Raw genomic sequence first — 55343 nt, forward strand, 5'->3', positions numbered from 1 at the left:
AGAATGGCGGCGCCGACAGCGATCTTGGTGGTCTTGCTAACACTCTTCATTACAGACGTATATCCTTTGTTTTTTTGGTTTGAAGGCGGGCTGAGGCCTCATGGGGGCAGTTGACAGCCCACTCTCGCCAGAAAAGGCTGGCCGGCGCCCATGGGGGCAGGCGCCGGCCGGCACTTACGGTGGAAGGCCAGCCGGTGTCTGGTGGGGGGTCCAAGACTCCGGAGGCGCTTACAAAGGAGTAATCGCTGGGCGGGCCCGAAAGGTTACGCACCAAGCGGAAGTTTCTTGGTTTCTTTTTTGAGCCGGTGCTGCCGGGGATTAACGACGACGGCGCGTCAGGAGCGGAAGAGCCCGCTGTAGGCATTGAGGGCGACTTGGCCACCCAGATGGGCATAAAGGACATTGCTGCCGGCCGGAATTTCCCGGCTTTTCACGAGGTCGATCAGCCCGGCGAGGGACTTTCCCTCGTAGACGGGATCGGTGATCATGGCCTCGAGCGAGGCGCCCAGCCGAATGGCCTCCAGGGTGGAATCGACGGGAATCCCATAGAGGTCCCCGGCCCAGCCCTCCATGACGTTGATTTCCTCGTCCCGGAGTTCCCTGCCCAGGCCGATCAGCTCGGCGGTGTTCCGGGCGATGCGTTCCACCTGGTCACGGGTCTTCGCCAGGGTTGCCGACGCGTCGATGCCGATCACGCGGCGCGGTTTGTCCTGGCCGGCAAAACCCGCGATCATCCCGGCGTGGGTGGAGCCCGTGACGGTGCAGACGACAATCGTGTCGAAAAAGACGCCGAGCTCGCGCTCCTGCTCTTCCACCTCGTAGGCCCAGTTGGCGAAGCCCAGACCGCCCATCCTGTGGTCGGACCCGCCGGCCGGGATCGCGTAGGGCGTGCCGCCGGCGGCCCTGACCTCTTCGATGGCGGTCTCCCAGCTGCTGCGGATGCCGATGTCGAAGCCCGCACTGTCCAGCCGCACGTCGGCGCCCATGATCCGCGAGAGCAGGATGTTGCCTACCCGGTCGGACAACGGATCGGGCCAGTCGACCCAGTTTTCCTGAACCAGGCGGGCTTTGAGGCCGAGTTTCGCGGCCACCGCCGCGACCTGGCGGGTGTGGTTGGACTGGTAGCCGCCAATCGAGACGAGGGTGTCTGCGCCCTGCGCCAGGGCCTCCGGGACGAAGTACTCCAGCTTGCGCGTCTTGTTGCCGCCAAACGCGAGGCCGCTGTTGACGTCCTCGCGCTTCGCCCAGATCTGCGCCCCGCCCAGGTGTGCGCTGAGCCGCGGCAGCGGATGGATGGGGCTCGGGCCAAACATCAGGGGGTAGCGTTCGAAATCGGTGATGGCCATCGTCGGTCCTTCGCTCGCGGTGGGAAACGGTCACAGCAAATATGCAATATATTGCATTGTCGGATACGGGCTCCGGGAGGGCAAGAGGGATATACGATATGTTGCATGCCCGTCCCCTCGCTCGCCGGAGTCCACAAGCGGCCGCTGCTGCGGGACAACGTCTTTGAATCGATCCGTAACGCGATCGTCGACGGCACCTTCGAGCCCGGCGAACGGCTGAAGGACGCCGAACTGGAAGCGTGGCTCGGCGTGAGCCGGACACCCATCCGCGAGGCGCTGCTGCGGCTGGAACGCGCCGGCCTGGTGGTTGCGCTGCCGGGCAAGGCGACCATCGTGGCCCCGTGCGACCCGGCGTCGACCCTCAGCACGCAGCAGGTGGTGGCGGGACTGCACGAGCTGGCCGCACGCCTGGCGGTCCCGCTCCTGGCCGAGGAGCATCTCGCCGCCATGGCCGGGGCCAATGCGCGCTTCGAACAGGCCCTGCAGGCGGCGGAGGTCGAGTCGGCACTGCGGGCCGATGACGAGTTCCACGCCGTCTTTGTCACGGTCAGCGGCAACCCGGTGCTCCGGGAACTCCTGGAACAAACCACCCCCGTCCTGCGCCGGGTGGAGCGGATGCGCTTCGGCTCCTTTGCCGCCCGCGAATCGGTGGCGCAGCACGCTGAAATCATCCGGCTCGCCCGCCTTGGGGACGCCGAGGCCGCCGCCAGGGCGTGCCGGGAGAACTGGCTCTCGCTGCGGTTCACGTCCGCGGAAGACCCCGCCTAGGACCGTTGTGGTCCCGCCCAGGCCAGCTGTGGCCCAGGCGCGGCTGCGGCCTTGGCTGCGGCCTTAACGGCGACGGCGGCGGCCCGCCCCTGCAAGGGCGACCCGCCGCCGTCGTACGCCGGTCAGTGTTGCGTCAACCGGCGCTAATCGTTGATGAGGTCGTTGACCACGATCGTCTGGTCGCGGTCCGGGCCGACGCCGATCGCGGAGAACCGGGTACCGGAGAGCTTTTCCAGGGCCAGGACGTAGTTCCGGGCGTTCTCCGGCAGGTCCTCCAGGGTGCGGGCGCCGGTGATGTCCTCGGTCCAGCCTTCGAAGTATTCGAAGATCGGCTTGGCGTGGTGGAACTCGGTCTGGGTCATGGGCATTTCGTCGTGCCGCACGCCGTCGACGTCGTAGGCCACGCAGACCGGGATCTGTTCGATGCCCGTCAGCACGTCCAGCTTGGTGACGAAGTAGTCCGTAAAGCCGTTGACCCGGGAGGCGTGGCGCGCCAGCACTGCGTCGTACCAGCCGCAGCGGCGGGGACGGCCGGTGTTGACGCCGAACTCGCCGCCGGTCTTCTGCAGGTACATGCCCATCTCGTCGAACAGTTCCGTCGGGAACGGCCCTGCGCCCACGCGGGTGGTGTAGGCCTTGATGATGCCGATGGAACGCGAGATCCGGGTGGGGCCGATGCCGGAGCCCACGGAGGCGCCGCCCGCGGTCGGGTTCGAGGACGTCACGAAGGGGTAGGTGCCGTGGTCAACGTCCAGGAAGGTGGCCTGGCCGCCCTCCATGAGGACCACCTTGCCCTCGTCCAGGGCGGTGTTCAGGACGTAGGTGCTGTCGATGACCAGCGGGCGGAGGCGCTCGGCGAAGGACAGGAAGTACTCCACGATCTCGTCCACCTCGATGTCCCGGCGGTTGTAGACCTTGACCAGGAGCTCGTTCTTCTGACGCAGCGAACCCTCTACCTTCTGGCGCAGGATCGAGGCGTCAAAGACGTCCTGGACGCGGATGCCGAGGCGGGCCACCTTGTCCATATAGGCCGGGCCGATGCCGCGGCCGGTGGTGCCAATGGCGCGACTGCCGAGGAACCGCTCGGTGACCTTGTCCAAGACCTGGTGGTAGGGCGCCACGAGGTGCGCGTTGGCGGAGACGCGCAGCTTGGAGGTGTCCGCGCCGCGGGCCTCCAGTCCGTCGATCTCCTGGAACAGCGCTTCCAGGTTCACCACGCAGCCGTTGCCGATGATCGGAACCGCGTTCGGGCTCAGGATGCCGGCCGGAAGGAGCTTGAGCTCATACTTCTCACCGCCTACGACGACGGTGTGCCCGGCGTTGTTGCCGCCGTTGGGCTTGACGACATAGTCGACGCGGCCGCCAAGCAGGTCAGTGGCCTTACCTTTGCCTTCGTCGCCCCATTGGGCTCCGACGATCACGATTGCTGGCATGGGATCCTCCCCCATTCGTTCGGGCCGAACTGCGTTTGATGACCAGGCGGTCACCGCAGTTCAGCGCCGTTCATGAGAATGCCCCGAATCTATCGCTGTGTTCGTATCCAACGCCAGAGTTCCGGGGCTCTTACCACCCAAGTTTAGCCGAAATCGGTGCCCGGCATCGCTTTGGGTCCTTGCTTGGACGCGCCGTCCCGACGGTGGTGAACGCCGGGGCGGCTTCCGCGAGGGAGGGCCACGCGTCCGCCGCGGCGGACGAGCCGTTCTTTTTCATGGCGTTCGTCGTAGCTGCATCATCCGCCGGCTCAGGCCCGACACATAGCGGGCACTACTTGCGGGACGGCGCGGGGTGGAATTGAGTGGGAGTGAGAATCCCGAGCGGCCGAAAGGAAACCGCGCCATGCCCCGGACCACAGACCACATCCGTGTGACCCATGCCGGCTCATTGCCCCGCACGCCGGAGCTGATCGCCGCGAACGAGGCCAAGGAAACGGACGGCATCACGCCCGAATTCCTGGACCTGCTCGAAACCTCGGTGGTGGACGTCGTCCAGCGCCAGAAGGAGCTGGGCATCGACATCCCCAATGACGGCGAGTACGGGCACACGATGTCCAGCTCCGTGGACTACGGCGCCTGGTGGAATTACTCCTTCTCACGGCTCGGCGGCCTGGAACCGACCGACGTGGACCGCTGGGCCGACGCCACGGTGCACCGCTCCTCGCCCGGCCACATCGTCCTGACCTCGTTCCCGGACCGCCGGGACCGGGAGAAGTTCGATGACGCCTACAATGACCCCTCCTCCGGTATCCTGGCCCACCGCAGGGCCGTCACGCAGCCCAAGATCGCCGGGCCGCTGACGTACACGGGCCAGGAGCTCGTGGCCTCGGACGTTGCCAACCTCAAGACCGGCCTGGCCGCTGCCGGACTCGCCGAGGGGTTCATCGCCTCCCTCTCGCCCGGTTCGTGCGCCCGCGTGGCCAACGATTACTACGGCAGCGACGAGGAACTCCTCTACGCCTGCGCCGACGCGATGCGAGAGGAATACAAGGCCATCATCGACGCCGGCCTGACAGTCCAGCTCGACGACCCCTCCCTGGCCGAGAGCTGGGACCAGATCAACCCCGAGCCGAGCCTGGCGGACTACCTGAAGTTCATCCAACTCCGGGTCGAAGCAACGAACTGGGCGCTGCGCGGTCTTCCCCCGGAGCAGATCCGGCTGCATGTCTGTTGGGGTTCCTGGCACGGCCCGCACACCACGGACATCCCCTTCGCGGACATCGTCGACTCAGTCCTGCAGGTCAATGCCGGCGGCTACTCCTTCGAGGCGGCCAACGTCCGGCACGAGCACGAATGGCGCGTCTGGGAGGATGCGAAGCTCCCCGAGGGGAAGGTCATCATCCCCGGCGTCGTCTCGCACGCCACCAACGTCGTGGAGCATCCGGACCTCGTGGCCGACCGGATCGTGCGCTTCGCCGAGCTCGTGGGACGGGAAAACGTGATTGCGTCCACCGATTGCGGGCTGGGCGGCAGGGTGCATCCCCAAATCGCGTACGCCAAGCTGGAGGCCCTCGGCGAAGGCGCACGCCGCGCCACCCAGCGGCTCTGGTAGCAGCACCGGGCCGGCGGGGTCCGGCCCGGTGCCGCATTTCGCGGGGCTTGATAGACTGATAAGGATCGACCAGGAATCGGTCCACACCACATTTTCAAACCACACCATTGCTCCGCATGCCCGTATTCGGCGTGCCTGCATCCGGTGTGGCAGCTTTGCCAATCCCGCAGGAGACCCAGCAACATATGACAGCCCTGGCCACCGAAAATTTCCGCGAAGAGCTTCTGAGCCGCCGGTACGAACCTAACGTCGCCCCCGTCAACGAGCTCCTTGACGTCCTCCAGGCAACCAAAGCTGGCACCGCTGTCCCCTACGTGGACCCCATGCACGACGTCGACGAGTGCCGGATCATCAGCCTGTACTCCAACATCGGCACCGCTGACGCGTCAGGCTTCATCACCGCCGGCGACGACGAGGCCGCCACCCGCATGCTGGGCATCCAGTGGAAACTCGGCCTGCGCCCCGAATTCGTCATGCCCTGGAACGTCCACCCGTGGCACGTCCCCGGCGAGCCGAACGGCAAGTTCACGCCGGACCAGATTTCCGCGGGCCTGAAGCCGCTGCTGAAGTTCCTGGCCCTCGTTCCCCGCGCCTCCGTGATCGTCGCCCACGGCACCGAGGCCAACCGCCTGGCCAACCTGCTGCTCAAGACCGAAGTGCCCATGATCTGGCGCCGCGGCCTGAAGACCTACAAGGTCCGCTCGCTCAGCGGCCGGGCGTTCGCCGGCACCCCGGCCCGGCAGGAAGAGTACCTGGCGGAGATGCACACCGCGTACGCGGACGCCATGGCCCGCACGGGCCTGGCCAAGGCCAGCTGACCCACGCACGCACAAACGACGGCGGGCTCCCACCTCAAGGTGGGAGCCTCGCGCCGGGATCGGAATCCTTCAGGAACTTTTCAATCCGCTCCGGCTCCTCAGCCTCGCCGATCGCCGCGGACGCACGGCCAAGCGAGTAGAGGGAGCGCAGGAAGCCGCGGTTGGGTTCGTGCTCCCACGGGATCGGCCCGACGCCGCGCCAGCCGTTGCGGCGCAGCGAGTCCAGGCCGCGGTGGTAGCCGACCCGCGAGTACGCGTAGGAATCGATGGTGCGGCCCTCGTCCCAGGCCTCCTCGGCGAGGATGGCCCACAGGAGCGAGGAGGTGGGGTGCTTCGCCACGAGGTCCACGGCTTCCTGGCCGAGCGCGAGATGCTGGTAGATCTCGCTCTCGGCAGGCAGGAGCGTGGGCTCGGGACCCATCAGGTTTTTCCGGAACTCGTCGGACATGGTTAGAAGGTCTTGCCGGTGGAGCCCAGCTGCTGGGCGGCCTCGACCACGCGGGCGGCCAGGCCGGCCTCCGCCGAAGCACCCCAGACGCGGGGATCGTAGAGCTTCTTGTTGCCGACCTCGCCGTCGACCTTCAGCACGCCGTCGTAGTTGCGGAACATGTGATCCACCACGGGGCGGGTGTAGGCGTACTGGGTGTCGGTGTCGATGTTCATCTTGATGACGCCGTAGGAGACGGCGTCCGCGATTTCCTTGTCCGAGGAGCCGGAGCCACCGTGGAACACGAGGTCGAACGGGTTGGCCTTGCCGATCTTGGCGCCGACCTGCTCCTGGATGTCCTTGAGGATCTCAGGGCGGAGCTTGACGCCGCCCGGCTTGTAGACGCCGTGCACGTTGCCGAAGGTCAGCGCCGTGATGTAGCGGCCGTTTTCGCCGGAACCGAGCGCGTCGATGGTGGCCAGGGCGTCCTCGACCGTGGTGTAGAGCTTGTCGTTGATGGCGTTCTCGACGCCGTCTTCCTCGCCGCCCACGGTGCCGATCTCGACCTCGAGGATCATCTTGGCGGCCGCGGTGCGCTCGAGCAGTTCACGGGCGATCCGCAGGTTTTCCTGCAGGGTCTCGGCGGAGCCGTCCCACATGTGCGAGTTGAAGAGGGGGTTGCGGCCTGCCTTGACCTCGGCCTCGGAGGCGGCAAGCAGCGGGAGCACAAAGCCGTCCAGCTTGTCCTTGGGGCAGTGGTCCGTGTGCAGGGCGATGTTCACGCCGTAGTTTTTCGCGACTTCGCGGGCGAACGCGGCAAAGCCGAGGGAGCCGGCAACCATATCCTTGGTGGAGGCGCCGGACCAGTAAGCTGCACCGCCGGTGGAGACCTGGACGATGCCGTCGGACTCGGCCTCGGCGAAGCCGCGCAGGGCGGCGTTCAGGGTCTGGGAGGACGTGACGTTGACCGCCGGGAAGGCGAAGCCGCCCGTCTTTGCACGGTCGATCATCTCGGAGTAGATCTCTGGGGTTGCAATGGGCATGCTGACTCCTAATGTGAATTTCGTCTACGGGCTGGTGATCCTGGAGGGAACCTCGTCGGCTAGGAACCATCCTAGCCATTCCTGCGCCGGGGCCGTGTCTCCGGTCACGTGGCCCCTGTAACACTCGCGGCCGGGCGCTTCGGTCATGGTTCCGGCCTGCCGGCGGACTGGCCGGCGCCGGCCTCGCCGCCGGCATTGCGCCGGGCGCTGGCGGTGCGCCGGGCGCTGGCGGTGCGCCGGCCGCTGGCGGTGGCTTTAGCCCGGGAGCTGGCCGAACACGTGGCGGCGGATCCAGGCGTGCATCGCGATCGCGGCGGCGGAGGCTGCGTTGATGGAACGGGTGGAGCCGAACTGTTCGATCGACAGGGTGTCCAGCGCCGCTTCGTGGACTTCAGGGGTCAGGCCCGGGCCTTCCTGGCCGAAGACCAGGACGCAGTCCTTGGGCAGTTCGTAGGTCTCCAGCGGCACCGAGTCCGGGAAGATGTCGATCCCGATGATCGCCAGCCCCTCCCCCTGCGCCCAGGCCACGAAGTCCTCAACGGTGGGGTGGTGGCGGACGTGCTGGTAGCGGTCGGTGACCATGGCCCCGCGGCGGTTCCACCGGCGTCGTCCGATGATGTGGACTTCCTTGGCCAGGAACGCGTTGGCGGTCCGGACCACGGTGCCGATGTTGAGGTCGTGCTGCCAGTTCTCGATCGCGATGTGGAAATTGTGGCGTTTGGAGTCCAGGTCGGCCACGATCGCCTCGTGCTTCCAGTAGCGGTATTTGTCCACCACGTTGCGCCGGTCGCCGTCCGCCAGGAGGTCAGGATCCCAGTGCCCGCCCTGTGGAAGTTCGCCTTCCCAGGGGCCGACGCCGACCTCCGCCTTCGGTTCCGGCCCTTCCTCTGCGGCGGGAAGGGACGGGGCGGGGCTTTCGGGCTGTTCAGTCACTCCTCAACATTAGACTGGGAGCCAGTAAGCAGCACATCACCAGCGGCGGAGGTCCCCCATGGCAGAGTCAGACGAAGTACGTTCATCGGCGTCGGTATACCGCAGCGGCCAGGAAATCGAGTGCTGGCTCACGGACATGGACGGTGTGCTGGTCCACGAGAACCAGCCCATCCCTGGCGCGGCGGAGCTGATCCAGCGCTGGGTGGACACCTCCAAGCGGTTCCTCGTGCTGACCAACAACTCAATCTTCACGCCCCGGGACCTCGCGGCCCGGCTGAGCTCTTCCGGGCTGGAAATCCCGGAGGAGAACATCTGGACCTCGGCCCTGGCCACGGCCCAGTTCCTCAAGGACCAGGTCCGCGGCTCGGAGTCGGGAAACCGCGCCTACACGATCGGCGAAGCAGGACTCACGACGGCGCTCCACGAGGCCGGCTTCATCCTCACCGACCAGAACCCTGACTTCGTGGTGCTCGGCGAGACCCGCACCTATTCGTTTGAGGCCATCACCATGGCCATCCGCCTGATCCTCGCCGGCGCGCGTTTCATCGCCACCAATCCGGACGCCACCGGGCCCTCGAAGGACGGACCCATGCCTGCCACCGGGGCCATCGCTGCCCTCATCACCAAGGCCACGGGCCGCGAACCGTACATTGTGGGCAAGCCCAACCCGATGATGTTCCGGTCGGCGATGAACCAGATCGACGCGCACTCGGAAACCACGGCCATGATCGGCGACCGCATGGACACCGACATCATCGCCGGCATGGAGGCGGGCCTGCACACGGTGCTGGTGCTCAGCGGCATCACCCACCGGGACGATATCGCCGCGTATCCGTTCCGGCCGAACCAGATCCTGAATTCCGTGGCGGACCTCAAGAACCAGATCTGAGCAACACCCCAGAACGCGATACCTCAGAACGCGGTTTTCTTCCCGCCGCCGCCCGGCAGCGGGAAGAGGTCGTCCTGGAGTTTTTCGATGATGGGCCGGTAGATGAACGGGCTCCAGCCAGGGCTCGCGTGCTCCGGCCTCGCCCCGTCGGTGCGCAGGTCATCCGAGACCATGTTGGTTTTGAAGGACAGTGACCAGTTGTCCCGGGCGGTCTCGTAATCCACCGTCTTGTCCCGGGGGTTGCCGATGAACGCCATCTTCGTTTCGCCCAGCTTCCCGACGAAACGGCTGGCCTCAAAGTGGAAGATGTAGGCGGATTCGGACTGGATCAGCACGCTGGACGGCGCGATCGGGGACAGCTGTTCCAGTGTCTGGTCCACCACCTGGCCCCAACTGCGTTCATTCTTGTGCAGCATCCTCTCGCCGAGCTCGTAGCCGCCGCGCAGCACTGTGGGGAAGCGGAACCCGCTTTCGTAGAGCAGCACCACGCCCTCGAACCAGCTCTGGTCCAGCACGTCGTGCCGGCTCGCCGGGCTGGAGTCGAGGAGGATGAACGCCACTTCGACGCCGTGCAGTTCGCGCAGCCGGGCCGCCACCTGGGTTGCCACCATGCCGCCAAAACTATGGCCGTAGAAGTAGAGGCTGGTGAGATTGTGGGCGCGGACGTGCTCGATCACGGCGATGACCACCTCGTCGATGTCCAGGCCTTCGTTGGAATACCCGACGGCGGCGAGCTGGCCCCTCTTGTTCAGGGAGCCGCGCAGCGCGTTCAGGATCCACAGGGCTTCTTCCCAGCTCGTTTTATAGCCGGGGAACAGGATCCAGCTGGCGTGGGGGTAATACCGTTCGGCAACGTCATCAGGTACTTCGAGGATCCGGCTGACACGCCGCTCGGCCTGCACGCGCTGAGTGAACAGCATGTCCGCCGCCAGCAGCGACGCGGACCCGGCGCCGATCAGGAACGATCGCCGGGAAACCCGTTTAAGCTCGACGGCGCGGCGGAGCATGCGGGCCTCGGAAGCACCGGGGCCTCGCGGATGGTTCGGATCCATCTCGGCCGGCACATCTCTACCGTATCCACGCTTTGTCGGGGATGAGAAACCGGACGATACAGCGGTCCCGAAGCCCAGCGTGGAAGCGCCGCTGGCGGGCCGCTGGAGCGCGGTTGGCGCCGTTGCCGGTTACGCGGGTTTGGGCTCGCGGCCGACCTCGCGGCGGCTGATTTCCATGCCGATCTCGTCATAAGTCGCCAGGAGTTCCGAGCGGGCCATGTCAGCGGGATCATCGAGAAGGCCGAACACAGAGTCGCTCGCGGCGAAGAGTTCGTCGTCGGAGAACCGGTTCAGCTTCCGGGTGCCTGAGGGATCGATCGAGGCCGTAAATTCCCCGGCCATGTTCAAGGGTGGCAAGGCGGCGGAATCGTCGCGGTGCGCGGTCAGTTCCAGGGAGACTCCGCCGGGAGCCGGCATGCCGGCGACCTCCGAACCGGAGGCCCCGCCGTCGATCGCGTTGAGGTCGTTGCGCAGGCCGGCCAGCGCCACTGATTCCACGAATGCGGCCAGGCCGAGGTCAACGCGGATGTGCGAGATGATTCCCATGCGGCGGACGCGCTGGATAATGTGCATCAGGGAGGGGCGGGAGGCCTGTGTGAGGCTCCCCCGGACACTAATCCGGACGACGTCGGAAACGACATCGAGTTTGACGTGGGCTTGCAGTGTTTGGTCCATAGGTACTCCAAATAAGGATGTCTATGGCCGACGGCTCAACCGCATTCAGCGTATCCGCGCTTGTGGTCGCACACAAGTCATAGGCTGCTGCCGGTTCAGCCGGCCTGCCGCCTATCCGGCTCCTCGTAGTGCGTCCGGGTTGCCGTTCCGCCGACAGACTGCACCAGGGATTTGGCGATGTCGCGCAGCTTGACGTTGCCGTTGCTGGAGGCGTCGGTGAGGATCCGGACTGCGGTTTCCTGGTCGCAACGGTTCTGCGCCATGACGATCCCGATGGCCATGTCGATCACGGTCCGGGATTCAAGCGTGGCGCGCAGGTTTGTGGCACTGTCCGTGTGCAGCGAGAACCGGACTGCCAGCCGCAGCGCCTGGGAGATTTCGCGGGTGTAGCCGCGGGCCCGGACCGCGACGTCGCCGTCGAACTTGTGCGGGACATCGGAGTAGAGGTTCAGGGCCGCCTGGGCTTCGCCCTGGAGGTGGAAAGGCACCGACAACACCGAGCGCAGGCCGTGCGAGGCGACGGCGGAGGCGTAGTCAGGACCCCAGCGGTCCTCGTCGAAGAGGTCCGGGACGTAGACCTCCCGTTCCTCCTTGGCGGCGGTCAGGCAGGGGCCCTGGGACAGTGAGTACTGGATCTCGTCCACTTCGCGGGCGGAGTCGCTGCTCCACCCGATCGTGGCGGCCTTACGGTCCCGGAGCAGGGTGATTCCGCACAGCGCGTCGTCGCCGGAGCCGGCCACCTGGTGCGCGGAAAAACGCGCGAGTTCGTTCAGGAACTCTTCGAAGTCCGCGCTGTCCAGGATCAGGTTCTGGATCTGGTCGACCGTTCCCACCGAGATGTCGGCGCCCTGCCCCTCAGGGCCGCGGTTCACACCGCTGTTCAGGGACTTTTCGGACGGGAGCATGGCGCGTGTTCTCCAGATAAAGGATGGACGGGTATGGGACAAATGATAGGTCACGGCCCATACCCCGTCCACCTTTGCCGTCCGGCGTCGAACCCCTAGCTGTCGAACCCCTAGCTAAGGCCGAGTTCGTCCTTGCCGAAGGCGAAGAGATACGGAACACCGGCTTCGGCCTCGATCTTTTCCTTGGCCCCGGTGTCGCGGTCCACGATCACGGCGACGGCCACCACGTTGCCGCCGGCCTTGCGGACGCCCTCGACGGCGGTCAGCGCGGACCCGCCGGTGGTTGAGGTGTCCTCCAGGACCAGGACCTTGCGGCCCTCGACCGAGGGGCCTTCCACCTGGCGGCCCATGCCGTAGGACTTCTGCGCCTTGCGGACCACGAAAGCGTCCACCGGGCGGCCGGCGTCGACGGCGGCATGCATGACGGCGGTGCCCACCGGATCCGCCCCCATGGTGAGTCCCCCGGCGCACTCGAAATCGATCCCGGCGTCCTCCATCAGCGAGAGCATGACCTGTCCGACGAGTTTGGACGCCTCGTGGTGCAGGGTGATGCGGCGCAGGTCGATGTAGTAGTCGGCTTCGGCGCCGCTGGAGAGGATGACCTTGCCGCGGACTACGGCCAGTTCCTTGATCAGTTCCAGGAGTCGGGCACGGGCAGCGGCAGCGTCGGCTGCGAAGTCACGGGTGGCAGTCATGGCTCCCAGTTTAGTGGCTGGTCCGCCGCAGATTCCCAGCCGGTGAGCTGTATGTCGGTCCCGGGTCAGGGCTAGGGCTGCGGCTGGGGTTCGGCACGCCGCGCGAAGGCCGGTGCGTGCTCGGGCCGCGGACCAAAGGCGATGAAGCGGGGAATGATCTTGCGGAACGCCGGAACGTGCCGGGCGAAGAAGAGTGCCGCGGCCGGAAATTTTGTCCGCTTCCCGGTCATGACCGGGACGAAGATCGCGCGTTGCATGATCCGTTGGACGGTCTGCACAATGACGGTCGGCAGCCGGCGCCGTCGTTCCACTTTCTCAAGGTCCGCCGTGGTTACCCGGCCCCGGAGCAGTGCGGGGGCAAGGTACTCGGCGGCGGCGGCCGCGTCCTGGATGGCGAGGTTGATTCCGACGCCGCCGGCCGGGGACATCGCATGCGCGGCGTCCCCGATGAACAGCAGCCCGTTGATGTGCCACGAGCGCAGCCGGTTCAGGCGCACGTCCAGCCAGTGAAGGTCATCGAGGGATTTGATGGCGTCCACCCGGTCCGCGAGATCGGGGCGGAGCCCTGCGACCCGCCGTCGGAAGCCCTCAACGCCTTCCGCACGGATCCGGGCGTCGGCGCCCTTGGCGGCGAGGTAGCCCATTTGGTAGTAGTCGTTGCGGAACAGGGCCAGCAGCGCCTCGCCGGGCCCGAACGCCGGCACAAGCCCGGCCACCTCACCCGTTTCGGAGGGATAGCGGGGCAACCGGAACCACCAGGTGTCGAAGGGCACCGGGAACTCCTTTGGCGCCAGCCCGGCCGCAGTGCGCAGCGCGGAATGGCGGCCGTCCGTGGCAACCACCAGATCCGCCAGCAGCTCGTCCTGCGTGCCGTCGGGAGTCCTGAAGCGGACTCCGCGGACGCGGCCCCCGTTGCGGACCAGGCCGGTGGCGGTGTGGCTCATGAGCAGCGTAAACCCCGGTTCCTGTGCGGCGGCGTCGGCGAGGAAGCTCAGGAAATCCCACTGCGGCATCATGGCGATGTAGTTGTACGGCGGCGGCAGGGCGTCAAAGTCACCCATGGTCACGGACGGCCCGCCCGGGACCGGGAAAACGACGTTCTTCAGGCGGCTCTGCGGCAGCCGGCGGAACTCCTGGCCGAGCCCAAGTTCGTCAATGAGCCGGATGGTGGACGGGTGCACGGTGTCGCCGCGGAAGTCGCGCAGAAAATCGGCGTGCTTCTCCAACACCGTCACCCGCACCCCGGCGCGTGCCAGGAGCAAGCCCAGCATCATCCCCGCAGGTCCACCGCCCACCACCGCGCATCCGGTCTTCTCCATGGCCCCACGCTACGCCTGCGCGGGGTGCCGCGGGAGGGTTTTTCGCGCACGTTTCGGACCCGCGCCGCGGCTTCGGACCGGCGCGGCGGGGATCCGCGCAGCACCGGCCCGAAACCGTAGCGGCGAGCCGAAACCTAGGCGCCCGCAGCCCCGCCGCGCCAGTTTAGAGCCGGGTGTCGAAGGAGTCGCAGAAGACGTTCTCGTTGAACGTGCCCTGGAACTCCGACCTGCCCTGGGCTGCGACGACATCTTTGGCGCCGACTTCTGCAATCCGCCGCTGTCCACCATGGCCTCCCCGATCGAGCAGGCCGGTCGCATGGCGGTGTCCATGCTGCTGGCCCAGCTGAACCCGCTCGCCGGCGGTGGCACACGAAGCCGGTCCGTGATGCCCACCCATCTCATCTAAGTCGCAACGGTCCGAAACCGTAGCCGCCGTCCGGAACCGAAGCCATTTCGACGCCGGATCCGCGCGCCAGCCGCCGGTCCGGCTGCAACAGTTGAGCGTTGTTGACACCGCTGACTAGGCTGTGAGGCATGCGTGAACTCCAGGCGAAGATCATCGAGGAAATGGGCGTGCAGCCCCGGATCGACCCTGCCGGGGAGGTGCGCAAACGCGTGACGTTCCTGAAGGAATACTTGACGGCCACCCACACCAAGGGCTTCGTCCTGGGCATCTCGGGCGGCCTGGACTCCTCCCTGGCCGGGCGGCTGGCCCAGCTGGCGGTCGAGGAACTCGAGGCCGAGGGCACCGAGGCGAACTTTGTGGCCGTGCGCCTGCCCTACGGCGTCCAGCATGACGAGGACGACGCCCAGGCGGCCCTGGACTTCGTGCGCGCCAAGACCGAATGGACGTTCAACATCTCGGCCGCAGTAGATGGCTTCGAGGACGAGTTCGAGAAGACCGTAGGAACCGAGATCTCCGATTTCCACAAGGGCAACACCAAGGCCCGGACCCGGATGATTGCCCAGTACGCCCTGGCCGGCGAGCACAACTACCTGGTGATCGGCACGGATCACGGCGCCGAGTCCGTCACGGGATTCTTCACCAAGTTCGGCGACGGCGGCGCGGACATCCTGCCGCTGTTCGGCCTTAACAAGCGCCAGAACCGCGCCCTGCTGGCGGAACTCGGCGCACCGGCCCGGATCTGGGAAAAGGTTCCGACGGCGGATCTGCTGGATGGCAAGCCGGGCCGCACCGACGAGGACGAACTCGGCCTGGGCTACGACCTGATCGATGACTACCTCGAGGGCCGTGACGTACCCGATGCCGCGTCCGAACGGATCGAGGCGATGTACCTGCGGACCCGCCACAAGCGCACGGTCCCGGTGACGATTTTCGACACCTGGTGGAAATAGCCTGAGCCGAGAGCCCCGGGCGGGGCTGCCGGGCGGCCCCGCGGGGTTCCACTTACGGGATCAGCACGAGTTTGCCCCGGACATGGCCTGCGCGGCTGATGCCCAGTGCCCTGGCAGCATCGGTGAGGGGAATCCGCTCCTGGATGCTGAAGCGGAGCTTTCCCCCGGCCGACAGCCGGGCCGCCTCCGCGACCCGTCCGTCCAGCAGCCTGACCGGTGCAATTCCGGCCGCGTTGGCCGCCTTTCCAGGCACTGTGGTCACCGCGGCGCCGTGGCCGCCGAGCAAATGGACCGTCGCCGTCGTCGTCTCCTCCCCGCCAAAGGTGTCCAGGACGGCGGTGATGGTGCCCAGTGCGCGGACGCGTTCCACGAGCCCTTCGCCGTAGGCCACCGGCACGGCGCCGAGGCCGCGCAAATAGTCGTGGTTCTGCTCTGAAGCGGTGCCGATGATCCGGGCGCCGAGGTGCCGCGCGATCTGGACTGCCGCCGAGCCGACCCCGCCCGCCGCACCGTGGATGAGGACCGTGTCCCCCACGCCAATGCCAAGCTGAAGCAGCGCCGAATACGCTGTGCCGCCAGCTATCGCGACGCACGCCGCCTGCTCAAAATCGATGCCCGCGGGCTTTGGCGTCAGCTGGCTGGCCGGAAAATTGGCCGCGGCACGGTAGGCCCCGGAAATGCCATTCCAGATCACGTCGTCGCCCACCTCATGGCCGGTCACGCCGGGGCCAACGGCGGTCACGGTTCCTGCCGCCTCACAGCCGGGAACTGCAGGGAAGTCCAGGGCAAGGTAGGGCTCCAGGTAGCCGGCAACGACTTTCCAGTCCACCGGGTTGACGCCGACGGCGCGGATCCCCACCTGGACCTCGTTCTCCCCCGGAACCGGCGGTTCCTCCTCGCCAACGGTGACGACGTCCGGGCTGCCATAGTGATCGAAAGAGATCTTGATGTCTTTCATGAGGCTTTGCTCCTTCGGCTCGACGCGATGCGGCCTGTGCTGCCAGCTTCTGGCACAAGCGGCGGCTGCGCAAGAGTCGCCCGGCAAGTTGAATTGTCCGAGGCGGCCTGAGCCGAACCGGGGCCCTTGACGAGGGTCAGGCGCCTGGCGAGCGGGTCAGCAGCGTGGAGATCCGGTGCGCTTCTTCCAGGAGCAGCCGCCCCAGTTGCGGACGCCGGTCCTCCCGGAAGCGCGGTTCGATGCCGGTCAGGGACAGCGCCCAGGCGGGGCGGCCCCGCTGGTCGAAGACCGCCGCACCCATCCCCCAGCTGCCTTCCAGGACCAGCCCCGGATTGACCGAATAGCCGGCCTGCCGCGTCGCTTCCAGGTTCTCCCTGACCAGTGCTGCGGTGTGCGCGGCCGCAAAGCTGCCGGCGTGGGCTGCCCAGTTGGCGAGCAGCTCTTCCTGCTCTTGTGCCGGCAGGAAGGCCATGATGGCGGTGCCTGCGGAGGCGACGCCCAGCGGGAACCGCACCCCCTCGTGCAGCACGAAGGAACGGACCGGGAAGCTGCCTTCTTCCCGGAGCAGGCACACGGTCTCGTTGCCGCGGCGGATGGAGAAGAAAGCGCTTTCGCCGGTCTCTTCGGCCAGGCGGCGCAGGCTCGGCCTCGCGATGTCCTCCAGGGGGAAGCGCGCCGAGGCCACGGACCCCAGCAGCAGGATCTCAGGACCCAGGACCCAGTTGCCGCTGCCCGGGTCCTGGTCCAGCAGCCCCTCGGCCGCGAGTGAGCTCAGCAGCCGGTGCACGGTGGGCCGCGTCAGGCCGGATTCGCGCACGAGCTCCACCAGGGGGCAGCCCTCCGGCTTCCGGCCGACCAGGCGCAGCAGGCCGGCTGCCCGGCTGACCACCTGGGCGCCCTGGACGGGAGTTGTATTCATTGCTTGCCTCACGTCGGCCCGGAACTGGGTGATGCTCTCACCCACGTTGCTTTTACCCGATTTTACCATCAGGTATCCACATAATGGATGGTGCCAAGGGTAGCGTCCACAATATAAACTCCGCCAATTTGCGGGGAAACTCCACGTTGACAGTGGTCTGTGACACACCATAGGCTCCTTCTTCAGGCAAGGAGTCCACAAAGTGGATTGCCGGAGTGGATAGCAAGACGAGCTCAATGAGGAGATGCAATGTCAAAGGTGAAATCCGGGGCAGCGGCCGCTCTGCAGGACGTACTGCGCGACGGCATGACGCTCGCCGTCGGCGGTTTCGGGCTCAGCGGGATCCCCGCTGACCTGATCGGGGCGGTGCGGGATTCCGGGGTGAAGGACCTGACGGTCGTCTCCAACAACATGGGCGTGGACGGCAAGGGCCTCGGGGTCCTGATCGAAGGCGGCCAGGTCCGCAAGGTGATCGCGTCCTACGTTGGGGAAAACAAGCTCTTCGCCGAGCAGTACCTCGCCGGCCAGTTGGAGGTGGAGTTCACCCCACAGGGCACCCTTGCTGAGCGGCTGCGCGCCGGCGGCGCCGGCATCCCGGCGTTCTACACGAAGACCGGCGTGGGCACCCTCGTCGCCGAAGGCAAGCCGCTGGCAGAGTTCGACGGCGAGACCTATGTCCAGGAACGCGCCATCAAGGCCGACGTCGCCCTGGTTCACGCCCACACGGCCGACACCGACGGCAACCTGATCTACCGGTACACCGCGCAGAACTTCAACCCCGTGGTCGCCACGGCCGGCGCCGTGACCGTCGCCGAGGCCGAAGTGATCGTCGAGCCCGGCCAGCTGGACCCGAACCACATCATCACCCCCGGCGTGTTCGTCCAGCGCCTGGTCCAGGCCAGCGGCCGCGTCAAGGACATCGAACAGCGCACCGTCCGCCCGCGGCCCGCAGCGGAAGCAGAGCCGGCGCAGGCCGCCCCCGCCGTCACCGTCTAATCCGGCCCGAGCGCCGCCCACCCCGGGCGCGCCGGCATTGGCGCCCCACCCTCAGCACCCCGACTTTCCAAGGAGAACCACCATGGCCTGGACCCGAGATGAAATGGCCGCAATCGCGGCCGAAGAACTGAACGACGGCGACTACGTCAACCTTGGCATCGGCATCCCCACGCTGGTGGCCAACAACCTGCCCGACGGCGTCCGCGTTGTCCTGCAGAGCGAGAACGGCCTCCTCGGCATGGGCCCGTTCCCCTTCGAGGGCGAGGAAGACGCGGACCTGATCAACGCCGGCAAGCAGACCGTCACGGTCCTGCCCGGCGGCAGCATCTTCGACTCCGCGACGTCCTTCGGCATGATCCGCGGCGGCCACGTGAAGGTCGCGATCCTGGGCGCCATGCAGGTCTCCGGGAACGGAGACCTCGCCAACTGGACCATCCCCGGCAAGATGGTCAAGGGCATGGGCGGTGCCATGGACCTCGTGGCCGGCACCCCGCGCGTCGTGGTCCTCACCGAGCACAACGCCAAGGACGGCACCGCCAAGATCGTCAAGGAATGCACGCTGCCCCTCACCGGGCTCAGCTGCGTGGACCGCATCATCAGCGACCTCGCGGTCTTCGACCTTGTGAAGAATGAACACAAAGCAGACGGCGGGCGGAAGCTCACGCTCACGCGCCTCGCGCCCGGCGTCACCGTGGAGGAAATCCGCGAAAAAACCGAAGCCGACTTCGATGTCGCGCTCGAATTTGAAGGAGCGACGGCATGAGCCTCAAAGACCAGTTCGGCAAGGACGTCCTGCTCACCGGCTGGGGCCACAGCCGGTTCGGCAAGCTGAGCGAAGAAACCCTGGAGTCCCTGATCGTGCAGGTCGCCACCGAGGCGATCGGCGACGCCGGGATCGAGCCCGGCCAGATCGATGAGATTTACCTCGGCCAGTTCAACTCCGGCATGATGCCGCTGGCCTTCCCGTCCTCCCTCGCACTGCAGGTCTCGGACCAGCTGGCCAACGTGCCCTCCACCAGGGTGGAGAACGCCTGCGCCTCCGGCTCGGCCGCGTTCCAGCAGGGCACCAAGTCCCTGCTTGCCGGCACCGCGAAGACCGTCCTGGTGATCGGTGCCGAGAAGATGACGCAGGCCGGGGCCGACGTCGTGGGCGCGGCCCTGCTCGGCGCGGACTACGACATGGCCGGCAAGGCCTCCACCACCGGGTTCACCGGCCTCTTCGCGGAGGTCGCGAAGCACTACGGCAAGCGCTACGGGGACGGCAACGGAAAGCTCGGCGACGTCCTGGGCACCATCGCCGCGAAGAACCACCGCAACGGCGTCGACAACCCCTATGCCCAGCTCCGCAAGGACCTCGGCGAGGACTTCTGCCGCACCGTCTCGGACAAGAACCCGATGGTGGCCGACCCGCTGCGCCGCACCGACTGCTCCCCCGTCTCCGACGGCGCCGCCGCCGTCGTCCTCTCCGTCGCCCCTACCGGCGGCGCCACGGCCCCGGTGCGGCTCGCCGGCTTCGGCCAGGCGAACGACTTCTTCCCCGCCGAGCGCCGGGACCCGACCGAATTCGCCGCCACACGGGCCTCCTGGCAGCGGGCCCTGGGGATGGCCGGCGTCGGGCTGGGAGAGCTCGACTTCGCGGAAGTCCACGACTGCTTCACCATCGCCGAACTGCTCATGTACGAGGCCATGGGGCTGACCGAACGCGGCCAGGGCGCCCGGGCGCTCGAGGAAGGCTGGGTCTTCAAGGACGGCAAGCTGCCGGTCAACGTCTCGGGCGGGCTCAAGGCCAAGGGCCACCCCGTCGGCGCCACCGGCGTCTCCCAGCACGTCATCGCCGCCATGCAGCTCACCGGGACCGCCGGCGACATGCAGCTGGCCAACCCGCGCCGGGCCGCGGTGCAGAACATGGGCGGCGTGGGCATCGCCAACTACGTCAGCGTGCTCGAAGCCCTCTAAAGCAACGCGGGGTCAGAAACGGCCCTTAATGGGCCGGATCTGACCCCGTGTTGTTTGTCCTCGCCTGCGTGGCCGGGATGCCACGGGACTAAACTCGTTCCCAGCCCATCCACCACAATGCGAGGAGCACCCATGCGCGCCACCATCATCCACGGTCCCGGCGACATCCGAGTCGAAGACCGCGGCTACCCCACCCTCCAGCTGCCCACCGACGTCATCGTGAAGGTCACCGCCTCCTGCGTCTGCGGCTCGGACCTCTGGCCGTACCGCGGGGTCAAGCCCACCCACAAGCCGTCCGCGATCGGGCACGAGTTCATCGGGACGGTCGAAAGCGTCGGCGACGACATCAAAGACCTCGCCGTGGGCGACTTCGTGATCGCTCCATTCGTGGTCAGCTGCGGCGCGTGCCCGCAGTGCCTCGACGGCGTCACGGTGGCCTGCGACCACCTCGCCGGCTGGGGCGGCAAGGATGACACCGGCCACGGGATCGACGGCGGCCAGGGCCAGGCCGTGCGAGTACCGCTCGCCGAGTCCACGCTGGTCAAGGTCCCGGGCGTCACCGACCCGGACGACGCCCTCCGCGCCAGCCTGCTCACGCTCTCCGACGTTATGGCCACAGGCCACCACGCAGCACTCGCGGCCAAGGCCGGTCCCGGCCGGACGGTCGTGGTGGTCGGCGACGGCGCCGTCGGGCTCTGCGGCGTCCTGGCCGCCAAGCGCCTCGGCGCGGAGCGGATCATCGCCATGTCGCGGCACGCCGACCGCCAGGCGATCGCCCGCGAATTCGGGGCCACGGACATCGTCGCCGAACGCGGGGACGAGGGCGTCGCCAAGGTCCGCGAACTGCTCGGCGGCGTCCTGGCCGACTCCGTGCTGGAGTGCGTGGGGACCAAGGAATCCATGGAACAGGCCCTGCACAGCGTCCGCCCGGGCGGCGCCCTCGGCTTTGTCGGCGTCCCCACCGGCGGCGCCGAAGCCCCGTTGCGCTTTCTGTTCGACACCAACATCTCGATCGGCGGCGGCATGGCCCCGGCCCGGACGTACATCCCGGAACTGCTGGCGGACGTGCTGAACGGCACCATCAATCCGGGCCGCGTGTTCGACTCGGTCATGCCGCTGGAAGAGGCACCCGAGGCCTACCGCGCGATGGACGAACGGCGCGCCATCAAGGTCCTCCTGACCCCGTAGCCGGGCTCTCGACGGCGGCCGCGCTGACACCCSCGCGGCCGCCCGCGCCGGCCTGGCTGTACTGCTAGCTTCCGCCCTTGCACGGGCAAGGACGAGGGTCTAGCGTGAAGCGCATCAGCATCCGCCGCCGTCAAGGGAGCCGTCATGGCCAGGTTCGTGCAGATCATCGAATTTCAGACCTCCCGCATTGAGGAGATCGAGCAACTCGGCCGGCCCTCCAGAACGGAGGGAACCACTGCCCCGACCTTCCGCCGCATCATGGCCACCGCAGACCGCGACCGCCCCGGAACCTATCTCACGATCGTGGAGTTCGACTCCTACGAGTCGGCCATGGAGAACTCCAACCGGCCCGAGACCTCCGAATTCGCCGCGCAGATGGCCGCCCTGTGCGACGGCCCTCCGGTCTTCCGCAACCTGGATCTTATGTGGGAAGACACCGGCGAGGCCGACGCCGGCCAGTAGGCCGGCAGGCTCGCTTGGCAGAGGGGCCGCCGCGCCGCCGGACCCAGGACCCGGAGGCCGCCCGCGGCTTGAATACGTGGCGTGAACACGTGGCTTGAAGACGCGGACAGGACGTGGGAGCAGGAAATGGGTTCTGCAGATGGCAGGGCACCGGAAAGTCTCGTCATGGATCTCAGCGCACTGGGTTCCGCTCCCCTGCCGCTCGTGGGCGGAAAGGCCCTGAACCTCGGCAAGCTCACGGCCGCCGGGTTCCGTGTACCCCGCGGATTCTGCCTCACCACGGTTGCCTACCGAAAGGCGGCCCCGGCCGAACTGGACGCGCTGGCGGCCCGGCTGGACGCCGCGCAGCCCCACCCGTCGAACAACGGCGACAACGGCGAAATAGGCGACATAGGCGACGGCGACTCCCGCCAGCCAGGCCGCCCCGGGTTGGCCCGGCCCGGACCGGATCTGGGTGAACTGGCCCGGCAGGCGCGGGAAATGATCGTGACCGCGCCGATTCCCGCCGACGTCGATGCCGCGCTTCGCGGCGCGTACGCCGCGCTCGGCAGCCGGGCCACAGTGGCGGTCAGATCCTCCGCCACCGCCGAGGACCTGCCCTTCGCCAGCTTCGCCGGCCAGCAGGATTCCTTCCTGAACATCTCCGGAGCCGACGCCGTGGTCGAGTCGGTCCGGCGCTGCTGGGCCTCACTCTGGACCGAACGGGCCGTGGCCTACCGCGCCGCCAACGGGATCAGCCACCGTGAGGTGGGCCTCGCCGTCGTCGTCCAGGACCTCATCACCGCCACCAGCGCCGGCGTGCTCTTCACCGCCAATCCCGTGACGGGCACCCGGACCGAAACGGTCATCGATGCGAGCGCCGGGCCCGGCCAGGCGGTGGTCTCCGGCAGCGTCAACCCGGACCATTTCGTCGTGGATACGGCCACGGGACGCATCCTCCTCCGTTCACCGAAGGGGACGTCAGTCCGGCGGCGGCCGAGCCTGGACGACGCCCGGATCCGCGAACTCACGGCCCTCGGCGATACCGTCCAGGGGCTGTTCGGGGCACCCCAGGATGTGGAATGGGTGATCGACGCCGCGGGCAGGATCTGGGTGACCCAGTCGCGGCCCATCACCACGTTGTATCCGCTGCCGGAGCCTGCGGCCGCCGAACCGCTGGGCGCGGAGGCAGGGGCCGACGTCGACCCCCACGTCTACCTGTGCGGCACCTTGCTCCAGGGCCTGACCAGGCCCCTGACCCCCATGGGGCTCTCCGTGCTGGGCTCAATGCGGAACCGCAACGGGCCGTGGCGGTACGTCAACCCGGGATTGCGGATGTATGTGGACGTGACGCCCATGGTGCGCAACAGGTACGGCCGCCGCTACCTGCTGCGGATGCTTCCGCTGGCGGACGGCAGGTCCGGCGCGGTTTTTCCGGCACTCCTGGATGACCCGCGGTTCGGCGTGCGCAAACGGCCGTCCCGGCGGCCACGGCACGGCGCGGCGGGCAGGCTGGCCCCCCGGCGGCCGCGGACCGGCAGCGGCGCAGCGGGCAATAGCGCAGGGCGCGATCCCGGAACCATGGCCGGCCTGGGCCTGACGGTCCGGCTGCTTCCGTCCCTTCTGCGGGCCGCGGTGCGGCCGTCCGCCGAACTGCGCCGCGCCTTCGATTACGGAGATCGCCTTCAATCCGAACTTGTCCTGCCGGAACCGGCCACCACTTTTGGCCGGCTCGATCACGCCCAGCGCATCCTGGAGAACACCGTGGACGGACTGATCCTGGCGACGCTGCCCGGACCGTCCGTTGGTTACCTCATGCTGGCCGGGGCGCGCAGGCTGCTGCGCGGCATCGCGGCACCGCGGGAACTCGAGGCCGTGTTGCGGGGTCTGCCCAACAATGTCACCACTGAGATGGACCTCGAACTCTGGCAACTGGCCGTCACCGTCGGCGCGAACGCCGCGTCCCGGGAGGTGTTCCTGGCCCACGGGCCAAGGGAACTGGCCGCCCTGTACAAGGCCGGCTCGCTGCCCGCAGTGGCACAGACCGGCCTGCACGGGTTCCTGGACCGCTACGGCCACCGCGCCGTGGCGGAGATCGACCTTGGCATGCCGCGGTGGTCGGAGAAGCCGGACCATATCCTCGGGATGATCTCGAACTACCTTCATGTGGCCGACCCCGAGCAAGCGCCCGACCGGCAGTTCGCCCGCGCCGAGGAACATGCCGAGGCCAGGATCCGCAGCCTGGTGGAGCGGACCAGGGTCCGGAGCCGGATCCGTGCCCAGCTGGTGGAATTCTGCCTGCGCCGGACCCGCCAGCTGTCCGGACTGCGCGAACTGCCCAAGTTCTACATCATCCTCGCCCTCGCGGAAATGCACCGCCAGCTCAACGCGATCGGCATCGAGCTGGCCCGGTCCGGTGCGATCGCCGCCGCGGACGACGTGTATTTCCTGGAATTCGATGAAGTCCGTGTGGGTTTGCGGGGTGCCGACCTCAAGGGCATCGTCGCGGGCCGCCACCGGATCTACGACGTCGAACTGCGCCGGCGCCGGATTCCCCGGCTCCTGCTCTCCGACGGCACGGATGTGGAGGCGGCCGTGATGGCCAAGTCCCCCGCTTCCGGCGCCCTCGCCGGGACACCGGCGTCGGCGGGCACCGCCACCGGAATGGTCCGGGTCATCCTGGATCCGGTGGGCGCGCACCTCGAGCCCGGGGAAATCCTCGTGGCGCCCTCCACTGACCCCGGCTGGACGCCGCTGTTCATGACGGCCGGCGCCCTGGTGATGGAAATGGGCGGGGTGATCTCGCACGGCGCCGTGGTGGCCCGCGAATACGGCATCCCGGCGGTGGTGGGCGTGCCGGACGCGACCACCCGCTTGCGGACCGGTGAGACCGTGACCGTGGACGGATCGGCCGGAACGGTGCGGCAGGTGGATTCCCCGCTCTCCCCCGCCACGGCCGCCGGCAGCCTGGCTGGCTGAGCGTGGACCTCCGGACCGGCCGGCGCCGGGCCGTCGAATTGCAACGGGACCTCCGCCACGCCGCCGGCAGGGGGCTATGTTAGATAGATGGCGTCTGCCGGCAGTAACGCACAGGGCGGCCCGGTTCCCGAGGGCTTTGGTTCGGGGCTGGTGGACGATGCCGCCCGCCGGGACGCCGCGTTGCCCGACTTCGACTGGGCCGTCCTTCCGGCAGGCGTGATGCGCGGTCAGTTCGAGGCACCGAGCGGGACCTTGGCGACGATCGCTGCCGGAGACCCCGGGAAGCCGCGCGTCCTGCTAATCCCGGGCGCAACCGGCTCCAAGGAAGACTTCATCCTCATGCTGCCCGAGCTCGCCGCGGCCGGCTACTTCGTCCTCAGCTGCGACATCGCCGGGCAGTATGAATCCGCCCAGGCCGGGCCCGAAAACCTCGTTCCGCCCCGGAACTGCTACGACTACGAGCTGTTCCGCGACGACCTCCTGGCCATGCTGGACACCGATCAAGGCGCCGTGCACGTCGTGGGGTATTCCTTCGCGGCGGTGGTTGCCCAACTGGCGTTCGTCCAGCGGCCAGAAAAGTTCCGCAGTCTGACCCTCATCAGCTGCCCGCCGGAGCCGGGACAGAGCCTCCGCTACGTGCGCCTGGCAGGCTGGGTCAGCTGTTGGGTCACCTCCAAGGTCGGCACCGCAATAATGATTTGGGGCATCCGCAGCAATATTGCCCGGGTGGCGCCGCAGCGGCTGCGGTTCGTCAGGAGCCGGTTCGCGTTCACGCGCCGCGCCTCGGTGGTCGACATCATCGGCCTTATGAAGCACACCCCGGATCTGCGGCGGGTGCTGGCGGCCGCGACGCTGCCAAAGCTCGTCGCAGTCGGCGAACACGACCTCTGGCCGCTGGCGTTGCACCGGAGCTTCGCGCAGTCGATCGGTGCGCGGATTTCGGTCTACCGCGCGGGCCACAGCCCGTCCGAGATCTCGCCGTACCAGATCAGCCGGGACCTGATTGCGCTCTTCGACGCCACCGTCTCGGCCTGACGAAAGCGGCCGGCGGAGACGAAGACCCCCGTCAGACCCTTGCACCGCGGCCCGTCGCACCGTACGTTGGGGACAGCGGACGAATGTCTCCGCAGCCGTTGGCCTTTTGGCCGCCGGAGATCAGCAGCATTTCAGAAGGATAAAGGCATGGCTACAGGCACAGTTAAATGGTTCAACGCCGAAAAGGGTTTTGGCTTCATTGCCCCGGATGACGGGTCGGCCGACGTTTTCGCCCACTACTCGGCAATCGCTACCAGCGGCTACCGCTCGCTGGACGAGAACCAGAAGGTTGAATTCGACGTCACGCAGGGCCCGAAGGGCCCGCAGGCTGAGAACATCCGCCCGCTCTAAGTACTCCGGAAAAAGCCCCGGCCGCCTGGCCGGGACACTTTCCCCGAAGACCACAAACGCCCCTCCGGAGGATTCCTCCGGAGGGGCGCTTGTGTTCGAGGCGTTGGTGGCCGCCCCCCCTGCCACCGGGCGTGGTCTCAGCCGACGTGGACCCACGGACGCCGGGTGACGTCCGGCTCGGCCTCGCGCAACACTTCGCGCGTCACCGGGGCGATCTCGCCTTCGCCGAAAGCCAGGAACCGCAGGAGGTTGGTGAACGGGTTTCCCTCCGTCCAGCGGAAGTAGATGTGCGGCATCAGCCCGGTGACGTCGCGGATGTGCAGCAGCACGGAGGCGATCGTGTTCGGAACAACAGGCCCGTGGACCTCCAGGATCTGGTACCCGTGCCGGCTGACCCCGCGGACCTCGAGCGCGGTCTCGAAGTCCGAGGAGTCGTCCACCACGACTTCGAGGAACAGCGCCTGGGAGTCCAGCGGGAGGTGGCTGACCTCGATCGCGGACGTGAGCTTGTCCAGGTACGCCTGGGCAGTGAGCCGCAGCGGCTCATGGGCGATGATCGCGATGGGTCCGGATTCATTGGCGGCCAGGAATTCCAGGGCCGGGGTGTCCATCCGCACATGCGTGGCATGGAGCTCGAAGGAGCGCCGGATGCGCGAGAGCAGGGAGATCACGATGATCCCGATGATAAAGAACGCGGCGATCCGGATGCCTTCGGGCCGCTCGAAGATGTTGGCCACCGTGGTGTAGATGAACACGACGGCGATGATGCCGAAGCCGATGCTGCGCTTGCGCTGCCGGTGGCTTCGTGCGGACAGCGTCACGGCAATCGCCGCCGACGTCATCAAAACCAGGACGCCGGTGGCGTAAGCGCCGCCCTGGGCGTCGACGTCGGCGTCGAACAGCCAGGTGATCAGGAACCCCACAAGGGTGAACACCAAAACCAGCGGCCTGACCGCCCGGGCCCATTCCGGAGCCATGCCGTACCGGGGCAGATAGCGCGGCACGAGGTTCAGCAGCCCGGCCATGGCGGAGGCGCCGGCGAACCACAGGATGGCGATGGTGCTCAGATCGTAGACGGTGCCGAATCCGTTTCCCAGGTATTCGTGCGCCAGATAAGCCAGTGCCCGGCCGTTCGCCTGGCCGCCGGGCTGGAACTCCTGCGCCGGGATCAGGACCACTGTGGTGAAGCTCGTGGTGACGAGGAACGCGCTCATGATCAGGGCCGCCGTCGTCAGCAGCCGGCGCGCACCCTTGATCCGGCCCTGGGGGTTCTCCTCGGTGTCCGTGGCGTGGCCGCGGATCTGCGGCATCACGGCGACGCCGGTCTCGAAGCCGGACAGGCCCAGGGCCAGCTTGGGGAACACGAGCAGCGCGATGCCCACCACCATCAGCGGGCTCCCGTGCTGGGTGGTCAGGGCCAGCCACCAGTTGTCGACCGCCACCGGGTGCTGCAGGACCTCGATGATCGTTGTGATGACCACGACGACGTTCAGCCCGAGGTAAATGCCCACCAGGACGACGGCGACGCCGATCGCCTCCTTGAAACCGCGCAGGAACACCGCGGAGAGCAGAGCCAGCAGGAACAGCGTGACGGCGACGTTCTGGCCCTGCATCCACTCGGGGGCGAGGGGGTTCTCGATGGCGTGGGCGGTCGCGTCCGCGGCGGAAAGCGTCATGGTGATCATGAAGTCGGTGGCGGCGAAGCCGAGCAGCACCAGGACCAGGAGTTTCCCGCCCCAACGTGGCAGCAGCCGCTCCAGCATGGCGATGGACCCTTCACCGCGCGGGCTTTCGCCGGCCACCCGGCGGTACACCGGCAGTGCACCCAGCAAAGTCACGGCCACCAGGACCAGGGTGGCCAGCGGCGAAATCACGCCGGCCGCGAGCGCGGCGATGGCGGGCTGGTAGCCCAGGGTGGAGAAGTAGTCCACGCCGGTCAGGCACATGACCTGCCACCACGAGTGCTTTTTCAGGTGGCTGTCGCTCACGGCCCCGGGCCCCTGGTGGATTCCCTTGGCGTCTTGGAGGCCGAACAGCAGCCAGTTCCTGAAGTGTTCCCCGGCGCCGGGCCGCGGCGCGGAGGGGTCTGCCGGGGGCCGGCTGAGGGTGGTCATGATGTCCTTTCCACGCGGCACACCGCGCCGCTTCCGTCCGAGACGCTACCAGCCCCGGAGGCCGCCGCTACCGTCCGGCGAACAATCCTGATGGTTCCTTAACGCGGCCCTCAAACCGGCGCTTCGGGTGCCCGTCCGGGTTCCCGCGCGTCGCCGGCCTCGCCGGACCCGCCACCGCTAATGCGGCATCAAGATCCAGGCCGCAACCATCAAGGAAGCGTTAAAACCGCCGGTTCGGGCCGGCGACGGGGTTTGACTGGAGCTGTCTCCCAACGGGGACACCGAGGAAAGGAATGCCCAATGGCTGATTTGGCTGTGATCGGAATCCTGATGCTGTCGATGGGATTCGTAATGTGGATCGGCCACGTCCTGGCCGGGATGGTCGGCAGTGCCGATGACCGGCCGGAGGGTGGCAAGTGAGCGCCGATGCGGTGATGTGGCTCGTTCTGTTGCTGGCAGGGCTGTGCCTCTTCGGCTACCTGCTGGCCGTCCTGATCCATCCGGAAAAGTGGTGACCGGATCATGACCTTCAACCCTGCGTCCTTTGCTGTCCAGGTGGCGGCGCTACTCATTGTCCTGGCGGCCATGCACAAGCCTCTGGGCATCTACCTGGCCCGGGTTTTCGAGGGCACGACGTCAGCCCGGCCCGAGCGCCTCTTCTACCGGCTGGCCGGGGTCGACGCCGGCACCGAGCAGACCTGGCCGGTCTACCTGCGCAGCGTCCTGGCGTTCTCGGCCGTCTCGATCCTGGCCGTGTTCGGCCTCCAACGGCTGCAGGGCGTCCTGCCCGGCAGCGGTTCGCTGCCCGGTGTCGACCCGTGGGTGGCCATGAACACCGCTATTTCCTTTGTGACCAACACGAACTGGCAGACCTACGTCCCCGAGACCACGGTAGGCATCTTCGTGCAGATGTGTCTGCTGGCGGTGCAGAACTTCCTCTCCGCCGCCGTCGGCATCGTGGTCGCCGTCGCCCTGATCCGGGGCATTGCCCGCACCAGGACGCAGCGCCTCGGCAACTTCTGGGTGGACCTGACCCGGACGACCTTCCGGGTCCTGCTGCCGATCGCGTTCGTCGCGGCCCTGGTCATGGTCCTAGGCGGCGTCGTGCAGAACTTCTGGCCCACCGACGTCACCAACCACGCGGCCGGGATCAGCCAGAGCATCCCCGGCGGGCCGGTCGCGTCCCAGGAAGCCATCAAGGAGCTCGGAACCAACGGCGGCGGCTACTTCAACGCCAACTCCGCCCACCCGTTCGAGAACCCCAACGCCCTCATCAGCTTCTTCGAGGTGTTCCTGCTCCTGCTCATCCCCTCCGCCCTCCCGTATGCCTTCGGCCGGATGGTGGGCGACCAGAAACAGGGCTACACGGTGGCCGCGGTGATGGGCACCCTGTGGCTGGCATCGGTTTCGCTGATGGGCTGGGCCGTCGCTGCCGGCCAGGGAACCGCGACGGCGGCGGCCGGTGGCCTCGGCGAAGGCTTCGAACAGCGCTTCGGCCCCGTGCCCAGCGCGATCTTCGCCGCATCCACCACCCTGACCTCCACCGGCGCCGTCAACACCGCCCACGATTCCCTGCCGCCGCTGGCCGGCGGCGTGGCCATGGTGAACATGATGCTCGGCGAAGTCGCCCCCGGCGGAACCGGCTCCGGGCTCTACGGCCTGCTGATCCTGTCCATCATTTCCGTCTTCATCGCCGGCCTCATGGTCGGGCGCACCCCGGAGTACCTGGGCAAGAAGATCGGACCGACGGAAATGAAACTCGCCGCCATGTACATCCTCGTCACCCCGACCCTGGTCCTCGCCCTGGCTGGCATCACCGTCCTGCTCCCGGACATCATGGCCAACGCACCCGCCACCGGCCCGCACCAGTTCAGCGAAGCGCTTTACGCCTTCACCTCCGGGGCCAACAACAACGGCTCCGCGTTCGGCGGCATCACCACGTCGGGCCCATACCTTTCGGTCATGATGGGCCTGGCGATGCTGCTGGGCCGCTTTCTCCCGATCGTCCTGGTGATCGCCCTGGCCGGCTTCCTCGCCCGTCAGGGCAAGGTTCCCGCCTCCGCCGGCACCGTCCCCACCCACGGCCTCCTGTTCGGCTCGCTGCTGCTCGGCGTGACAGTGATCCTGACCGCCCTGAGCTACTTCCCGGCCCTTGCCCTGGGCCCCCTCGCAGAAGGACTCCTCAAATGACCCGGTCCCACACGGCGTTAGCCACGGACACCGACGCCCTGACCTACGCCGACGGAAACCCCCTCGGCACCCCCGGCGAGCACAAGCACCACACCAAGGCCCCGGCAAAACTCACGTTCGCGTCCGTCCTCGCCGCCCTGCCGCTCGCGGTGCGCAAACTCTCCCCGCGGCAGATGGTCCATTCCCCGGTCATGTTCACCGTACTGGCGGGGGCCGCCCTGTGCACCGCGATCTCGGTGTACCGGCCGTCCGTGTTCGGCATCGCGGTCACAGCCTGGCTGTGGCTCACCGTCCTCTTTGGCACGTTGTCCGAATCCATCGCCGAGGGCCGGGGCAAGGCCCAGGCCGACAGCCTGCGCGCCAGCCGCAAGGGCGTCCAGGCCCGGCTCCGCCAGCCCGACGGCACCACCCGGGACGTCCCCGGCACGGAGTTGCGTCTCAATGACGTGGTGATCTGCGAGGCCGGGGACGTCATTCCCTCGGACGGCGAAATCATCGAAGGCCTGGCCAGCGTCGACGAATCCACCATCACGGGCGAATCAGCCCCGGTGATCCGCGAATCCGGAGGTGACCGGTCCTCCGTCACCGGCGGCACGAAGGTCCTCTCGGACCGGATTGTCATCCGCATCACCGCCGAGCCGGGCCAGACGTTCATCGACCGCATGATCAAGCTGGTCGAGGGCGCCGTGCGGCAGAAGACCCCCAACGAAATCGCCCTCCACGTACTGCTGGTGTCCCTGACCATCGTCTTCCTGGCCGTCACCATGTCACTGGCACCGTTCGCCGCCCTCGCCGGCGCCACGCCGTCCCCGATCGTGCTGGTCGCACTGCTGGTCTGTCTGATCCCCACCACCATCGGGGCCCTTGTCCCGGCCATTGGCATCGCCGGCATGGACCGGCTGGTCCAGCACAACGTGCTCGCCACCTCCGGCCGTGCCGTGGAAACCGCCGGAGACATCACCACCCTGCTGCTGGACAAGACCGGAACCATCACCTACGGCAACCGCCGCGCCGTCAATTTCTTCCCCGCCGATCATGTGGACCGGACCCAACTCATCGAAGCGGCCCGGGTCTGCAGCCTGGCCGACGAAACCCCCGAGGGGCGCTCCATCGTGGACCTCGCCGCGGACAAGGGCGTGACCGGGGCCGATCTGACCACGCTCGAACGCAGCTCCGACGATTTCGCCGTGGTCCCCTTCAGCGCCAGCACGCGCATGAGCGGGTTGGACCTTGACGGCCGGCAGATCCGCAAGGGCGCCGCCTCCACCGTGGGGGCCTTCGTTGCCGAGTACGGCGGGCACTCCCCGGCGGAGGTCGAGCACCGGGTCACGGAAATCTCGGCCCAGGGCGGCACACCTCTCCTGGTCGCCCAGGTGGGCAAGGACGGCAGCGCCGACGTCCTTGGAACCATCCACCTCGCCGACGTCGTCAAACCCGGCATGCATGCCCGCTTCGCCGAACTGCGGCAAATGGGCATCCGGACCGTCATGATCACCGGCGACAACCCCATCACCGCCAAGGCGATCGCCGCCGAGGCCGGCGTCGATGACTTTCTGGCCGAAGCAACCCCGGAGGACAAGCTCGCGGTCATCAAGAAGGAGCAGGCCGCAGGCCGGCTCGTGGCCATGACCGGGGACGGCACCAACGACGCCCCGGCGCTGGCCGCCGCGGACGTGGGCGTCGCCATGAACTCCGGAACCCCCGCCGCGAAGGACGCTGCCAACATGGTGGACCTCGACTCCGACCCCACCAAACTCATCAACATCGTCGGCATCGGCAAGCAACTGCTCATCACCCGCGGCGCCCTGACCACCTTCTCGGTCGCCAACGACGTCGCCAAGTACTTCGCGATCGTCCCGGCCCTTTTTGCCGCCGCCTTCCCGGGGCTAGGGCTGCTGAACATCATGGGCCTGGCCACCCCGTCTTCAGCCATCCTGTCCGCGGTGATCTTCAACGCCCTGATCATCATCGCGTTGGTTCCGCTCGCGCTTCGGGGGGTCAAATACCGTGCCGTCTCCGCCAACCAGGCACTGGCCCGGAACCTGCTGATCTACGGGCTCGGCGGCCTGATTGCACCCTTCATCGGCATCAAGATCATCGACCTGTTGATCTCCCTCATCCCAGGAATCGGCTAGGAAAATCCCTATGAACACTCTCGCTGGCTACCTCCGGCAGGCAGGCACGGCCCTTCGGTTCTTGCTCTTCGCCACCCTGGTCCTCGGCCTTGCGTACCCGCTCGCCGTCTTCGGAACCGGACAACTGATCGCCCCTTACCAGGCCAACGGCTCCATCCTCAAAGACAGCGCCGGCGCCCCGGCCGCGTCCGCCCTGATTGTCCAGGCCGCGGCCAACGATTCCGGTGTCCAGGACCCCCGCTGGTTCCACGCCCGCCCTTCGGCTGCGAAGTGGGATCCGGCGTCGTCCTCGCCGTCCAACCTGGGCCCCAACGATTCGAAACTGCTCGAGGCCGTGACCGCCAACCGGTCCGCCGTCGCCGCGGCTGAAGGCGTGGATCCGGCAACGGTGCCCGCCGACGCCGTGACCGCCAGCGGTTCCGGACTGGACCCGGACATTTCACCCGAGTACGCCAGGGTTCAGACGGCGCGGGTGGCGGCAGCGAACGGCCTGGGCGCCGACGCCGTTGCCTCCCTGGTGGAGCAGCACACCAGCAGTGGGTTAGTCGCGTTTCTCGGCCAGCCGTCGGTCAACGTGACTGCCCTCAACCTCGCCGTGGCGGCGGCCGCACGGCCGTCGCAGCCGGCACAATCCAAGTGAGAGAATGACGGCATGGCACGTGGAACGCTGCGGATCTTCCTGGGCGCCGCGCCGGGTGTGGGCAAGACCTACGAGATGCTCGAAGAAGCCCACCGGCTCGGCAAGCGCGGCGAGGACGTCGTCGTCGCGTTCGCCATGGACCACGGCCGCAGCGAGACGCGGGCGCTGCTGGAGGGACTCGAAGTCATCCCGCCCAGGAGGCTGCCCTACCGGGACACGGAGTTTGAGGAGATGGATCTTGACGCGGTCCTGGTCCGGGCGCCAGGGGCCGCGGTTGTGGACGAATACGCCCATTCCAATGTCCCGGGCAGCCGGAATCCCAAGCGTTGGCAGGACGTTGCCGTGCTCCTCGACGCCGGCATCAATGTTCTCTCCACGGTCAACATCCAGCATCTGGCGTCCTTGGGGGACGTCGTCAGCGCCATCACCGACGTCCGCCAGGCGGAGACGGTGCCGGACGACGTTGTCCGCCGAGCGGATCAGATCCACCTCGTGGACATCTCCCCCGAGCTGCTCCGCCAGCGCCTGGGCGACGGCAAGATCTACGCGGCCGACAAGATCGACGCGGCCCTCTCGAACTACTTCCGGCTGGGCAACCTCACGGCGCTGCGCGAACTTGCCTTGCTGTGGCTGGCCGACCGGGTGGACGAGGGCCTCGCCAAGTACCGGGCCGAACAGGGCATCGATGAAAGCTGGCCAGCCCGGGAGCGGATCGTCGTCGGGCTGACCGGCGGCCCGGAAGGGGAAGTCCTGATCCGCCGGGGGGCCCGCATCCTCAACCGGGTCAACGGCGGGGACCTGCTGGCGGTCCACGTCCGTGCCGCTGACGGCGTTGCCGGCGAATCCCCCCAGGCGCTTGAGGCCCAGCGCCATCTCATCCTGGACCTGGGCGGCAGCTACCACATCGTGACCGGGGAGGATCCGGCCGCCGCCCTGCTGGACTTCGCCCGCAGCGTCAACGCGACCCAAATCGTCGTTGGCATCTCCCGGCACAAGAAGATCGCCGGGCTGATCGGAAACCTCCTCGGCGGCGGAGTAGGCACCCGGGTAGTCCGCGATTCAGGCGACATCGATGTCCATATGGTCTCCCACCCCCTCGGCGGCCGCGGAACCCGCCCGTCACGGCAGCGCGACTTGGGCCGGGTCCGGGTCGCCGTCGGGTTCGGCTTTGCGGTGCTGCTCCCGGTGGTCCTGCAACTCTTGCTGTCGCTCCTGAACCCGGAGCGGAACGTGGCCGCGGCCATGCTGGTCCAGCTCACCGGTTCAGTGGCGGTGGCGCTGATCGGCGGATTGTGGCCGGCCATCCTGGCCGCACTGTGGAGCAGCCTTCTGGTGAACTACTTTTCAACCCCGCCGTTGGGCAACCTCACCATCAGCGATCCCCAGAACTTCCTGGCCCTGCTGGTGTTTGTGGGCGTCTCAGCCGCCGTTGCCGTTGTGGTGGACCTATCGGCCCGCCGCTCCAAAGAGGCCGCGCGGGCCCGCGCCGAAGCCACGACGCTCGGTGACCTGACGCGCAGTGCCGTCGGCTCGGATGACACGGTTCAGGCATTGCTGGAGCAAGCCCTGAGCGTCTTCCAGGTGCGCGGTGCTGCTGTTTTCAGCCTTGGCTACGGCCTCGCGGACGGCGACAGCGGCGCAGGACCAGACCGGCGATGGCAACTTCAGGCCGCCGTGGGAGAAATTCCGGCCCTGCCCGCCGGCGCGCCAGGGGACGATGCCACCGGCGACAACGTCGAAGAAATCGACGCTTCCACGCGCCTGGTGCTCTTCGGACGGATTCTGCCGGCCAGCGACCGACGTCTCCTCGGCGCGTTCGGTGTTCATCTGGCGGCCCAGCTGGAACGCCAGCAGTTGGTGACCAGCCGGCGGGAGATGCTGCGATTGGCCGAAAGCAACACGATGCGGACCTCCATCCTCCGCGCAGTCTCCCACGACTTGCGCACCCCCTTGGCCGGGATCAAGCTTGCCGTCGGCGGGCTGCGCCACGACGACGTCCATTACACCAAGGAAGAGGAACACGAACTGCTGGCAACGATCGAGGAGTGTTCGGACCGGTTGGACGCGCTGGTGGGCAATCTGCTGGACATGTCCCGGATCACCTCGGATGCCGTCAATCCCCTGCTCAAACCCGTGCGGTGGTACGAGGTCATACCGGGTTCCCTGAGCGCCGTCACCGCGGGCCGGGTGCGCGTGGACCTGCCTCCGAACATGCCGGAGGTCGATGCCGACCCCGGCATGCTGGAACGGGTGATTGCGAACATCGTCGAGAATGCCGTGAAATACGCTCCAGATTCGGACATCGTCCTTGTTGGGGCGGCTGGCGGCCTCAGCCCTGCGACTCTCGAAGGGCGCCCTGCCGGGGAGCTTCGGGTCATCGATCACGGCCGGGGAATCCCGGCGGAGAGCGTCCTGGAAATGTTCCGGCCCTTCCAGCGGCTCGACGACACCCCGCAAACCACCGGGATCGGGCTCGGGCTTGCGGTGGCGAAGGGGTTCACGGATGCCATGGGTGGCAGCCTGACCGCAGAAGCCACACCGGGCGGAGGGCTGACGATGATTATCCGGCTTCCGTTGTCCACGGGAACCCCATATGACGGGCACCGCGCCCAGGCCCCGTTCGAGCCCCGGTCGCTGGTGGCGCGCCGCGGTCATGCGCTGCCCCTTACGTCCGGACCGGACACCGCATGACGGCCGTCCTGGTCGTCGACGACGACCCGCACCTGTTGCGGGCCCTGCGCATTACCCTGCAGGCCCACGGCTACACCGTCACCACCGCCGTGGACGGGACCTCGGCGCTGCTGGCCGCCACCCAGAACCCGCTCTCACTCATCATCCTGGACCTCGGCCTGCCTGACATTGACGGGACCCGTGTCCTCAAGGAGCTGCGCGGGTTCAGCAGCGCGCCGGTCCTGGTGCTCTCCGCCAGGCACGGCTCCGAAGACAAAGTCGAGGCTCTCGACGCCGGCGCGGATGACTACATCACCAAACCGTTCGGCCTCGACGAGCTCCTGGCCCGGCTCCGGGCGCTGCTGCGCCGCAGCGTCGAACCGGAGCGCGAAACAGTGGTCAGGACCGATGCCTTCACCGTGGACTTGGCCAAGCACCGGGTGACCAGGGACGGCGCGGACGTCCGACTTACCCCCACGGAATGGAAGATTCTGGAGGTTCTGGTCCGCAATCCGGAAAAGCTCATCACCCAGCAGCAGCTGCTCTCCAGGGTCTGGGGTCCGGCCTACGCCAAGGAGACCAACTACCTCCGGGTTTACATGGCGCAGCTGCGGCGCAAGCTGGAGCCGGATACCGCCAGCCCGCGCCATCTGCTCACCGAGGCCGGCATCGGCTACAGGTTCATGCCCTGATGGTTTTCCGATGCCGCCGCCTGCAATGGATACTGGGGCAATGACTAATCGCAGCCCGCTGAACAGGGACGATGCCGGTCCGTCGCCACTGCCTGAGATTCCGGCGCAGCTGCGGGCTGTCCTGAACGGAATCCCGGCACTCGTGGGCTATTGGGACACGGGACTCCGCAACCGCCTGGCCAACGACGCCTACTGCGAGTGGTTCGGTTTCGCACCCCAGCAGCTTCACGGCATGCATGTCCGGGACGTGCTCGGCGAGACCGTCCTGAAGGCCAACCTGCCGCACATCGAGGGGGCGCTCGCCGGGAAGCGGCAGCAGTTCGACCGGACCCTGGTGGATGCCGCGGGCCAGTCCCGCTTCACCGAGGTGACCTACACCCCCGATACCCAGGACGGCGCGGTGCAGGGCTTCTTCGTCCTGGTCACGGACATCACCGAGCGTGTCCTGGCCGACCGGCGCCGGCAGCGGGACATGGACCGGTACCGCGCCCTGGCGCGGAGCGTCCCCGGCGTCTTCGTCCTCCTCTTCGACGCCGAGCTGCGCTACCTGATCGCCGAAGGCCAGGAGCTGGAGACCTTCGGCTACCGCAGGGAAGAGCTCGAAGGCCAGCGCATCCAGGACGTGCTCAAGGGCAATCTCGCCAGCGAGCTCGAGCCGCGCTATCTCGCGGCCCTCGCCGGCCGCGAGGTGTCCTGGAGCCGGCAGATCGGCCACCGCACCTACCGGCTGAACGCCGGGCCGGTCTACTCCGACGACGAGGCCGCGGCCGGCATGGTGGTGGCGGTTGATATCACCGAGCGCCTGCAGCAACAAAAGGTTTGGGAGGCTTTGCACGAGATAGCCACCGAAGTTGCCCGCAACGCGGCCCCCGCTGCCATCTCTGAGCGGGTCGCCGCGATTGTCCGCGACCTGTTCAACGTCGATTCCGCCGCCGTCGTCCGTTTCACGGGCGCGTCGTCGGCGGAAATCGTCGCCATGGCGCCGACGCTGCCGCCGACGTTGAGCCGGCGGCAGATCTTCGCCCCGACGGACGAGTCGGCCACTGTCCGGGTGGCCGTGACCGGCAAGCCGGCCCTGGTTCGCTACCGGGCGGAAGGTGGACCGGCAGCGGAGCAGATGCGCGCCGGCGGCTTCCAGTCCGCGGCGGCGGCGCCGATCCGGGTCGGCGGCAGCCTGTGGGGCGCCGTGAGCCTGACGTCGAAGTCGCGCACCGGGGTTACGGAGGCGATGATGGAGCGGCTGGCCCAGTTCGCGGAGCTCGTCGAGATCGCCATCGGCAACACGGAGGCCCGGACCGACCTCGAACAGCAGGCCACTACCGATGCCCTCAGTGGCTTGCCCAACCGACGGGCCCTGGAACGGCACCTCGCCGAGCATGTTGAGCTGGCCCTGAGCCGCGGGACAAGCCTGAGTGCCGTCGTCCTGGATATCGACCACTTCAAGAGGGTCAACGACACCCACGGCCACCTGACGGGCGACGTGGTCCTGGCGGAGGTCGCGGCCAGGCTCCGGGCGGTCGCCCGCGCCGAGGAGATCGTGGCCCGGTTCGGCGGCGAGGAGTTCGTCTGGCTGCTCCCGGCGACGGACGGCGCCGAGGCCCTGCGCGCCGCCGAACGCGCCCGCAAGGCCATCGCGTCCGAACCGTTCGGGGAAGTGGGTTTCCTGACGATCTCTGCCGGAGTCTGCGAGCACAGTGACGCCGCGGCCGGCTCGCTCCTGGACTGCGCGGACCGGGCCCTGTACGAGGCCAAGAACGGCGGCCGCAACCGCACGTCCCGCTACGGCCACGCCAGCCCGGCGGTTCAGCCTGCCACAGCCGGGCCGGCACAGAACGGGCAGGCACGGGACGGCGCTGGCACACTCGGAGCCTAGACGAAAGCGGACTTTCCCGTCACGGCCCGCGCCACGATCAGTGAATTGATTTCGTAGCTGCCCTCATAGGTATAGAGAATCTCGGCGTCGCCGAAGAGCTTGCCCATCTCATAGTCGCTGCTGATGCCGTTGCCGCCCATGAGGGACCGTCCCATCGCCACCGAGGCACGCGCCAGCCGCGTGGTGGTCGCTTTGGCCATGGCGGCCTGGACCATCTCGAGCTTGCCCTCTTCCTGGATGCGCGCGAGCTGGGCCATCAGGGCCAGGGAGGCGGTCGCGTTGCCCAGGATCTCGGCGAGCTGCTGCTGGATGAGCTGAAAGCGGGCGAGTTCCTTGCCGAACTGGCGGCGCTTCAGCGAATAGGCGCGCGCGACGTCGAACGCGGCCAGCTGGATGCCGGCACCCTGCCAGCCCACCCAGGCCCGCGAATCGCGCAGGAGCTCGTTGGCCTTGGAGAAGCTGGTGGCGCCGGGCAGCAGGTTGGCCGCCGGGATCCGGACCTCGTCGAGGACGATGTCCGCGTTCTGCATGATGCGCAGGCCGATTTTGTTGGCGATCTTCGTTGCGGTGTAGCCCGGACGGTCCGTCTCCACGATGAAGCCCTTGATGTGCTGGTCAGCGACGTCCCGGGCCCAAACAAGGGCGAAGTCCGCGATGGTGCCGGCGCCGATCCAACGCTTGGCGCCGTTGAGGACCCACTCATCGCCGTCCAGCCGCGCGGTGGTTTCCAGGCCGCCGGCGATGTCCGAGCCGTGGTCCGGCTCTGTCAGGGCGAACGCCCCGAGCTGGGTGAACGCGGTGAGGCCAGGGAGCCAGCGCGCCTTCTGTTCCTCCGAGCCGAGCTCGTCGATCATGCCGACGATCAGCTCGTTGTGGATCCCGACGAGCGCCGAGAGGGACACGTCGGCGCGCGCCACCTCGACATACATGAGCCCCTTGAAGAGCTTGGACGTGCCGTCCGTCTGCAGCCCGCCCAAACCGTATTTGCCGAGTTCGGCGAGCAGCCCGAAGGGAAACTCCTCGCGGTTCCAGTAGTCGATTGATGCGGCCCGGATCCGGGACTGCAGGAATTCCCGGACCTCCTGGTAGCGGAGCTGTTCGTCCGGCGGCAGCAGGTCCACGATGTACATGAGGTCGGCGTCGGGAAACGGCGGCTCCGCCGCAGCAACGGGGGCGGCGACCGCAGTAGCGGATTCGGCTGTGTCTGATCCCGCTCTGTCTTCGGCTCTGTTTTCGGCTCTGTCTTCCGCTCTGTTTTCGGCTGGCGCCGACGGTCCGCTGGCACGTCCTTGTGGCTGCACGGGCACGTATCCCTTCGTCATGCAACGCCTGCAGAGCAGCGTCGCCCTTCCAAACCCTTGGATGTCCTAGTATATTGCACAGTGACGGGGATCACTAGGCAGGCGCCGTGCCGGGCCGGTGGATCCCAGGCAACGGCGCCGTGCCACCGACCGCCCGGAACGGCAGCGCCAGAGGACTTCGAAAGGTGCACCATGACCGTGACTGAGGAATTCCGGGCCGCGCGAGACCGGCTGCTTGCCCTGCGCGGGGACTACGACGGCGCCCGCAACGAATTCCAGTGGCCCCGCTTTGAGGAGTTCAACTTCGCACTGGACTGGTTCGACCAGCTCGCCGCGGACCCGGCCAAGGCGGACAAGCCTGCGCTGGTGATCGTTGAACAGGACGGGTCCGCGACCCGGCGCAGCTTCGCTGACCTCTCCCGGCGCTCGTCCCAGGTGGCCAACTGGCTGCGCGGGGCAGGTGTGCGGCGCGGGGACCGGATGATCATCATGCTCGGCAACCAGGTGGAGCTCTGGGAACTGATGCTGGCCGGCATCAAGCTGGGGATCGTCATGATTCCCACCACCACACTGATGGGACCGGCCGACCTCCAGGACCGGGTGGAACGCGGCGGTGCGGCCTGGGCCGCCGTCGGCAGTGCCAACATCGCGAAGTTCGCCGACGTCGCCGGCCAGTACACGCTGATTGAAGTTGGCGCCAGCGCCGGGGACCCCGCCGCTGCCCAGGCCAATGCCCTGCAGTACTACGGTGCAGATGCTGCCGCGGCCGGTGCGGATTTCACCCCGGACGCCCCCACCCCGGCCGACGAGACGCTCCTGCTGTACTTCACCTCGGGCACCACGTCCAAGGCCAAACTCGTCGAACACACGCACACCTCCTACCCGGTGGGACATCTGTCCACGATGTTCTGGATCGGTATGGAACCGGGCGACGTGCACCTCAACGTGGCCTCGCCGGGCTGGGCCAAGCATGCCTGGTCCAATGTGTTCACCCCCTGGATCGCCGAGGCGTGCGTGTTCATTTATAACTACGAACGCTTCGACGCCAGGGCGCTCATGGAGCAGATGGACCGCGAATCCGTGACCAGCTTCTGCGCCCCGCCGACGGTCTGGCGGATGCTGATCCAGGCCGATCTCACACTGCTCAAGAATCCGCCCACCAAGGTGGTGTCCGCCGGCGAACCGCTCAACGCCGAGGTGATCGACCAGGTCCACCGCGCATGGGGGCAAACCATCCGGGACGGCTTCGGCCAAACCGAATCCACCGTGCAGATCGCGAACACGCCGGGCCAGCCGATCAAGATCGGCGCCATGGGCAAGCCGCTGCCCGGCTACGACGTCGTGCTTGTGGACCCCGCCACGGGTGAGGAGGCCGACGACGGCGAGCTCTGCCTGCGCCTCGACCCCCGCCCCGTGGGGCTCATGAAGGCGTACTACGGCGACCCGGACAAGACGGCGGAGGCTTTCCGTGACGGCTACTACCACACGGGGGACATGGCGAGCCGGGACGAGCGCGGCATCATCACGTATGTGGGCCGCGGCGACGACGTCTTCAAGTCCTCCGACTACCGGCTGTCCCCGTTCGAACTGGAGAGCGTGCTGATTGAGCACCCCGCAGTGGCGGAGGCCGCCGTCGTCCCCTCCCCTGACCCGCTCAAGCTGTCAGTGCCGAAGGCGTTTGTGGTCCTGGCCGCTGGCCACCAGCCGGGCCCCGAGCTGGCCGAAGACATCCTGCGGTACTGCCGGGAGCATCTGGCGCCGTTCAAAAGGATCCGCCGGCTGGAGTTTGCCGAGCTCCCCAAGACGATCTCCGGCAAGATCAGGCGCGTGGAGCTGCGGCACAGCGAGGAAGTGCGCCACGGCGGCGGGCCCGTCCCGGAAGGCCTCGGCATCGAGTACTCCGACTCCGATTTCCCCGGGCTCAAGGGGCAGGGCTGAACATGGGAACACCGCTGCCGCGAGATCCGATTGCCGACGCCCGGCTGAACTGGGAGCGCCACGGCTGGTCCGACGTCGCCGCCCCGATGGCCGCCATCACCGCCATCATGCGGACCCAGCAGATCCTGCTCGGCCGGATCGAGGCCGTGCTCAAGCCGTTCGGGCTCACGTTTGCCCGGTACGAGCTGCTCGCGTTGCTCAGCTTCGCCCGCAGCGGGGCGCTGCCCATGAACAAGGCGAGCGCGCTGCTGCAGGTCCATCCCACCTCCGTGACCAACGCTGTGGACCGGCTCCAGGAGGCCGGGCTGGTGATCCGCTCGCCGCACCCCACGGACGGCCGCACCACCCTGATCGAGCTCACCCCGGAAGGCCGCACCCTGGCCAAACGGGCGACGGCGGTGCTGAACTCCGAGGTCTTTGGCCAGTCCGGCTTCGCGGACCAGGACGTGGACCAGCTGATCCGGATCCTGGGCACATTCCGCCGGAACGCCGGTGATTTCAGCGGCTGACGCCCGGGTGCCGGGCGATCGGGAGCGTTCCTTCGGCGGTATTCCTTCGGCGGTATTCCTTCTGCCTGCCCGGCGTCAGCTTGAGACGAACCGGCGTTCGAGGATCTGCCCGGGCCATTCCTTGACCTTGATCGTTTCGGTGCGCCGGTAGCCGGCGGATTCGTAGAAGCGGACCAGGTCGCCCTAGCCTCCCCCATAGCAGTCAACCCGCAGGAGCGGCACACCCAAGCGCTTGGTCTCGTCATCCGCCAGCCAGGCGACAGCCTCGTCGAATAACGCCAGAACGGCATACGACTGGCCCCGCCATGAGGACTGTGACTCAGAGCGTGAGCACACCCTCGGGGTGTGGATCCACACCCAGCGGTACAAAAACCGCCGCAATGAACTGGACCCGGTGAAGGTCAAACTCCTGGACGCTGCCGCTCCCGGTTGGCAGGCCGGGAGGACCGGGGGCCGCCCGCGCCAGCGGTGATCTGGAAGGCCGCGCTTCCCGGGAGGCCAGCGGCCAGGACGTCACGCCGGCTAGTACCCTTAGAGTGGTTCTCCAGTCCCCCCAGCTTGGAGAACCGGGAGCCTCCGCGCTTGAGTCCCTGGATTCGCGCGGAGGCTTTCCTCATACTCCCGACCAAGACCGCGCTCAAAGTGCCATCAAGGGCCGGGCCGGCGCACGTCAGGCGGCCGGCACGGCGCCGCGGACTCCCGCGGCCGGCCGGCCGGGAAGCGGCGTGACCTTTTCCGGGCCCTGGTGTGAGATGAGTTGAGGACCGGCAGGTGCCTCGAGCACGGCGAGCGGGAGTTCGCGGTGGACCAGGTAATCGCACGCGGCCGGGCCGGTCATCCTCAGGCCCGGGCACCTGCGTCCACGGTATTCAATGTGGACATCGGCTGCGCGCAAACCTGCTCTGAACGCCCTGCCACTAACTGGTGCAAACCCTCCAAGCCCGCACCAGCTCAGATACAAGCCATACAGTTCCTCCACGCTGAGACCGCCGTCCGGATCCGGTGCGACGCACTCAGTGAGGAAATCTTCCAGTGGTGTCTTCGTCATCGTGGCCTCCTGCATCCTGGCGGCAAAGCCGCTCAAATGAAACAGCAACAGCATGAATGTGAAGCATGACCAACCCAGAAACACTAAAAAATCTAGAAGCACCAATCCCCACTGTCAACCAGATTTTCCGGAGCGAGCCAGGCCTGCCCGCACGGAGCCGTGGGGCAGTCCACAACCCTGAAGGAGAGCCGCAGCAAGGCCCGCAGGGGTTGTGCCCACTGGGGTCAGGTGGAGCCCTCCGCGCAGCTCAGGCTGTCCCCATTGGCGTGCAACCCGTTGATTGTCGGAGCCCTCCCCCATACTGAATCCAGCGGCTGAGAAGTATCGGTAATCCGTTGAGTAGCTTCTCAACGAATAGCCTCCGAATTCGCCCGGTTAGCGGTCCTCGGCGTCACCCAGAGCTGGTAGCGGACTACCTCCCGCCGGAAGATGAACCAGATCCCCGCCAACAGCAGCATCCCAACTCCAAGGTCCACACTGTTTCCCGTTCCCGTTGAATCGATCCCTGTCCCGGGTACCAATACGATGTACAGGCCAACGGAACCCAGGAGCGCGCACACTGCGAGACTTAGCTGCCGGTGCCGGGGACGCCAATTGGTGTGGCCCCACCGCAAGGAGGAGCGCTCCGCTAGAACCCGCCTGCCACAGCCAATGCCAAGAGCGATGCGCCGGACAGGACCAGCAGGGGTTCGTGCATGGAATCCTCTTCGAAGATACTGAGGCCAGACTACAAGTGGCCGACAACGGTTCTGAACGCTGGGACGGCGAGAAGCCCAGGGTAAAGATTCTTCCGGGGCGGACGGTCCGGCCCCCGCAGGGTCAGTTTTTCAGGTTGAGCTTTCCGCGGGCGATGCTGTCGGCGGAGTGGGCGGGATCCCCGTTGTACGGCTGATTGGAGATGTCGACGATGGGGTACTGGGCCAGGTCGATGCCGGCAGGGATGGTGAAGTTGCCGGATTCGTTGGCGAGGACGCCGAGGCTGACCATTTTGGTCAGGTCGGCGGAACCGACCCACACTCCCCGGAATCCGGTGATGTGGTCGTTGGAGAGCCGGATCATCAGTTGGCGGGTTCCATCCGGGAGTTGCTCCACCCGCGCGTCTCCGCTGCCGGTGTGCGCGGGCAGGGGGGACAGGGACGTTTGGGCGAGGACAATGGATGCTGGAGCCGTCTGGGTGGAGGAAGGGGACGGCGTGCCGGTGTGTCCGATGACTCCGGCGGCGACCCATCCGGCGGCCGTGCCGAGAATGATGCCGGCCGCGGCCGCCATCATCCAGAGTCCGGGACGGGCGGCCCGGTTTTTGGCGCTGGGCCGAATGGGAGCCGGTGCCGACGCTGTCTTGCTGCCATGGTTCAGGGGCGCTTGCGCCGTGGCCGGGTCGATGGCCGACCGCTCCGGAGGTGCACCGCGCGGTACGGAGTGCTGGTTCAGGGGATCCGTCGCCAGCGCCGGGGAGAGCCCGAGGGCCTGATGGATGGCGGTCCAGTTCTGGCTGCCGGGTTTTTCGAGTTCAACGCCTCGCGGGTCGAGGGTGGCAATGTGCACGGCGTGCCGCAGCCCTCGCAGGGTATCGCTGCACGTGGGGCAGCCGGCGAGGTGGGCGGCGTCGGCGTCTGTGCCTACGGGCTCGCCCAGGGCCAGCAGACTGAGAAGGTCCGCGTCAAGGTGTTCCATGTTCCACCTCCAGGCGGGTGCGCAAACGGGCGAGGCTGCGCCGGATGTGGCTTTTGACGGTGCCGAGCGGCAGGTTGAGGCGCGATGAGATTTGGTCGTGGGTCAGGTCTTCATAGAATGCCAGCCGCATTATTGCTTGCTGTGGGTCCCCTAATTTTTCCAGTTCTTCGTCCAGGGTTAGGCGGTCGGCGACCTCGTCGACGTCCCCCGCATCTGGCTGGGCGGCGGGGTCAACGACCAGGAGCGTGGCCGCTTGTTCGAGATGACGCTGGCGGGCGCGGGCGGACAACGCGTCGGAGATGGCATTGCGCGTGATCCCGATCAGCCAGGCTGGCAGCCGTGCCGCCTCAGGCCGGTAAGTGGTCCGTGATTTCCAAGCGCGGATGAAGACCTCCTGGGTGACGTCGTCGGCAGCGGCACGCTCTCCTAGGGATCTCAGCGCCAGCGTGTAGACCAGCGGACCAAACCGTCGGTATGCCTCCGCGAGGGCGCGTTCGTCGCCGCCGACAAATGCGCGATCGAGACCGGGGTCCCAGTCATGCGTTGCGGCAGCCTCCATCGGGCGCTCCTTTGAGCGATAAGCGGCCCTGTTGACCCACATTATGCCGCTAACGCGGGAGCTCCGCCACGGTCGAATGGCGGCGGTGGTCCGGGACGTCATTTCGCACGCCTGCCGGTGGGGCCGCAGTCGAAGCGGTCCCACCGGGCAAGAGGACGTGATGGCGGCACGAGCCCTAGGAGCCTACTCGTCGTCGCACTCGTCTCCTTGCGAGGCGGAGTCCACAACCTGTACGGCGACTTTGAGGTTCTTGGCGGCGAGGCTGCCCCAGGCGTAGACGATAGTGTTTTTCCCCTCGGTGATCCGGACGTTGGCCGGGCCGATCAGCGGGGACGTGGTTCCGGCCGCTGCGACCGACGCGGAGACAGTACCGGCCTTAAGGGTGAGGGTCTTTTGATGCGGGTTGGTGAGTTCTTTGACGACGGCGGTCCTTCCGGCGAGGACGTCGACGGCCGGGGCGGCGGCAACGTGCCGGACGGTCAGCTTGCCCTTTCCATCCGGGCTGGTCGAGGTGTCATTGGTGAAAAGTGTGGCCGTCGGTTTGCCGTTGGCGGCCAGGTGCGCGACCGCGGTGTAGTCCTGGCCTGCTTCCAGGTCGACCGTGACGGGGCCAATGACGGGGTTGGCCGCGCTGGTGGCGTTCGCCCCGGTGATGGCAATCTTGTGGTCTCCGTCGGGGACGTTCAACGGCCCGGCCACCTTCCCCGGCGTGAAGTTGTCCAGGGCGCGCTTGCCGTCGACCCAGACGTCCACGGTCAGGCCCGGGACGCCATGGAGGACGGACAGTTTCGCTGTGCCTTCGTCGTGGTGGTGCCAGGTGCCGGCCTGGGCGGGGGCAGCCAGGGTCAGTGCTGCCAGCAGCGTCATCGCTCCGGCGGCTGCAGTAAGTGTCTTGCGCATTTCCAACTCCTCATAAGGTGCCCGCATGGGGGCGGTGGTTGTGCTTACACCCTTACTACCGGCCAAAGCCCGTACCCGGATGCACCCGCATGGAAGTTTTTTAACGGACCGGCTGCCTGGCGCAGGGGTATGGTTCCGCGGTCCACAGCGTAACCGGGCTGATTTACCACGCGGGGGCACCCTGCCCGCGTCCGCTTCTACGATCGGACCTTGCATCGCACGCGGCGCGGAGGGTGCGGGCCGTCAGGACGGGGGAATTTGGGTGGAGGAGGCGGTGCCAGCGGTGTTCTAGTTGCTTGATGCGACGAAATCCGGCCCAGTTGGGGCCGGTTTGATCAGCTAGCCGATGCCACGCAGGGTGTGGAACTTGGGGGGCCGGCGGCGTTGGTCTTCCGCCGGAGATAGGAGATGTAGAGCTCGACGTTGTTGCCGCGCCGGTCGGGGTTTTCCGGGCCAGACGTGGTTCACGATTTCGGCCTTGCGCACGACGTTCCCGGGTATTCCATCAGCAGCTCCTTCTCCCCCACCATGTTCTTTTGCCTGCTGGCGGAGCATCGCGGAGCTGTGCCCGACGGAGCCCGCGCAACCCGAAGGGCAAGCACCTGATGGATTGCGGGGAGGAAATAAGCGCAGCGCCGACCACAACGCATCCGGTGCGCGGTCGTCCGCAGGACGGTTGCGCCCGTGTAGCGGGCACGTATGATCCAACGGACAGCAGCAAAAAGAATGAAAATGCTTGTGCTGTCCGAGCGCAGCGAGGCCCGTTTTGCCCTTGATGGGATCCGGGACGGCCTGGGGGTGATTCCCGGCGAGATCGTTCCGGATTCCTGGTCCTAGACGATATGAACCCGGGGTTCCAGTCCTACGTCAGCGAGCACCACAGTTCATATCGTCTAGGCCAGCGGGAGCTGAAGATGTCGTTCTGAACGGAGCCCACCGAGACGGGGTGGACGGTAGTCACATGCGTGACGTTCACGAACGAGAGTCGACCAGTCTTCTTCGACATCATTTACACCTATGCAACGTGGGCCCGCAGGGTTCCACAGGTATTACTCAGCGCGTACAGACAAAATGTTGATTCTAGCTGGGCATCAAACGCCACTTGGTAATCGGTCCGCCGGGGGCTGGGCCAGAGAGAAGCCGGAACGGATGAGCCGAAATACCTTCAAAATTCTGGGGCTGGACAGCGCGGCGCGACCCGCGGCGCTGATTCTCGCTGCGACCCTCGCGGTCGCGGCCACGGCCTGTGAGCCCACCCCGCCAGGAGGCGGGCCATCGCCGGGGCAGGACAAGACAACGGCCGCCCCCGGAACTCCTGCGACAACCCCCTCTGCAGAACCCACACAGGCCCAGGGGAAGCCCGGCCACGTCTTCGTGATCAACCTGGAGAACCACGATTACAACGATGTCTGGGGTGCTGGTTCGGCGGCCCCTTACTTGTCGAAGACCCTGCGCGCCGAGGGTGTGCTGCTCTCCCGGTACTACGGGATAGACCACAATTCCCTCCCGGACTACCTGGCCCAGATTTCGGGGCAGGGCTCGAACGCCATGACGCGCGCCGATTGCCCGGTGTATGCCGGGTTCAAACAAACCGGAACATCCGAACTTAGCCAGGTGCAGGGTACCGGCTGTGTGTACCCCGCCTCGGTTCCGACGCTTGCAGGCCAGCTCAGTTCCGCCGGCAAGACCTGGAAAGGCTACATGGAGGACATGGGCACTCCCTGCCAGCATCCCGAGCCCGGCTCTAAGGACGATCACCACAAGGCGAAGGAGGGCGACCAATACGCAACGCGCCACAACCCGTTCGTGTATTTTGAGGAAATAACATCGTCCCCGGACTGCCAGAAAAACGTGGTGGATTACACCCACTTCGCCGATGACCTGAAGTCCACGGACGCGACACCGAACCTTTCCTTCATCACACCCAACCTGTGCAATGACGGGCACGACAGCCCCTGCGTCGACGGGAACCCGGGCGGTCTCGAAAGCGCCGACGGCTGGCTGCAGCAGCAGGTTCCGGCCATCCTCGACTCCCCGGCCTATAAACAGGACGGGATGCTGGTGATCACCTTCGACGAAACCGAAGCCAAGACCTCCGGCCCGTCGGGCATCCCCGGGGGCACGGCCGGCGGCCGGGTCGGGGCGCTGGTGATCTCGCCGTTCACCAAGGGGGGCACGACGTCGGACAGGATGTACAACCACTACAGCCTGCTTGCCAGCATCGAGGACATCTTTTCAGTACCCAGGCTCGGCTACGCAGGCGCGCCGGGGCTGAACAGCTTCGGCCCGGACGTCTTCAACGCCCTGTAATCGCCCGTGGCACCGAATCTCCAAGCATCGCCGCTCCCCCGACCCGGGGCTCCCACACGGCAAGAAAAACCGCAGCTTCAGAACCTACTGTTGCGTTGTGGCACAGCAGCCCAGTCAGGGGCACGCCACAACGTCATTCAACCTCAGAATGACGAAGCGCACCCCAGAGACCGGCTCCACCTTCCTTAAAGATGGAGCCGGCCTGAGCGGCCCACCGAGAAACGCGCGGAGCGATGCCCTGCAGATAGCGATCGACTTCGCTCAACGGCAGCACGGGCTCTCAATGAAGGTGCTGAATTGGGTCCGCACATGCAGCGAAGTAGGACGTTTGTCTCCCGGAGAGGCCCACAAAAGGTATCCCTCAGGCTCCAGCGAGGATTCGGCTGCTGACCTACTCACCGCCACGCCTGCTGTGACTTTGCAGACGTCCGGCGCGCGCAAGCTACGCGGACTGATTGTATCCGCGCGCCGCCCGAGTCTGTACCTAGGACGCGTGCTGGCTTCGTGAGTCCAAGTAAGCAGCCCTTGTGCGCTCCGATGGCCCAGCGCGACAGCTTAGGACCGGGGGCGAGGACCCCTAATACCCGGGCATTTTGTGCCGCCGCCGGCTGTAACCCTGCGGCTGATGTTGTCCGTAAGGGGGAGCCAATCCATTCGCTCTGGTCGGGGCAACTTTCCGTGTCAGGTGCGGTCCATTCTGCTCGAGCCTCGGTGTGGAGCGCTCCGGTCGTCGTGGTTCTGCTGTTCCCTCCCGGCGGCGTCGGCGTGCTGTTCGCGGAGTTCGCGGCCGCGGCGGATATCCTCTTCTTCGCGGGCTTGAATCTTGTCGCTTTGTTTGGTGTCGCGGGGCGGCAGCTGGATGGTCTTTTCGGCTTCGATGCCGGACTGGAGCTGGCGGCCGCGTTCCGTTTCGGCGTCGAACTCGGCACCGAACAACAGGGACATGTTCAGTATCCAGAGCCACAGCAGCGAGATGATCACGCCGCCGATAGTGCCGTAGGTCTGGTTGTAACTGCTGAAGTTGCCTACGTAGAACCCGAAGGCCACGGAGGCGAGCAGGAAGATCACTAAGGCCATCAGGGACCCGATGCTCATCCAGCGGAACTTGGGCTGCTTCACGTTAGGCGTGGCGTAGTAAAGGATGGCGATCACGACGATAACCAGGAGCAGCACCACGGGCCATTTCGCAATGTCCCAGACGGTCACGAAGGCCCCGCCGAGGCCGACCGCGTTCCCGACGGATTCTGCCACGGGGCCGGTCAGGACCAGCATGAGGGCGAGGAGGGCGACAATCAGCACGGTGACGACGGTGACACCGAGCATGGTGCTCCGGAGTTTGATGAAGGGCCTGCCTTCGTCAACTTCGTAGATCCGGTTCATTGCCCGGCCAAACGCGCCCACGTAGCCCGAGGCGGACCAGAGCGCGACGAGAATGCCAATGAGCAGCGTAAATCCGGCCGAGGAGGAACTGGTGAGCTGCTCGAGGGGCGCCCGGACGGCGTTCACCGACTCGGCAGGGGCGAAGCGCTGAACGATCTCGAGCAGCGTTGCAGTGGTCTTCTCGGCTTGCCCGAAGATGCCAAGCAGGGACACGAAGGCCAACAGGGCAGGAAAAAACGAGAGTACCGCGTAGTAGGTCAGGGCCGCGGCGAGGTCGGGGCACTGGTCCTTGGTGAACTCCCGCAGGGTCTTCTTGGCGATGTACCGCCACGAGTGTTTGGTGACATCGGCGGGGCTGTCGGGCTTGCGGGGATCGTCGGGGGCGGGCGCCGTGCGGGCTTTGGCCGTGCTGCTCTCCCCTGTCTCGGCGTCGGTGGCGGTGCCATCTTCTGCATTGGAAAGGTTCTTGGCCATGGAAATTTTCCTTCGTGAAGTTAAGTGCAGAGGCCGGCCGCCCAGCGCATCAGCGGGGGCAGCCGGCCGGATCCTGATCAGAGCCCTTAGGCCTGCTGCACGTTGTCCTTGGCCTCGGTGGCCCGGTCCTTGACGTCCGCCACGGCACCCTGGCCTTCGGCCTTGACATGATCGGTGGCGTCGACGGCGGTGGCTTTGACGTTCTCCACGGCCTCCTGGGCCGGTTCCTTCAGCCCTTCGGCCACGTGCTTCGCCGCCTCGGTCAGTTCCGTGGTGAGCGGCTCCGCGGCCGTCTTAAGAGCATCCGCGGCCTCGCGCTCCTTCTGGCTGGCCGGGATCAGGGCAGAGACCAGCAGCCCGGCGCCGAACGCGATCAGACCTGCCGCCAGCGGGTTGCCCTGCGTCCTGGCCTTGACCTGCGCAGGGGCGTCGCCGACGTGCGTACCGGTACTGGCCGTGGCCGAGTGCACGTTGCCGGCAGTGTGGTCCGCTGCGCCCATGACTTTCTCCTTTACTCCAAAGACGGCGTCCTTGACGTTCTCTTTGACTTTGTCAGTTTGCCGCTGGACGATGTGCGACGGTGTGACCTTGTCCGCTACGGCATCGACGTTGGTACCCAGCCGGGCACGGGTTGCTTCGATATCTGCTCGGATGACATCCGGGTTTTCACTCATCGTGTTTCCTCGCTGAATCTAGGTGTTGGGTTTGAGCGTGGGCGGGATTTCCTGCAACGTCTCAGTGGTCTGGGGCATCCCCTTGACCGCCTTGAGTTCCTTGCGTCCGGTCGAGGACAGGATCGCGGCAACGGCGCCCCAGATCACGGCGAGAACCACGGCGGACCAGGCAGGCCCAATGACGTAGCCCAGAGCCCACCAGAGCGCCAGGGACAGGAACAGGAGCACGAAATGTCCAGCGACGGCGGCGCCCGCCAGCATCCCCGCACCCTTACCGGCCCGCTCGGCCGACTGCTTGAGCTCGACCTTGGCCAGCTCGACTTCCTGCCGCATCAGCGTGGACATGTCCCGTGTGACATCACCCAGGAGATCGCCGAGGGAGGCGGATTCCGCTTTCGCCTGTGCGGCTGTGGGAGGTGGCTCCGGCATCTGGCTGCTCACAGCTGACCACCCTCCCGGTCCGGAAAGGGAACGTTGTCCCGAATGGATCCGTCGGCTGCTGTACCCGGCGGCAGGGTGTGGGCCGAAACGGGACCCGCTGTGCCGGGGAGGGCCGGTTCGTCGAAGAAGCGGTCACCGGAGCCGGCGGCTATGACGGTTTCCTGGTGGGCGGGGGGCGTTGCCGGGGTCGAGAGACGAGCGGGTTTCGACGCCGCCTGCTGCGTGTCCGGGGCTCCGGCTTGCAGGTTTCGTCCCAGCCGGCCGGCGAGCAATCCGGCGCCGGCTGCGACCAGGAGGAATGTCCCCGGCCGCTGCCGTGCGAACGACTTCACTTCCTCCAGCAGGGATCCGGGATCCCGGTTTTCAAGCCAGGAAGCCACGGACTGTGACCGTTCGGCGGCCTGACGGATGAGGTCAGCCGCGACGCCGGGCTCCTCGGATGCGTCTGCCATGGTGTGCAGCTGCGAAGAGAGGGTGCGGATTCCCTTGGCGGCTTTCTGTTGCTGCGCGCCTGCCTGATCCGTCAGGTCTGCCTTTGCCTGGTAAAGGAGATCCTTGGCGTTTGTCTTCGCCTCTGCCGCGACATTGGCAGCCTCGGCCTGGGCGGTTTCGGCCACGTTCTTCGCTCTCCCTGCAGCGTGTCCCGCCACTGCGGCGGCTTCATCCTTTGCTGCTTCTTTCGTGGAGGGAGAGCTTTCCACTCCACCGGAGGGCGCTGCCACGGTATGCGCATACTCGCCCGTGGGCGGCTCTGGAGTGGCCTGGGTCCATTGATTCTCTGTCATCGTTGCTCTCTTTCAGGAAGGGCCCGCCGGCGAATGTGGAACGCGCGGCACCGGATGAATTAGGCCAGATGAATTAGTAAGCACGGCTACCAATTAGATAGTAAGCATACTTTCCGTTTGTTGCGCAAGAGGTGCCGGTCGGAACAAGAAAAAATAGTAAGTAGGCTTGCCAAACGGTTACTAAGCATGCTTATGGTGGGGTCCTGCAGCGTTCCACCCGAAGGTGCTGCAGTCCCAAACCGCATCACAGATCCAAGGAGACATTCATGCTCGCCAAGGAACATATCGATGACCTGCTTCGGCGCAACGGAAGCGTCCTGTCCACTGACGGGGACAAGATCGGGTCCATCGGCCAGGTTTACGCGGACGACGACAACGGCCAGCCCACGTGGGTCACGGCCAAGACCGGATTGTTTGGCACGTCCGAATCCTTCGTCCCGCTGGAAGGAGCCCGTACCGAAGGCGGCGACCTCGTCGTCCCGTACACCAAGGACCAGGTCAAGGATGCGCCCCGGGTGGACACCGACGGGCACCTTGAACGCGCCGAAGAGGACCGGCTCTATGCCCACTACGGCATCGGCGACGGTAACCGGACGTACACCGATGCGGCAGCCGGTCGGGACGGGGACTACCGCGACGCAGACTACGCGGACACCCGCGGGGGCGCCGTGGGGCGCGACACCTCGGGACCCACCACCGACGATGCCATGACCCGTTCGGAGGAACGCCTGAACGTCGGCACCGAACGGCAGGCTGCCGGACGGGTGCGGCTGCGCAAGTACGTCACCACTGAAAATGTCACCCAGACCGTTCCCGTGGAGCGTGAAGAGGTCCGCCTCGAACGTGAGCCCATCACGGACGCCAACCGCGGGTCGGCGCTGTCCGGCCCGGACATCAGCGAGGAAGAACACGAGGTCGTCCTCCACGAGGAACGCCCCGTTGTTGAGAAGGAAACCGTCCCGGTCGAACGGGTCCGTCTCAATACGGAAACCGTGACCGACGAAGTAACCGTCGATGAGGACATCCGCAAGGAACGGATCGAAACCGACGGCGACGACGGCACGCGCCGATAGCGGTCGTGGGCGGGCCAGGGGTACGGCTAACGCCGGACCCCTGGCCTGCCCCTTCTGGTTGATCCTCGTCCCGCTCACGGAAGGCCGTAATCGATGCCCCTCGACCCCCAGGTCAACGCCCGGGACGGCTACCTGCTCCTCTCTACGGCGGCGCGCCTGGTTCAGCGCCGCCTCGATGAGGCACTTGCCCCGCTGGGCCTGACCCGGGCCGCAGTCATCGCCCTCCAAGCCGTATCACCCCACCCCATGAACCAAGAACAGCTCGCCGCGAAGGTCCAGGTTCAAAGCCAGACCCTGGGCCGCGTGCTTGCCCGTCTGGAGGCGGGAGGCCTGATCACGAGGACACGAAACCCCCATGACCGGCGGCAATTCCAGGTAGAGATAACTGACGCCGGGGAAGCGGCACTCAAAGCAGCCCTCGAGGCTGAAAGCGCCGCCGTCTCGCCAGACTTCGACGGATGGGAAAACCTTCTCGAACAACTCTCCCGGTTCGTGAACACCTTCCAAGATCCCCGACAAGCGCAGGGTCCGCCCCGCAACTGACACGACACACTGTCAGGTGGGACGCCCTCACGGGTCCATGCCGGGAGAAACCACGGCGCCCGCTCCTCCGATTTCCCGATTGATCCATGGGGCCCGGGGCAGGGCTTGTTCGTGGGCTTCGGGGTCCAGGAACGGAGCCGGAGGCCTACGGATCTACCTCCCGCCCGCCGGGCACATCTGGGTGCTGCACCCGGCCTCACGGCCTACGACGAACCGGTACGACAGACACGGAAAACAGATTATTCTGCGCAACAACGCGTTCAGGAAAGCCGTCAGCCACGGCGAAGGAATTCATCTACGGCACCCAGCCCTTCCTGCTGCAGCCCCCGTGCCAGCTCACCGAACTGGATGGCCAATTCGGCGCTGACGCGGATGGCCAAGGACCCTGCCTCGACCCGCCCTGCGAGGAACGGGTGATCCGTGCTCAGTCTGCTCACCGGGCGGAAGAAAATCGATTCTGACGTCGCTTCGGGAGAGTTCCCCCCGCCACGTCGATGTCCTGCAAAACTCCACCGCACCTTTTAATAGGACACCCCGCTGATCCATGCTGTCCAGCCGTAGTGCTAGACCCATGGCCCGGTGCCTTCTTCACCCCCGGTTGACGCCGTTTCGTCTGCACACATATGAACTCGAAGCAGCGGAGCCTCAGGCCGCGCGGCCGCAATAACCAACTGGCGGGAGGGGAAGCAGGGGGCCCGAGACCGGCTTAGTCCGTCTTGCGTGTTTCGGCCTAAACGCCCGGTCCGCGGCCTTCACACCGACTCGGCTCGACCACCAGACACTAGGTCGGGCCCAAAAGCCCCTCGTGAACCGGGCTGAGTGCGCGTAGTTTTAATAGCGTCCGGCACGGTTCACCCGGGGAGTGAGCCTAGTAGAAGTGGGCCCGGCAGATCACTTAAGGGAGGATGCGTGATGGGCAGCGCAAGCGGTCCTGATGATGCGCGACGGTTCGACGCAGACTGGGACGGCACTCCTGAACCCCTGGATCAAACGGAAAGTCGCGCTTCTGACCACAGTACTGACGCCCTCTACGAAGAGACGGACCGTGTTTTCCCCGATGGGGAGAACGACGGGTACTTCGATGAAACAGGCCGCCCGGTCGACGGCATGTTGCCGGAAGACCCGGCCACCGCTATCCGTGAAACCGTGGTCGCCCGAGAAGAGGAGCGGTTCGGCGGCATCAAGATCGGCTCGGCCTTCTTCGGCTGGCTGGTCTCGACCGCAATGTCTGTTTTGCTAGTTGCTCTGGTTACGGCGGCCGGCAGGGCCGGTATTTTGCCCGTCACGGACCCGCTCGCCCGAGCCGGCCAGAAATCGTCAGATGAC

General features: G+C 66.9%; 49 protein-coding genes and 1 pseudogene (1 of these 50 running past the window's edge). 27 read left to right on the forward strand and 23 right to left on the reverse strand.

Annotated features, from left to right (window positions below):
* Nucleotides 1-335: 335 nt before the first annotated feature.
* Nucleotides 336-1346, reverse strand: coding sequence for a 1-aminocyclopropane-1-carboxylate deaminase (locus AC1D0A_RS18935; protein ID WP_476946535.1), 1011 nt, complete (start codon nt 1344-1346; stop codon nt 336-338).
* Between the two features lie 105 nt (nt 1347-1451).
* Between AC1D0A_RS18935 and AC1D0A_RS18940 the strand changes: the two genes are divergently transcribed.
* Nucleotides 1452-2114, forward strand: coding sequence for a GntR family transcriptional regulator (locus AC1D0A_RS18940; RefSeq protein WP_476946536.1), 663 nt, complete (start codon nt 1452-1454; stop codon nt 2112-2114).
* A gap of 143 nt (nt 2115-2257) precedes the next feature.
* Here AC1D0A_RS18940 and AC1D0A_RS18945 read toward each other — a convergent pair whose 3' ends face one another.
* On the reverse strand, nt 2258-3547 hold the full coding sequence (locus AC1D0A_RS18945; protein ID WP_223983709.1) for an adenylosuccinate synthase: 1290 nt from the start codon (nt 3545-3547) through the stop codon (nt 2258-2260).
* Nucleotides 3548-3950: 403 nt separating this feature from the next.
* Here AC1D0A_RS18945 and AC1D0A_RS18950 point away from each other — a divergent pair, with 403 nt between their 5' ends.
* Together AC1D0A_RS18950 and AC1D0A_RS18955 are read left to right on the forward strand one after the other, a co-directional pair.
* On the forward strand, nt 3951-5159 hold the full coding sequence (locus tag AC1D0A_RS18950; RefSeq protein WP_476946537.1) for a cobalamin-independent methionine synthase II family protein: 1209 nt from the start codon (nt 3951-3953) through the stop codon (nt 5157-5159).
* A gap of 185 nt (nt 5160-5344) precedes the next feature.
* A complete protein-coding gene (locus AC1D0A_RS18955; protein WP_028277428.1) occupies nt 5345-5977 on the forward strand; it encodes a uracil-DNA glycosylase family protein in 633 nt (210 codons plus the stop codon).
* 34 nt (nt 5978-6011) lie between these two features.
* Here the strand turns inward: AC1D0A_RS18955 and AC1D0A_RS18960 are convergent, their stop codons facing one another.
* The 3 genes from AC1D0A_RS18960 to AC1D0A_RS18970 all read right to left on the reverse strand — a co-directional run bounded on the left by AC1D0A_RS18960 (nt 6012) and on the right by AC1D0A_RS18970 (nt 8380).
* The gene (locus AC1D0A_RS18960; RefSeq protein WP_476946538.1) at nt 6012-6425 is read right to left on the reverse strand and encodes a DUF3151 domain-containing protein; all 414 of its coding nucleotides are present in this window, start codon (nt 6423-6425) and stop codon (nt 6012-6014) included.
* Nucleotides 6426-6427: 2 nt separating this feature from the next.
* Nucleotides 6428-7447, reverse strand: a complete 1020-nt coding sequence (gene fbaA, locus AC1D0A_RS18965; protein ID WP_243181434.1) for a class II fructose-bisphosphate aldolase — start codon at nt 7445-7447, stop codon at nt 6428-6430.
* Nucleotides 7448-7702: 255 nt separating this feature from the next.
* Nucleotides 7703-8380: a TrmH family RNA methyltransferase gene (locus tag AC1D0A_RS18970; protein ID WP_079555318.1), complete on the reverse strand. Its 678-nt coding sequence runs from the start codon at nt 8378-8380 to the stop codon at nt 7703-7705.
* A gap of 58 nt (nt 8381-8438) precedes the next feature.
* Here AC1D0A_RS18970 and AC1D0A_RS18975 point away from each other — a divergent pair, with 58 nt between their 5' ends.
* Nucleotides 8439-9269 carry an HAD-IIA family hydrolase gene (locus AC1D0A_RS18975; RefSeq protein ID WP_028277432.1) on the forward strand — a complete coding sequence of 277 codons (831 nt, stop codon included), beginning with the start codon at nt 8439-8441 and terminating at the stop codon, nt 9267-9269.
* Between the two features lie 23 nt (nt 9270-9292).
* Here the strand turns inward: AC1D0A_RS18975 and AC1D0A_RS18980 are convergent, their stop codons facing one another.
* From AC1D0A_RS18980 to AC1D0A_RS19000, 5 genes are all read right to left on the reverse strand, one after another.
* Complete coding sequence (locus tag AC1D0A_RS18980) at nt 9293-10321, reverse strand: thioesterase domain-containing protein (RefSeq protein ID WP_476946555.1); 1029 nt, start codon at nt 10319-10321, stop codon at nt 9293-9295.
* 129 nt (nt 10322-10450) lie between these two features.
* On the reverse strand, nt 10451-10996 hold the full coding sequence (locus tag AC1D0A_RS18985; protein WP_476946539.1) for a hypothetical protein: 546 nt from the start codon (nt 10994-10996) through the stop codon (nt 10451-10453).
* Between the two features lie 95 nt (nt 10997-11091).
* On the reverse strand, nt 11092-11901 hold the full coding sequence (locus AC1D0A_RS18990) for a GAF and ANTAR domain-containing protein (protein ID WP_243181431.1): 810 nt from the start codon (nt 11899-11901) through the stop codon (nt 11092-11094).
* 110 nt (nt 11902-12011) lie between these two features.
* Nucleotides 12012-12596 (reverse strand): orotate phosphoribosyltransferase, encoded by a 585-nt coding sequence (gene pyrE, locus AC1D0A_RS18995; protein WP_223914541.1) that lies wholly within the window; start codon nt 12594-12596, stop codon nt 12012-12014.
* Nucleotides 12597-12667: 71 nt separating this feature from the next.
* On the reverse strand, nt 12668-13915 hold the full coding sequence (locus AC1D0A_RS19000; RefSeq protein ID WP_043436308.1) for an FAD-dependent oxidoreductase: 1248 nt from the start codon (nt 13913-13915) through the stop codon (nt 12668-12670).
* A gap of 232 nt (nt 13916-14147) precedes the next feature.
* On the opposite strand from AC1D0A_RS19000, the pseudogene AC1D0A_RS19005 reads away from it, so the two are divergent.
* Together AC1D0A_RS19005 and nadE are read left to right on the forward strand one after the other, a co-directional pair.
* A pseudogene (locus tag AC1D0A_RS19005) lies at nt 14148-14321 on the forward strand (substrate-binding domain-containing protein); the annotation flags it as partial.
* 128 nt (nt 14322-14449) lie between these two features.
* Nucleotides 14450-15271, forward strand: coding sequence for an ammonia-dependent NAD(+) synthetase (gene nadE / locus AC1D0A_RS19010; protein WP_243181429.1), 822 nt, complete (start codon nt 14450-14452; stop codon nt 15269-15271).
* 52 nt (nt 15272-15323) lie between these two features.
* On the opposite strand, the gene AC1D0A_RS19015 is transcribed toward nadE, so the two are convergent.
* On the reverse strand, nt 15324-16229 hold the full coding sequence (locus tag AC1D0A_RS19015) for an NADP-dependent oxidoreductase (RefSeq protein WP_476946540.1): 906 nt from the start codon (nt 16227-16229) through the stop codon (nt 15324-15326).
* Between the two features lie 136 nt (nt 16230-16365).
* A complete protein-coding gene (locus tag AC1D0A_RS19020; RefSeq protein WP_230010098.1) occupies nt 16366-17148 on the reverse strand; it encodes an IclR family transcriptional regulator in 783 nt (260 codons plus the stop codon).
* A gap of 249 nt (nt 17149-17397) precedes the next feature.
* On the opposite strand from AC1D0A_RS19020, the gene AC1D0A_RS19025 reads away from it, so the two are divergent.
* The 8 genes from AC1D0A_RS19025 to AC1D0A_RS19060 all read left to right on the forward strand — a co-directional run bounded on the left by AC1D0A_RS19025 (nt 17398) and on the right by AC1D0A_RS19060 (nt 26094).
* Nucleotides 17398-18144 (forward strand): CoA transferase subunit A, encoded by a 747-nt coding sequence (locus AC1D0A_RS19025; RefSeq protein ID WP_476946541.1) that lies wholly within the window; start codon nt 17398-17400, stop codon nt 18142-18144.
* A gap of 82 nt (nt 18145-18226) precedes the next feature.
* Nucleotides 18227-18907, forward strand: a complete 681-nt coding sequence (locus AC1D0A_RS19030; protein ID WP_459383705.1) for a CoA transferase subunit B — start codon at nt 18227-18229, stop codon at nt 18905-18907.
* The gene (locus AC1D0A_RS19035) at nt 18904-20100 is read left to right on the forward strand and encodes an acetyl-CoA acetyltransferase (protein WP_476946542.1); all 1197 of its coding nucleotides are present in this window, start codon (nt 18904-18906) and stop codon (nt 20098-20100) included. Before AC1D0A_RS19030 ends, AC1D0A_RS19035 begins: the two co-directional genes overlap by 4 nt.
* A gap of 132 nt (nt 20101-20232) precedes the next feature.
* Nucleotides 20233-21288 (forward strand): zinc-dependent alcohol dehydrogenase family protein, encoded by a 1056-nt coding sequence (locus tag AC1D0A_RS19040; RefSeq protein WP_243181424.1) that lies wholly within the window; start codon nt 20233-20235, stop codon nt 21286-21288.
* A 144-nt stretch (nt 21289-21432) separates the two neighbouring features.
* On the forward strand, nt 21433-21750 hold the full coding sequence (locus AC1D0A_RS19045) for a hypothetical protein (protein ID WP_079552423.1): 318 nt from the start codon (nt 21433-21435) through the stop codon (nt 21748-21750).
* A 165-nt stretch (nt 21751-21915) separates the two neighbouring features.
* Entirely contained in the window at nt 21916-24708 is a 2793-nt protein-coding gene (locus AC1D0A_RS19050; protein WP_476946543.1) for a PEP/pyruvate-binding domain-containing protein, read from the forward strand.
* Between the two features lie 87 nt (nt 24709-24795).
* The gene (locus AC1D0A_RS19055; RefSeq protein WP_476946544.1) at nt 24796-25743 is read left to right on the forward strand and encodes an alpha/beta fold hydrolase; all 948 of its coding nucleotides are present in this window, start codon (nt 24796-24798) and stop codon (nt 25741-25743) included.
* A 147-nt stretch (nt 25744-25890) separates the two neighbouring features.
* A complete protein-coding gene (locus AC1D0A_RS19060) occupies nt 25891-26094 on the forward strand; it encodes a cold-shock protein (protein ID WP_009357211.1) in 204 nt (67 codons plus the stop codon).
* Between the two features lie 137 nt (nt 26095-26231).
* Here AC1D0A_RS19060 and AC1D0A_RS19065 read toward each other — a convergent pair whose 3' ends face one another.
* Nucleotides 26232-28208: an APC family permease gene (locus tag AC1D0A_RS19065; RefSeq protein ID WP_476946545.1), complete on the reverse strand. Its 1977-nt coding sequence runs from the start codon at nt 28206-28208 to the stop codon at nt 26232-26234.
* A gap of 416 nt (nt 28209-28624) precedes the next feature.
* On the opposite strand from AC1D0A_RS19065, the gene AC1D0A_RS19070 reads away from it, so the two are divergent.
* Genes AC1D0A_RS19070 through AC1D0A_RS19100 form a run of 7 tightly spaced genes read left to right on the forward strand, consistent with a single transcriptional unit; the run spans nt 28625 to nt 38408 of the window.
* On the forward strand, nt 28625-28723 hold the full coding sequence (locus AC1D0A_RS19070) for a potassium-transporting ATPase subunit F (RefSeq protein ID WP_018775954.1): 99 nt from the start codon (nt 28625-28627) through the stop codon (nt 28721-28723).
* 7 nt (nt 28724-28730) lie between these two features.
* Nucleotides 28731-30398, forward strand: coding sequence for a potassium-transporting ATPase subunit KdpA (kdpA, locus tag AC1D0A_RS19075; RefSeq protein ID WP_476946546.1), 1668 nt, complete (start codon nt 28731-28733; stop codon nt 30396-30398).
* Nucleotides 30395-32533 (forward strand): potassium-transporting ATPase subunit KdpB, encoded by a 2139-nt coding sequence (gene kdpB / locus AC1D0A_RS19080; RefSeq protein ID WP_476946547.1) that lies wholly within the window; start codon nt 30395-30397, stop codon nt 32531-32533. The genes kdpA and kdpB overlap by 4 nt, the downstream gene beginning before the upstream one ends.
* A 10-nt stretch (nt 32534-32543) precedes the next feature.
* Nucleotides 32544-33173, forward strand: coding sequence for a K(+)-transporting ATPase subunit C (gene kdpC / locus AC1D0A_RS19085; RefSeq protein WP_476943357.1), 630 nt, complete (start codon nt 32544-32546; stop codon nt 33171-33173).
* A gap of 12 nt (nt 33174-33185) precedes the next feature.
* The gene (locus AC1D0A_RS19090) at nt 33186-35864 is read left to right on the forward strand and encodes a DUF4118 domain-containing protein (RefSeq protein ID WP_243181417.1); all 2679 of its coding nucleotides are present in this window, start codon (nt 33186-33188) and stop codon (nt 35862-35864) included.
* Nucleotides 35861-36535 carry a response regulator gene (locus AC1D0A_RS19095; RefSeq protein ID WP_243181416.1) on the forward strand — a complete coding sequence of 225 codons (675 nt, stop codon included), beginning with the start codon at nt 35861-35863 and terminating at the stop codon, nt 36533-36535. Before AC1D0A_RS19090 ends, AC1D0A_RS19095 begins: the two co-directional genes overlap by 4 nt.
* 40 nt (nt 36536-36575) lie before the next feature.
* Complete coding sequence (locus AC1D0A_RS19100) at nt 36576-38408, forward strand: sensor domain-containing diguanylate cyclase (RefSeq protein ID WP_476946548.1); 1833 nt, start codon at nt 36576-36578, stop codon at nt 38406-38408.
* Here AC1D0A_RS19100 and AC1D0A_RS19105 read toward each other — a convergent pair.
* Nucleotides 38405-39538, reverse strand: a complete 1134-nt coding sequence (locus tag AC1D0A_RS19105) for an acyl-CoA dehydrogenase family protein (RefSeq protein ID WP_243181414.1) — start codon at nt 39536-39538, stop codon at nt 38405-38407. The two genes, AC1D0A_RS19100 and AC1D0A_RS19105, sit on opposite strands and share 4 nt — an antisense overlap.
* A 363-nt stretch (nt 39539-39901) precedes the next feature.
* Between AC1D0A_RS19105 and AC1D0A_RS19110 the strand changes: the two genes are divergently transcribed.
* Nucleotides 39902-41647: an AMP-binding protein gene (locus AC1D0A_RS19110; protein ID WP_459383688.1), complete on the forward strand. Its 1746-nt coding sequence runs from the start codon at nt 39902-39904 to the stop codon at nt 41645-41647.
* 2 nt (nt 41648-41649) lie between these two features.
* Nucleotides 41650-42156, forward strand: a complete 507-nt coding sequence (locus AC1D0A_RS19115) for a MarR family winged helix-turn-helix transcriptional regulator (protein ID WP_028277447.1) — start codon at nt 41650-41652, stop codon at nt 42154-42156.
* Nucleotides 42157-42826: 670 nt separating this feature from the next.
* Here AC1D0A_RS19115 and AC1D0A_RS19120 read toward each other — a convergent pair.
* The 4 genes from AC1D0A_RS19120 to AC1D0A_RS19135 all read right to left on the reverse strand — a co-directional run bounded on the left by AC1D0A_RS19120 (nt 42827) and on the right by AC1D0A_RS19135 (nt 46337).
* Entirely contained in the window at nt 42827-43204 is a 378-nt protein-coding gene (locus tag AC1D0A_RS19120; RefSeq protein ID WP_243181411.1) for a hypothetical protein, read from the reverse strand.
* 819 nt (nt 43205-44023) lie between these two features.
* Nucleotides 44024-44878, reverse strand: a complete 855-nt coding sequence (locus AC1D0A_RS19125; RefSeq protein ID WP_476946549.1) for an anti-sigma factor — start codon at nt 44876-44878, stop codon at nt 44024-44026.
* Nucleotides 44865-45437: an RNA polymerase sigma factor gene (locus tag AC1D0A_RS19130; protein ID WP_243181409.1), complete on the reverse strand. Its 573-nt coding sequence runs from the start codon at nt 45435-45437 to the stop codon at nt 44865-44867. The genes AC1D0A_RS19125 and AC1D0A_RS19130 overlap by 14 nt, the downstream gene beginning before the upstream one ends.
* Before the next feature lie 183 nt (nt 45438-45620).
* Entirely contained in the window at nt 45621-46337 is a 717-nt protein-coding gene (locus AC1D0A_RS19135) for a DUF4397 domain-containing protein (RefSeq protein ID WP_243181408.1), read from the reverse strand.
* A gap of 1149 nt (nt 46338-47486) precedes the next feature.
* Between AC1D0A_RS19135 and AC1D0A_RS19140 the strand changes: the two genes are divergently transcribed.
* Nucleotides 47487-48647, forward strand: coding sequence for an alkaline phosphatase family protein (locus AC1D0A_RS19140; protein WP_243181407.1), 1161 nt, complete (start codon nt 47487-47489; stop codon nt 48645-48647).
* Nucleotides 48648-49328: 681 nt separating this feature from the next.
* Here the strand turns inward: AC1D0A_RS19140 and AC1D0A_RS19145 are convergent.
* From AC1D0A_RS19145 to AC1D0A_RS19160, 4 genes are all read right to left on the reverse strand, one after another.
* Nucleotides 49329-50501: a YihY/virulence factor BrkB family protein gene (locus tag AC1D0A_RS19145; protein ID WP_243181406.1), complete on the reverse strand. Its 1173-nt coding sequence runs from the start codon at nt 50499-50501 to the stop codon at nt 49329-49331.
* Between the two features lie 86 nt (nt 50502-50587).
* A complete protein-coding gene (locus AC1D0A_RS19150; protein ID WP_243181405.1) occupies nt 50588-51175 on the reverse strand; it encodes a DUF3618 domain-containing protein in 588 nt (195 codons plus the stop codon).
* 18 nt (nt 51176-51193) lie between these two features.
* Complete coding sequence (locus AC1D0A_RS19155; RefSeq protein WP_279294346.1) at nt 51194-51604, reverse strand: phage holin family protein; 411 nt, start codon at nt 51602-51604, stop codon at nt 51194-51196.
* Nucleotides 51605-51612: 8 nt separating this feature from the next.
* Nucleotides 51613-52401, reverse strand: a complete 789-nt coding sequence (locus tag AC1D0A_RS19160) for a hypothetical protein (protein ID WP_243181403.1) — start codon at nt 52399-52401, stop codon at nt 51613-51615.
* 266 nt (nt 52402-52667) lie between these two features.
* Here AC1D0A_RS19160 and AC1D0A_RS19165 point away from each other — a divergent pair, with 266 nt between their 5' ends.
* Nucleotides 52668-53474 carry a DUF2382 domain-containing protein gene (locus AC1D0A_RS19165; protein WP_243181402.1) on the forward strand — a complete coding sequence of 269 codons (807 nt, stop codon included), beginning with the start codon at nt 52668-52670 and terminating at the stop codon, nt 53472-53474.
* Between the two features lie 93 nt (nt 53475-53567).
* Entirely contained in the window at nt 53568-54017 is a 450-nt protein-coding gene (locus AC1D0A_RS19170) for a MarR family winged helix-turn-helix transcriptional regulator (protein WP_243181401.1), read from the forward strand.
* A 272-nt stretch (nt 54018-54289) separates the two neighbouring features.
* Here the strand turns inward: AC1D0A_RS19170 and AC1D0A_RS19175 are convergent, their stop codons facing one another.
* The gene (locus AC1D0A_RS19175) at nt 54290-54454 is read right to left on the reverse strand and encodes a hypothetical protein (RefSeq protein ID WP_243181400.1); all 165 of its coding nucleotides are present in this window, start codon (nt 54452-54454) and stop codon (nt 54290-54292) included.
* A 475-nt stretch (nt 54455-54929) separates the two neighbouring features.
* Between AC1D0A_RS19175 and AC1D0A_RS19180 the strand changes: the two genes are divergently transcribed.
* Nucleotides 54930-55343, forward strand: the 5' portion of a protein-coding gene (locus tag AC1D0A_RS19180) for a hypothetical protein (RefSeq protein WP_476946550.1). The gene runs 372 nt beyond the window's last position; 414 of the gene's 786 nt are visible here — the first part of the coding sequence; the start codon lies at nt 54930-54932; its stop codon lies off the right edge, out of view.

This window comes from Arthrobacter sp. P1_D4 (assembly GCF_056406115.1).

What these genes read in the sequence shown, in the direction of transcription:
- AC1D0A_RS19050 (WP_476946543.1), top strand. Translation starts at nt 21,916, where the DNA reads ATGGATCTCAGCGCACTGGGTTCCGCTCCCCTGCCGCTCGTGGGCGGA.
- AC1D0A_RS19040 (WP_243181424.1), top strand. Translation starts at nt 20,233, where the DNA reads ATGCGCGCCACCATCATCCACGGTCCCGGCGACATCCGAGTCGAAGAC.
- pyrE (WP_223914541.1), bottom strand. Translation starts at nt 12,596, where the DNA reads ATGACTGCCACCCGTGACTTCGCAGCCGACGCTGCCGCTGCCCGTGCC.
- AC1D0A_RS19020 (WP_230010098.1), bottom strand. Translation starts at nt 17,148, where the DNA reads ATGAATACAACTCCCGTCCAGGGCGCCCAGGTGGTCAGCCGGGCAGCC.
- AC1D0A_RS19060 (WP_009357211.1), top strand. Translation starts at nt 25,891, where the DNA reads ATGGCTACAGGCACAGTTAAATGGTTCAACGCCGAAAAGGGTTTTGGC.
- AC1D0A_RS19100 (WP_476946548.1), top strand. Translation starts at nt 36,576, where the DNA reads ATGACTAATCGCAGCCCGCTGAACAGGGACGATGCCGGTCCGTCGCCA.
- nadE (WP_243181429.1), top strand. Translation starts at nt 14,450, where the DNA reads ATGCGTGAACTCCAGGCGAAGATCATCGAGGAAATGGGCGTGCAGCCC.
- AC1D0A_RS19140 (WP_243181407.1), top strand. Translation starts at nt 47,487, where the DNA reads ATGAGCCGAAATACCTTCAAAATTCTGGGGCTGGACAGCGCGGCGCGA.
- AC1D0A_RS18940 (WP_476946536.1), top strand. Translation starts at nt 1,452, where the DNA reads ATGCCCGTCCCCTCGCTCGCCGGAGTCCACAAGCGGCCGCTGCTGCGG.
- AC1D0A_RS18945 (WP_223983709.1), bottom strand. Translation starts at nt 3,547, where the DNA reads ATGCCAGCAATCGTGATCGTCGGAGCCCAATGGGGCGACGAAGGCAAA.
- AC1D0A_RS19095 (WP_243181416.1), top strand. Translation starts at nt 35,861, where the DNA reads ATGACGGCCGTCCTGGTCGTCGACGACGACCCGCACCTGTTGCGGGCC.
- AC1D0A_RS19090 (WP_243181417.1), top strand. Translation starts at nt 33,186, where the DNA reads ATGGCACGTGGAACGCTGCGGATCTTCCTGGGCGCCGCGCCGGGTGTG.
- AC1D0A_RS19035 (WP_476946542.1), top strand. Translation starts at nt 18,904, where the DNA reads ATGAGCCTCAAAGACCAGTTCGGCAAGGACGTCCTGCTCACCGGCTGG.
- AC1D0A_RS18990 (WP_243181431.1), bottom strand. Translation starts at nt 11,901, where the DNA reads ATGCTCCCGTCCGAAAAGTCCCTGAACAGCGGTGTGAACCGCGGCCCT.
- kdpB (WP_476946547.1), top strand. Translation starts at nt 30,395, where the DNA reads ATGACCCGGTCCCACACGGCGTTAGCCACGGACACCGACGCCCTGACC.
- kdpC (WP_476943357.1), top strand. Translation starts at nt 32,544, where the DNA reads ATGAACACTCTCGCTGGCTACCTCCGGCAGGCAGGCACGGCCCTTCGG.
- AC1D0A_RS19105 (WP_243181414.1), bottom strand. Translation starts at nt 39,538, where the DNA reads ATGTACATCGTGGACCTGCTGCCGCCGGACGAACAGCTCCGCTACCAG.
- AC1D0A_RS19130 (WP_243181409.1), bottom strand. Translation starts at nt 45,437, where the DNA reads ATGGAGGCTGCCGCAACGCATGACTGGGACCCCGGTCTCGATCGCGCA.
- AC1D0A_RS19055 (WP_476946544.1), top strand. Translation starts at nt 24,796, where the DNA reads ATGGCGTCTGCCGGCAGTAACGCACAGGGCGGCCCGGTTCCCGAGGGC.
- AC1D0A_RS18955 (WP_028277428.1), top strand. Translation starts at nt 5,345, where the DNA reads ATGACAGCCCTGGCCACCGAAAATTTCCGCGAAGAGCTTCTGAGCCGC.
- AC1D0A_RS19170 (WP_243181401.1), top strand. Translation starts at nt 53,568, where the DNA reads ATGCCCCTCGACCCCCAGGTCAACGCCCGGGACGGCTACCTGCTCCTC.
- AC1D0A_RS19160 (WP_243181403.1), bottom strand. Translation starts at nt 52,401, where the DNA reads ATGACAGAGAATCAATGGACCCAGGCCACTCCAGAGCCGCCCACGGGC.
- AC1D0A_RS19030 (WP_459383705.1), top strand. Translation starts at nt 18,227, where the DNA reads ATGGCCTGGACCCGAGATGAAATGGCCGCAATCGCGGCCGAAGAACTG.
- AC1D0A_RS19110 (WP_459383688.1), top strand. Translation starts at nt 39,902, where the DNA reads ATGACCGTGACTGAGGAATTCCGGGCCGCGCGAGACCGGCTGCTTGCC.
- AC1D0A_RS19165 (WP_243181402.1), top strand. Translation starts at nt 52,668, where the DNA reads ATGCTCGCCAAGGAACATATCGATGACCTGCTTCGGCGCAACGGAAGC.
- kdpA (WP_476946546.1), top strand. Translation starts at nt 28,731, where the DNA reads ATGACCTTCAACCCTGCGTCCTTTGCTGTCCAGGTGGCGGCGCTACTC.
- AC1D0A_RS18975 (WP_028277432.1), top strand. Translation starts at nt 8,439, where the DNA reads ATGGCAGAGTCAGACGAAGTACGTTCATCGGCGTCGGTATACCGCAGC.
- AC1D0A_RS18980 (WP_476946555.1), bottom strand. Translation starts at nt 10,321, where the DNA reads ATGGATCCGAACCATCCGCGAGGCCCCGGTGCTTCCGAGGCCCGCATG.
- AC1D0A_RS18950 (WP_476946537.1), top strand. Translation starts at nt 3,951, where the DNA reads ATGCCCCGGACCACAGACCACATCCGTGTGACCCATGCCGGCTCATTG.
- AC1D0A_RS18960 (WP_476946538.1), bottom strand. Translation starts at nt 6,425, where the DNA reads ATGTCCGACGAGTTCCGGAAAAACCTGATGGGTCCCGAGCCCACGCTC.
- AC1D0A_RS19015 (WP_476946540.1), bottom strand. Translation starts at nt 16,229, where the DNA reads ATGAAAGACATCAAGATCTCTTTCGATCACTATGGCAGCCCGGACGTC.
- AC1D0A_RS19135 (WP_243181408.1), bottom strand. Translation starts at nt 46,337, where the DNA reads ATGCGCAAGACACTTACTGCAGCCGCCGGAGCGATGACGCTGCTGGCA.
- AC1D0A_RS19025 (WP_476946541.1), top strand. Translation starts at nt 17,398, where the DNA reads ATGTCAAAGGTGAAATCCGGGGCAGCGGCCGCTCTGCAGGACGTACTG.
- AC1D0A_RS19115 (WP_028277447.1), top strand. Translation starts at nt 41,650, where the DNA reads ATGGGAACACCGCTGCCGCGAGATCCGATTGCCGACGCCCGGCTGAAC.
- AC1D0A_RS19045 (WP_079552423.1), top strand. Translation starts at nt 21,433, where the DNA reads ATGGCCAGGTTCGTGCAGATCATCGAATTTCAGACCTCCCGCATTGAG.
- AC1D0A_RS19120 (WP_243181411.1), bottom strand. Translation starts at nt 43,204, where the DNA reads ATGACGAAGACACCACTGGAAGATTTCCTCACTGAGTGCGTCGCACCG.
- fbaA (WP_243181434.1), bottom strand. Translation starts at nt 7,447, where the DNA reads ATGCCCATTGCAACCCCAGAGATCTACTCCGAGATGATCGACCGTGCA.
- AC1D0A_RS19065 (WP_476946545.1), bottom strand. Translation starts at nt 28,208, where the DNA reads ATGACCACCCTCAGCCGGCCCCCGGCAGACCCCTCCGCGCCGCGGCCC.
- AC1D0A_RS19155 (WP_279294346.1), bottom strand. Translation starts at nt 51,604, where the DNA reads ATGCCGGAGCCACCTCCCACAGCCGCACAGGCGAAAGCGGAATCCGCC.
- AC1D0A_RS18985 (WP_476946539.1), bottom strand. Translation starts at nt 10,996, where the DNA reads ATGGACCAAACACTGCAAGCCCACGTCAAACTCGATGTCGTTTCCGAC.
- AC1D0A_RS19125 (WP_476946549.1), bottom strand. Translation starts at nt 44,878, where the DNA reads ATGGAACACCTTGACGCGGACCTTCTCAGTCTGCTGGCCCTGGGCGAG.
- AC1D0A_RS19145 (WP_243181406.1), bottom strand. Translation starts at nt 50,501, where the DNA reads ATGGCCAAGAACCTTTCCAATGCAGAAGATGGCACCGCCACCGACGCC.
- AC1D0A_RS18935 (WP_476946535.1), bottom strand. Translation starts at nt 1,346, where the DNA reads ATGGCCATCACCGATTTCGAACGCTACCCCCTGATGTTTGGCCCGAGC.
- AC1D0A_RS19000 (WP_043436308.1), bottom strand. Translation starts at nt 13,915, where the DNA reads ATGGAGAAGACCGGATGCGCGGTGGTGGGCGGTGGACCTGCGGGGATG.
- AC1D0A_RS19150 (WP_243181405.1), bottom strand. Translation starts at nt 51,175, where the DNA reads ATGAGTGAAAACCCGGATGTCATCCGAGCAGATATCGAAGCAACCCGT.